Raw genomic sequence first — 42476 nt, 5'->3', positions numbered from 1 at the left:
ACCCCCACGCCAAACAGGCCGAAGACATGACCGCACCCCGATACCGTTACTTCACCACAACTTCACCCTTGATCGCAGGGCGCCGTCCAGACATGCCAGTTTACTTAACCCCCAAATTGTGCGGGGAACTCTGCAACCCACAGATTTCGGTGACAGTGCATTAAATTGAGTGAAGCTGGACCCCGGCTCAAGGCCGGGGCGACGTGAGAGTGGCGGCTTTTCCTTTCCCTTTCCGCGTTTCCCTTTGCGACCAATTTCCCCTGCCTCACGCCGCCGGCATGGTCCCTGGGCGGAGATAGGCGAACATGTGGGCGACATAGTCCGCTTTGCCCAGGTCCACGCCCTGTTGCCGCAGGATGGCGTAGGCGGTCATCACGTGGAAGTAGAATTGGGGCAGCGCCCAGTCGCGGGCATATTGCTGCGCGGTGAGGTCGAAGATCAGGCCGATGGGGAGGTCATGGGCGATGGCGCGGTCCGGGTCGGCGTCGGGCGTGGCGGCGGCGAGGCTTTCGACCGTGGCGATGGTGTCGGCGATGCGGGCCTGCGCCTGCGCCATGGTGCCGGGGTGATCGCCCGCATGGCGCCCTTCATCCAGCAATTCGGTGATAGCGGGCGGGAAGGCTTCGCCACGCAGCCGGTGCATCCCCTCGCGCGCTTGGACGCAGGCGAAGCGGACTTGTGTCGAGAGGGGGAACATGTCGGGCGCGAGCCGGGCGGCGAGCAGCGCGTCCGCGGCTTCGCCGGGCATCTGCGCCTGCGCCTTGTCCAGCCAGAAGGACAGGGCGCGCAGCATCTGGACATAGGTGGGGGCGAGCAGGTCCGGGAGGGTCATGGGGCGTCCTTGATGCGGGCGGTGGGCTTGCAGGGCAGGATAGCGAGGGATGGGGGGATGCGCGAGGGGGCTAAGGGGGGGGAGGGTAGCTGGACCCCGGCTCAGGGCCGGGGTGACGCGTGTTTTTGGGGGACGATGGGAACAAAAAAGCGGCGCCTCCTTTTGGAAGCGCCGCCTTTTTTGTCAGTCGTCGGGCGATTTTATCAGCGGGCGACGTCGCCTTCGGTGACCGGGGCGATCTTGATTTCGACGCGGCGGTTGGCGGCCTTGCCCTCTTCGGTCAGGTTCGACGCGATCGGCTGGGTTTCGCCATAGCCGCGCGTGCCGATGCGGGCGGACTGCACGCCGCGGCTGACGAGGTAGCTGGCGACCGATTGGGCGCGGCGTTCCGACAGGCCCTGATTATAGGCGTCGGACCCGTCGCTGTCGGTGTGGCCGAGCACGTCGATATAGGTTTTGGGATATTGCGCCAGCACCGAAGCGACGTCGTTGAGCGTCGGCTGGAACTGGGGCTGCACGGTCGCGCTGTCATAGCCGAAGGTGATGCCCGATGGCATGCGCAGCAGCAGATTGTCGCCGTCGCGGATGACGTCGACGCCGGTGCCGGCGGTCTGTTCGCGCAGCTTGCGCTCCTGCGCGTCCATATAGGCGCCGATGCCCGCGCCCGCGATGGCGCCGATGCCTGCGCCCACGATCTTTTCCGTGCGGTCGCGTTTGCCGCCGACCAGATCGCCCAGCAAATAGCCGCCCAGCGCGCCGCCGATGCCGCCGATGGCCGCCTTCGATATGCTGCGCTGGCCCGTGTTCGGGTCGGTCGTGCAGGCGGTGGTCGCCAGCATGGCGGCAAGGCCAGCGGCGCCCATGATGCGGTGTGTCATCTTCATGCGATCCATCCTTTTGTCATGTCTACGTCCGTGCGTGACGGGTGTAGCCCCAATCTCCGACGCGGCCATTTGTTCCACAGCCGAACTGAACGGGACGTGATAGGATGGTTGTGAAATTGTCAGAATGCGGGCATGGATGGGGCGACCGCCATGGCCACGACCCTTCCCGCACCGCTGACGCCCTTTCCATGGGGCGATGTCGTCATCATCCTGGTGTTGATTGCGATCAATGGGCTGTTCGCCATGTCCGAACTGGCCATCGTGTCGGCGCGCAAGCCGCGTTTGCAGACGATGGAGAAGGCCGGGCGGCGTGGCGCGCGATCGGCGCTGACTCTGGCCGCCGACCCCGGCAAGTTCCTGTCGGCGGTGCAGATCGGCATCACCCTGATCGGCATCGTCGCGGGCGCCTATTCCGGGGCGAGCCTGGGTGGGCCGGTCGCCGAGCGGCTGGCGGCGTGGGGCGTGCCCGCCCAGCTGGCCGACAATGCCGGGTTCACGCTGGTCATCGGCCTCACCACCTATGCCTCGCTGATCGTTGGCGAACTGGTGCCCAAGCAGTTCGCGTTGCGCGCGCCCGAAGCGATCGCCGTGCTGGTGGCGACGCCGATGCTGTGGCTGGCGCGGGCGACGGCGCCGCTGGTCTGGCTGCTCGACGGGTCGAGCGCGCTCATCTTTCGCCTGTTGCGGATGAACCGCGAATCGCAAAGCCATGTGACGGCCGAGGAACTGCATCTGATCGTCGCCGAGGCAAGTCGGTCCGGCGTGATCGAGGAAAGCGAGCGGGCGATCATTTCGGGCGTCGTGCGGCTGGCCGACCGGCCGGTGCGCGAGGTGATGACGCCGCGCATGGATGTCGACTGGATCGACATCACCGCCAGCGAGGAGGCGATTCGCGCGCGGTTGCTGGAAACGCCGCACACGCGCCTGCCGGTCGGGCGGGGCAGCGTGGAGGACATTATCGGCATTCTTCAGGCGCGCGACATCATGACCGCGCTGTTCCGGGGCGAAGCGCTGAATGTCGAGGGGTTGCTGCGCAAGGCGGAGGTGGTGCCCGACCAGGTCGACGCGATGGACGCGCTGGAGGTGCTGCGCCGCGCCGACGTGCCGATGGTGATGGTGCATGACGAATATGGCCATTTCGAAGGGATCGTGACCCCGGCCGACCTGTTGTCCGCCATCGCCGGCCATTTCGCCAGCGACCTCGCGCTGGACGACGAACCGGATGTGGTGGAGCGGGAGGACGGCAGCCTGCTGGTGTCGGGGCAGATGCCCGTCGACCAGTTGGCCGACCGCATCGGCATCGACCTGCCCGAAGACCGCGATTATGCGACGGTGGCGGGCCACGCCCTGTGGCTGTTGAAGCGGTTGCCCGATGTGGGCGACCATGTCGACGATCAGGGATGGCGGTTCGAGATCGTCGACATGGACGGACGCAAGATCGACAAGCTGCTGGTGGCGATGCGGTAGATGGGTATTCAGTTCTGGCGTCTTGCAAAGGGCGCCTTTTCGCCACGTCACACCTGAGTGTCGATTGGCCCTGCGCCGCGAGGACAAATACTGACCTGAACGAGCGTCAGCTGGCGAAACGCCTGCAACGTGGCCTGAATGCTGGAATATTGAGGGGGCGGTCATTCTCGAAGGCGCGCAAAAAGTGCTCGCTGGGCTGGGTTGATAGACGCGCTTGGCCAATCTGTTTCACGTCGTGATGACGGCAGAAATTCTCGGCGATGCTCGCTGTCGTAAAACAGTGTCCCGTGGATGCCGAGAGCTTCTCGCTTCAAGATAGGTCGATCCCACATTGGGCCGACGACACGGTTTGCCCCTTCGTCGCCAAGGCGTTCAAACACGTCTTCGATAATCTGCATGTCGCTACCATTCGGAAAGATAGCAGCGAACTCTTCGTCGGTTGCTTGGAATAGGCTGAAGGTTGCATTCGTCGCGCCGTCAATGATCTGAACGTTCTTCATGCTGACCTTATCGCGGTTCCATCCAACGTTCGCAACGTCGGCGCGTCCGGAAAGGCCGCTTTCATTCGAAATGCTTCAACGCTCGACGTCAAACAGCCCGCTCGAATTTGTCCACGCCGCCCAGGGGCGGTCTGCCCGACGGTTGTTTTCGCCATGACCTTCTGTCCGCTTCCCAAGTCCTTCGCGGCGGCCTAAACAGACCTTCATGGAACGATTTGATGTCATCATATTGGGCGGCGGGCTGGTTGGGCTGACGCTGGGGATTGCGCTCAGCGGCCATGGCGTGCGTTGCGCCGTGATTGACCCCGCTGATCCGGTGGAAACGGTCGCGGGCGGATTTGACGGGCGGGTGTCGGCGATTTCGTCGACCAGCGTCGCGATGTTCGACGCCATCGGCGTCAGCGCCCATCTGGAAGGCAAGGGGTGCCCGATCGACCGGATCTGGGTGAGCGACGGGTTGCAGCCGGGCGCTCTGGATTTCGCGCCGGACGCGGAAGATGGCAAGATGGGGATCATGTTCCCGAACCGCGAACTGCGCGTCGCGCTGGCGGCGCGGGCGGGGGAGATGCCCGACCTGAAACGATACCAGCCCGACCGCGCGGTGGACGTGGTGCGCGACGCCGATGGCGTGCGGGTGACGCTGGCCAGCGGGGCGACGATCACCGCAGGCCTGCTGGTCGCGGCGGAGGGGCGCAACAGCCCGACGCGCGAGGCGGCGGGCATCCGCACGACGGGATGGCGCTATGATCATGTCGCGATGGTGACGGCCATCGACCATGAGGTGCCGCACGCCAACACCGCCTATGAGATTTTCTACCCCGGCGGGCCGCTGGCGCTGTTGCCGATGCTGCCGGGCACGCGCTCGGCGGTGGTGTGGACCGTGCCGTCGGCCGATGCGGGCGCGATGATGAAGCTGTCCGAGCGCGGCTGGCTCGCTGAGGCGCAGAAGCGCATGGGCGGCTTTCTGGGCGACATCCGCCTGGCGGGGCCGCGATCATCCTATCCGCTGGGCTTCCACCATGCGGCGCGGATCACCGATACGCGGCTCGCGCTGGTCGGCGATTCGGCCCATGGCATCCACCCGATCGCCGGGCAGGGGCTGAACCTGGGGCTGCGCGACGCTGCGGCGCTGACGCAGGTGGTGGTGGAAGGAATGCGGCTGGGCCTTGATCCGGGCGATGCGCAGTTGATGACGCGGTATCAGCGGTGGCGTGGGCTGGACGCGCTGTCTATCAGCATCGCCATGGACGGCCTTGTCCGTCTCTTCGACGTGCCCGGCCGCGCGCCCTCGGCCATTCGTCGCGCCGGGCTGGCGGCGGTGCAGCGGCTCTCGCCGCTCAAGAATCGCTTCATGGCCGAAGCGCGCGGTCAGTCCGGCGATTTGCCGCTGCTGCTGTCGGGCGAGATGGTCTGAACCGTCCGTGCGTCGGTCATGATGTTCCAGGTGGCGATGAACAGGGCGGCGATCACCGGCCCGATGACGAAGCCGTTGATGCCGAACGCCTCTATCCCGCCCAGGGTCGAGATGAGCACGACATAATCGGGCATCCGCGTGTCGCGGCCGACCAATATCGGGCGCAGCACATTGTCGACCATGCCGATGACGAGCACGCCGCAGCCGACGAGGATCGCGCCCTTGAGATAGGCCCCAGTGGCGAAGAGATAAATGGCCACGGGCACCCAGATGAGGCCTGTGCCGATGGCCGGCAACAGTGAGAAAAAGCCCATCAGCACGCCCCAGAGCAGCGCGCCGCCAATGCCCAGGCCCCAGAAGACGATGCCGCCGATCAGTCCTTGAACGATGGCGACAACGACGCTGCCCTTCATGGTCGCGCGGATGACCTTCACGAACTGGTCGGCGAGCGCCAGGCGCTGGCCCCGGTGCAGCGGCACCGCCCGTTCCAGCCGAATGAGCAGCCGGTCGCCGTCGCGCAGCAGGAAGAAGGTGAGGTAGAGCATGACGCCCAGCGCGATGAAAAATCCGAAGGCGCTCTGGCCGATCAGGAACGCCTGCGACGCCACCGCGCGCGCGCCGTTGGCCACCCCCGAACCCAGCATCTCGCGCGCGGCGGCGAAGTTGTTCTGGCCGAAACGCCGCACCCAGCGTTGCGCCCAGTCGGGCAGGGCGGACTGGAACTGCTGGAAATAATGGGCGAAGTCGATCTGGCCGCCCTTGATCTGATTATAAAGCGTGCTGGCTTCCTGCACCAGCGCCGCGCCCAGCACGATGGCGGGAATGATGACCAGCGAAACGATGATGAGCAGGGTGATGGCCGCCGCGCTGTTGCGCCGCCCCGGCATCAGCGAACGGATGCGGTTGTTGAGCGGGGTGAAGAGAATGGCGGCGACCAGCCCCCACAATATCGCCCCGAAAAAGGGCTCCACCACCCAGCCAAAGGCCAGGGTGATGAGGATGACGAGGACCAGAAAACCGGCGTCTTCCAGTGACATGGACGTTTTGGCGGGGGGCGTGGGAGAGGGCGGCATGGTTTTTCCTTCGCTTCGCCAGCGTAGTAGCAGCATAAACCAGCGTCGGCATAGAGGGGGGCGGGTGGATGAAGGCGGGCGGCGCGAAAATTTTGGGTGCGGTGTTGGCGGGCGGCCAATCGCGCCGTTTTGGCAGCGACAAGGCGCTGGCGATGATCGACGGCACGCCGATGATCGAGCGGGTGATCGCCGCGCTGGCGCCGCAGGTCGATGACCTTGTGCTGTGCGGGCGCGACTGGCCGGGCTGCGTGACGCTGGCCGACCGGCCGGAGGGCGGGGCGGGGCCGCTCGCGGGGCTGAACACGGCGCTGCGCCATGCGGCCGACCATGGCTTTGACGGGGTGCTGGCCGTGCCGGTCGACGTGCTGCCGCTGCCCGAAGACCTGGCCGCGCGGCTGGTGGGGGAAGGGCCGGCGGTGCTGGAGCGGCAATATGCGGTCGGATGGTGGCCGACGGCGCTTGGCCCCCGGCTCGACGCCTGGCTGGCGCAGGGACATCGGCGGATCGGGCAGTGGATGGCGGAAGCGGGCGCGGAGCGGCGGCCGGAACCGGAGGGGATGCGCAACATCAACCGGCCGGAGGATTGGCCCGCCAACCCGGATCAGGGGCGCCAGCGCTGATCGCGGGCCGCTCGCTCGGCCGTCGCGTCGGCCGCTCCTCCGGCGATCAGCCGGTCGACGGTATCGGCGACGCGCGGATCTCCCGATGCGGCCTGTCGGTAGGCGAGGTCGGATCGGTCGCCCGGGACAAGCTGTTGCAGCCGCCATTGGCCGCCTTCGCGGCACGCCACGCCCGCCACGGTCGCGCCGCCAAAGCTGCGGCACCAGCCGCCGTCCTGGCGCTGGAAGCTGACGCCGATGCGAATGAGGGCGTCGGCGTCGGGCGCGGAGGCCAGTTGGGTGTCGAGCGCGCGGGCGAGGTCGCCCTGCGCCACCATCGCGCCATCGCGCAGGTCGACGGGGCCGTCGGCCGGGGGCAGGCGATGGCCGATGGCAAGGCCGATGAGCAGGCTGGCCGCGATAGCGCCGCCGGTCGCCCAGTGCGTCCAGCGGCGCGCGGCGGGGCGATGGAGCGGGCGCACCGTCGCCGCGTCATCCAGCAGGCGCGTAAAGCGGTCGGGCGCCGCCTCATCCGCGACCGGCGCATAATGGACCGCAAGCCGGTCGCGCAATCGCCTGTGCATCGCCAGCCGCCGGGTCAGGGCCGGATCCTCGGCTATGGCGTGCTCGACCCGGCGGCGCGTGACGTCATCCAGTTCGCCATCGACCAGCGCGATCAGCATTTTCTCGCTCAGATCGGTCATGCCGCTTCCCCCAATATTTCAATGAGTGCGCCGCGCCCGCGCACCAGCCGCGATGTCAGCGTGCCCATGGGTATGCCCAATATGGCGGCCGCTTCCTTGTAGGACAGGCCCTCCACCAGCACGAGCGCAATCGCTTCGCGCTGTTCATCGGGCAGGGCCTGCATCGCCCGGTCGACATCCGATAGCATCATATGCGCCTCCACATCGCGGTCGCCCGCATGGCCGACATGGGCGCCCGCCTCCTCCGCCACGAATGTCTGCGCGGCGCGCTGCCGGGCGCGGCCCTCATCGATCCACAGGTTGCGGACGATGCGATACATCCAGCTGTCGAGCCGGGTGCCCGGCCGCCACTGGTCGCGCGAACGCAGCGCCCGTTCCAGCGCCGCCTGACACAAATCGTCGGCATCGGCGCGGTCGCGCGACAGGCTGGCAGCGAAGCGCCGCAGCCGGGGCACAAGCGCCAGCAGGTCGCTTTCAAAGGCCATGATCGCGGTCTTTTTCCTGTTCCACGGGGATGAAACGCACGCGCCCGGCCGTTTCATCCCGGCAGATGGAAATAATTTCGCGGCCGGACATTTTATGCGGGCGCGGGAAAGGACGGCCGGGATGAAGCGATGGGCATGGATGTGGGGCGGGCTGGCGCTGGCGCCGGTGATGGCCGCCGCGCAGATATTGCCGGGGGCGGGCGGACTGGAGGGGGTGACGGCCCCGTTGTCGCCGCTGGTCGACGCGCTGGCGGACAGGGCCGATGCCGGTGCGCTGGTCCCCGGCGCGCTGATCGAACGATTGCGCGCAGCGCGACAGGCGCGGATCGCCGAGCTGCTGCGCCGCCATGGCGACGTTGTCGAACTGGACGATCGCGGCGCGCCCGCGCGGCGTGGGCTGATCCTGCTGACCGGCGCGGACGAGGCGGCCATCGCGGCGGTGCGCGGCGCGGGTTATGGCGTGGCGATGGAGCGGATCGACGGGCTGGACCTGTCCGTCGCGCGTGTGACCGTGCCGCAAGGACGGCCGCTGAAGACCACCCTGCGCGAAGTGCGGCGACTGGCCGGGGGCGCGCAGGTCAGCGCCGACAATCTTTATGTCCCCGGCGGGCAGGCGGGCGGTAGCGGATCGGCGGTGGCAGCCCAGGGGCGCATCGCCGGAGCGGCGGCGGGGCTGATCGATGGCGGCGTGGCGCGGCATCCGTCGCTGACCGGGCCGGTCGAGCAACAGGGATTCGCGCGCGGCGCGCCGCGGCCTTCGGCCCACGGCACGGCGGTCGCATCGCTGATCGCGGGCAATGGCGCGATCAGGGGCGGGGCGCCGGGCGCGCCGTTGCTGGCCGCCGATGTCTATGGCGACGATCCGGCGGGCGGCGGCGCCTTCGCCATTGCCCGCGCGCTGGGCTGGATGGCGGCGCGGCGCGTGCGCGTGGTGACGGTCAGCCTGAGCGGGCCGGACAATCCGCTGCTGGCCGGCGCCATCCGGCTGGCGGCGGACAGGGGCGTTCAGGTCGTCGCGGCGGTGGGCAATGACGGCCCGGCCGCGCCGCCCGCCTATCCCGCCTCCTATCCCGGCGTGATCGCGGTGACGGGCATTGACGGGCGCGGGCGGGTGCTTCCCGAAGCGGGGCGGGCGCGGCATGTCGATTTCGCCGCGCCGGGCGCGGACATGCGCGCGGCCGACGGGGATGGCGGGATGACGGCGGTGCGCGGCACCAGTTTTGCCGCGCCGCTGGTGGCGGGACGTTTATTGGCGGCAGGCAGCCTCAAGGTGCTGGCGGCGGAGGCGAAACCGGGCCGCGACAGGCGGACGGGGCGCGGCGTGATTTGCGGGAATTGCAGAAATATGGATTGAATATTAGATATATAGGATATTTTCGGGCGACGCGGGATTAAAACCGGCCCGGCCCCCGTTCTCCCTTCATCAACGATCAACGGCATGAAGAGGAGACGTGCGATGCAGATGAAATTGCTGATCATGGCCGGGATGATGGCCGGACTGACCCCGATGGCGGCGCAGGCCCAGTTGCTGGGCGGCGGCAGCCTGGGCGGATCATTGGGCGGATCGCTTGGCGGATCATTGGGCGGCGCACTGGGCCCGGTGGGCGGCGTACTGGACGGCCGTTCGGGCGGGCATGGCGATCTGGGCGTCGAGCGCAGCGTCAATGCCCGTGAGGGCAAGGCCAGCGCGCGGGGCCATGGGTCGGGCGGCGTCGACGGCGCGTTGGACGGCCGCACGACCAGGGGCGAGCGCGCTGCGGCGTCGGGTTCGGCCAGCGGCGGCGGCAATGCGGGCCTGGCGGTCGATACGCTGGGCGTGCAGGATGCGACGGCCATTGCCGGAGCAGCGCGCGACCGGGTCGGCTATGCTGCGGGACGTGCGCGGGATCGCGCCGTCAACGCCGCAGGCCGGGCGCGCGACCGCGCGTCGGATGCCGTGGGCGCGGCGCGCGAAGCGGCCGGGTCAGCGGCGGGATCGGCCAGCGGTTCGGTGACGGCGCAAGGATCGGCCAGCGGATCGGGCTCGGCCAGCGCCGGTCGCGAACCTTCGCAATGATGCGCTGACCGGGGTGGACGAATGACAAAAAAGGCCGATGATCCCGTCAGGATCGTCGGCCTTTTCGCGTGCTGAGACAGGAACGGGGTCAGGCGACGGCCGACTGAAATCCCTCCACCTCATCCGGATCGCGCAGCACATAGCCGCGGCCCCAGACGGTTTCGATATAATTGTCGCCGCCGCAGGCCAGCGCCAGTTTCTTGCGCAGCTTGCAGATGAACACGTCGATGATCTTGAGTTCCGGTTCGTCCATGCCGCCATAAAGATGGTTGAGGAACATTTCCTTGGTCAGCGTCGTGCCCTTGCGCAGCGAGAGCAGTTCGAGCATCGCATATTCCTTGCCGGTCAGGTGGACGCGGTTGCCGTCGACCCCCACCGTCTTGGCGTCGAGATTGACCGACAGCTTGCCGGTGCGGATGACGCTTTGCGAATGGCCCTTGGAGCGGCGAACGACGGCGTGGATGCGGGCCACCAGTTCTTCGCGGTGGAACGGCTTGGTCACATAATCGTCGGCGCCAAAGCCGAAGCTGCGCACCTTGCTGTCCATTTCCGAGATGCCCGACAGGATCAGCACCGGGGTCTGCACCTTGGCAGCCCGCAGTTTCTTCAGCACGTCATAGCCGTGCATGTCGGGCAGGTTGAGGTCGAGGCAGATGATGTCGTAATCATAGAGCTTGCCCAGATCGAGACCCTCTTCGCCAAGGTCGGTCGTATAGACGTTGAAACCTTCGGTCGTGAGCATGAGTTCGATCGCCTTGGCGGTCGTCGGTTCGTCTTCGATCAGCAGCACGCGCATGTGAAGCCCCTTTGTGTAGCGGTCCATTCCCCCACCAGAACGGCAGCCGCACCAATTCATTAACCAAAAAACTTCTGAAGGCAAAAGGTTAATTTTTGGCTAACCCGCAGAATTCCGCGAGTCGGTCCTATTTGAATCTGTTTACAAAGGGTTGAGGCCGAAACGATTTCTGCAGAGTCAAGCAAGATACAGCCGCGTAACGACCCCCATCAGCAGCCATGGCGCCGGACGAGGAAGTCGATGAGCGCGTCGACGCGGGCCGGGCGCAGGCGGGAGGGCGGGGTGACGAGGTGGAGGCCGAGCGGCGGCGCGCGCCAGTCGGTCAATATTTCCTCCACCTGCCCATTTTTTTGCGCCTCGCCGATGATGAAGTCGGGCAGACGGGCTATGCCCAGCCCGCCGATCAGCACCGGCAGCATGGCGTCGCCGCTGTTGGCGGTCATCCGCGCGCGAACCTGAACCGAGACGCTTTGCAGCCCCGGCCCGGAAAAGCGCCAGACATCGGGCGCCTGCGTATTGGCGTAGCACAGGCAGTCGTGGTCGCCGAGGTCGGCGGGATGGGTGGGGCGGCCATGGGCGGCGAGATAGGCGGGCGCGGCCACGGTGAACAGGCGCACATCGGCCAGCCGCCGCGCGCGCAGCGAGCTGTCGGGCATGTCCGCGATCCGCAAGGTCAGGTCCAGCCCGCGCTCCACCAGGTCGATATGTTCGTCGGACAGGTGCAGGTCGACATTGACCTGTGGGTTTTCGGCCATGAACTCCGCCAGCAGCGGCGCGACCCGCAGCAGGCCGAAGGTCATCGGCGCGGCGAGGCGGACGAGGCCGGACAGATCCGCCGTTTCATCGCGCGCGGCCTCCTCCGCCGCCTGTCCTTCGGCGAGGATGCGGCGGGCGTGGTCGACGAGGCGGCGGCCGCTTTCGGTGAGCGCCAGGCGACGACTGGTGCGGTTGAACAGGCTGGTGTCGAGATGCTGTTCCAGGCGGGTCACCCCCTTGGACACGGTCGCCTTCGACAGGCCCAGCGCGCGGGCGGCGTCGGTGAAGCTGCGATGCTCCACCACCGCCGCGAACATCGCCCATGCCTCGAAGTCCGGTAATCGCATATGGAAACAATCCGTTTCATTACCGCCTGTTTAAGAAACGATCCTGATCGCTAGATTGTCGAAAAGCAAGCGGGAAGCTCTCCCGCCATTCCGAAAGGCACAAGGCAATGAACACGACCACCGCGAGCCGCATCGAGCGCCGCCCGTTCGCGTCGCTGGGAGCCGCCAACCATGGCTGGCTGAATGCGCGCCATCATTTTTCGTTCGCCGATTACCATGATCCCGCACGGGTCCACTGGGGCAATCTGCGCGTGTGGAACGACGATGAAATCGCGCCGCGCAGCGGCTTTCCGCCGCACCCCCATGCCGACATGGAAATCATCACCTATGTGCGCACCGGCGCGATCACGCATCAGGACAGCCTGGGCAACAAGGGGCGCACGCAGGCGGGCGACGTGCAGGTGATGAGCGCTGGCACGGGCATCCGCCATGCGGAATATAATCTGGAGGATGTGACGACGACATTGTTCCAGATCTGGATCATCCCCGACCAGCGCGGCGGCGCGCCAAGCTGGGGCGCCAAGCCTTTTCCGCGCGACAGCCGCGACGGCAATCTGGTGGTTCTGGCCAGCGGCCATGCCGAGGACGCCGAAGCGCTGCGCATCCGGGCCGACGCCCGGCTGCTGGGCGGGACGATCCGCGCCGGGCAGAGCGTGACTTATGACAGCGCGGCGGGACGCCACCTGTATCTGGTGCCCGCGACCGGCCGGATCAGCATCGACGGCGAAGTGATCGAGGCGCGCGACGGGGTCGCTATCCGGGGCGGCGAGCCGATCACCATCACCGCGATCGAGGATAGCGAGATCGTCCTGGTCGACAGCAAATAGAGCGGAACATCTCGGCGGCCCCGGCGCGGGGCCGTTCGCTGCCCGCGTCATTCCCTCCCCGAAAAGTCGCGGCGCGGGCGGCCTTTCAACGATTTTCAAGGAGTAGCATCATGGCGAAGGTTCTGGTTCTCTATTATTCCTCCTATGGCCATATCGAAACCATGGCCAAGGCCGTAGCCGAGGGCGCGGCGGCGGCGGGCGCGCAGGTCGACATCAGGCGGGTGCCCGAAACCGTGCCGCCGGAGATCGCGAAAAACGCCCATTTCAAGCTGGATCAGGACGCGCCGGTCGCGACCGTCGCCGACCTGGCTGCGTATGATGCGATCATCGTCGGCACCGGCACGCGCTTTGGCCGCATGTCGAGCCAGATGGCGGCCTTTTTCGACGCGGCGGGCGGCTTGTGGGCGCGCGGCGCACTTAATGGCAAGGTCGGCGGCGCCTTCACCTCCACTGCCAGCCAGCATGGCGGGCAGGAAACGACGCTGTTTTCGATCATCACCAATTTGCTGCATTTCGGCATGGTGATTGTCGGGCTGGACTATGGCTTTGCCGGACAGACAGGCGTGGACAAGGTGCGCGGCGGCGCCCCCTATGGCGCGACGACATTGGCCGATGGCGACGGCAGCCGCCAGCCGAGCGAAGAGGAACTGGACGGCGCCCGCTATCAGGGCCGCCGCATCGCGGAAACCGCGATCAAATTGCACGGCTGATTTTATCGCACGGCTGGGCGGCGTTCATGCCGTCTGAATGGTGCAACCGGCGGCGCTGACGGGTCGCACCTTTGGCTCGACGGTGGCGGGGTTGGCGCTTTGGACTGTGGTTCAACCCCGCCCGCACCCCGCCGATCCAGCAGGCATGGCCCCCTAAAGCAGCCAGCGCGACGCCAGTGGCGAGCGGCGGATCAGCCGGTCGATGGCGAACGGCAGAGCCAGCGCGACGGCGAACAGCGCGCCCTTGCCCATATAAGGCGTGAGGTGGTGGATGATGGCGACATGCAGATACATGATGACCATCGCCGCCTGCCCCAGCGGGACGAGCCATGCCGCGCGATGGCCCAGCCGTTCGCAAGCCCGCATCAGCAGCACGCAGGTCGCGACCGCGCCGATGATCGACAGGATCGGCCAGCCATAATCGCCCGCCTTCATGTTGATCGTGGGAAAGAGGAACAGGCCGCAGAGTGACAGCGGGATCAGCAGGGCGGCTATCACCGGATGCCAGCCCATCCGCCGAAACAGCGCGCCCGCCCACAACAATGCAAAGGCCATGGGGCTGGAGAGCAGCCCCAGCGGCGACCAGTCGATGATCGCGCCCAGCCCATAGGCGAGCGCCAGCGCGACCGGCGCCGCCACGGCCCAGGCGCGGCCCCGCACATCGGGCCAGCGCGCCAGCGCCGCGTTGAAGGCGATCCGCGCGAAAAGCAGGCAGGGCACGAACCAGAAAATGGTGAACGGCCCGCGCAGTTCCGATCCGCCGATCAGCACCGGCGCGATGTCGGCGGGCCAATCATGGAAGATCGCCCGGCCGCCCTTTGCCGCTTCGGCGCAGTAATCGCCCGCCAGCACCGCCAGCAGGAACAGCGCATAGGGGCGCATCATCGCGGGAATGTGCCGCCGCGCGAAGACGACAGGCGGGCGCGGCGCGGACAGATAGCCCGACAGGATGAAGAAGAGCGGCATGTGAAAGCTGTAGATCGCGTCGCGCATGGCCCCGCGCGTCCACACATGGGCGGCGACCACCGCAACGATGCCGACGCCGCGCACGGCATCCACCCAGATCAGCCGTTCGTCCCGCCCTCTTTCGCTCATGGGCGGCAATCCCTATAGGAAGCGGATCGGGCGTCAACCGCGCGCCCCTTTTTCCGAAAGTTTGCCCAAACCGTGACCCTGCTGTCCGACCAAGTGCTGTTCATCGATGGCGAGGCGCTGATCCTCGACAAGCCCGCCGGCCTGCCGGTCGACGCGCCGCGCGACGGGTCGATGAGCGTTGAAAATCATCTCGCTTCGCTGACCTTTGGCTTTCAGCGTTGGCCGCTGCCCGTCCACCGGCTGGACCGCGACACCAGCGGCTGCCTGTTGCTGGCCCGCAATCCCAAGGCGCACAAGCGCTTCGCCGCCGCTTTCGAGGTGGGGACGGTGGAAAAACGCTATGTCGCGGTGGTCGACGGCGTGCCGGCCGAGGATGAAGGGCGGATCGAACTGGCGCTCAAGAAGATCAGCAGCGCGGCGCGCGGATGGCGGATGATCCCCGCGCGCGACGGCAAGGCGGCGGTGACGCTATGGCGCAAGATCGCGGAGAAGGACGGACGGGCGCTGATCGCCTTCACGCCCGCGACCGGACGCACCCATCAGATCCGCGTTCATGCCGCCCATGGGCTGGGTTTCGGCATTGTCGGCGACGCGGTTTATGGAACCGGGGCGGGCGAGGGGCCGGGGATGTTGCTGCACAGCCGTTTCCTGTCCATCCCGCGCGGCGAAAAGCCCCCGGCGCAGGCGACGGCTATGCTGCCCGACAGCTTCGCGCGGGCGGGCTTTGACGAAGCGATGCTGACCGATGCAGGATTTTGAGATAGCGCAGGACGCGCTGGAGGAGCGGTTCATCACCGCGGGCGGGCCGGGCGGGCAGAATGTCAACAAGGTGGCGACCGCCGTGCAGTTGCGCGTCGCGCTCTATCGGCTGGGCCTGGCCCCTTATGCCTATCGCAAGCTCAAGGAACTGGCGGGATCGCGGCTCAGCTCCAGCGGGATATTGGTGATCCAGGCGTCGCGTTTCCGCACGCAGGAGGCGAACCGGCAGGATGCGCGCGAGCGGTTGATGGCGATGCTGGCCAAGGCGCATGAACGCGACGCCCGGCGGATAAAGACGAAACCAAGCAAGGCCGCCAAGGCGAAGCGGGTGGACGGCAAGAAGGCGCGCGGCACGGTGAAGGCCGGGCGGGGCAAGGTGTCTCTTGACTGAAGCCGCCAAAGGAACGGCTGTCTCGGGCTGTGCTGGCGATTTCTGGACTGAATCGCAGACAAAGCGCCCGATTTCCACGCGCCGACGCGAAGCCGCCGCTAAACGCAGATGCAATCCGATTGTCGCATAAACGCCATGCAGGAGTCATCCCGGCGTGGCAGGCGATCAGGATGACCGGAACCGCACGCGCAACCCGACCGATCGATGCCCCGATGCCCGAAGAAGGCGGCTGGACCAGCTATTTTTCTCATCTGGAATGCTCGGTGACCGGCGAGCGGGTGGAGGCCGACGGGTTGCGTGGCCTTTCCCCCGCAGGCAAGCCCCTGCTCGCCCGTTATGACCTGGCCGACGCGCGGCGCCATGTCGACCGGGACATGTTGGCGCGGCGGTCGGCCGATATGTGGCGCTACCGCGAATTGCTGCCCGTGCCCCATGCCGATGCCTGCGTGACGCTGGGCGAGATGATGACGCCGCTCATCGCGCTGCGCGAAGGGGGCGGGCGCCTGTTGGTGAAGGATGAGGGGCGGTTGCCCACCGGATCGTTCAAGGCGCGGGGGCAGGCGACGGCCATGTCGATGGCGCGGCATTTCGGCGCGCGCCGCGTCGCCATTCCCACCAACGGCAATGCCGGCGGCGCGGTCGCCGCTTATGCCGCGCGGGCCGGGTTGGGCGCATGGTGCTTCTGCCCCATGGAGACGCCCGCCGCCCATGTGGGCGAAATGCTCAGCTTTGGCGCGCATGTGTTTCGCGTGGCGGGGATGATCGACGATTGCGGCGCGATCGTTCGGCAGGGTGTCGAGCGCATGGGCTGGTTCCCGCTGTCGACCATGCAGGAGCCCTATCGCGTCGAGGGCAAGAAGACGATGGGATTTGAACTGGCCGAACAGCTCGGCTGGGAACTGCCCGACGTCATCATCTACGCCACCGGCGGCGGCACTGCTTTGGTGGCGATGTGGAAGGCGTTTGACGAACTGGAGGCGATGGGCTGGATCGGTTCGGCCCGGCCGCGCATGGTCGCTGCCCAGTCGACCGGCTGCGCGCCGATTGTGCAGGCGTGGGAGGCAGGCGAGCGTCAGGCGACAAGGTGGGACAATGCCTGCACTGTGGCGGCGGGCATCCGCGTGCCTGCCGTGCTGGCGGATTTCATGGTGCTCGATGTGCTGCGCCAAAGCCGGGGCTGGGCCGAGGCTGTAAGCGACGAAGCGATCCTGGCGTCGCAGGCGATGGTGGCGGCCAGCGATGGCGTGCAGATGTGTCCGGAGGGCGCGGCTACCCATGCCGTTTATCGCGCCGCGCTGGCGCGGGGCGACATCAGTCGTGACGAACGGGTGGTGCTGTTCAACTGCGCCACCGGCCTCAAATATCCGATGCCTGAACAGGCCGGCATTATCGCCGATCCCGGCGCGATCGACTGGGCGGCGATCGGCGATCCACTGTGACGCTGCAAGGCCAGACGGAAGAGGCGGCGTTGACAGGGCGCGGGCTGGCGCTGCGTCGGCTGGCGCTGATCCTGCGCCCCATGCCGCCGATATTTCGCACGGCGGCGGCGCGCGATGATGGGTTGCGCGCCTCCTATTATGGCCGGTTGTGGGACGGGTGGGGCATGGGCGCGCGCGCGATCGCGGACCTGCTTCACCGGCGGGACCATGCAACCGGCCGCGACGCGCTGGCGCGGCAAGCCCGCACGCTGGGCTTTCGCTCCGGCAATCTGCGCGAAATCCATCAAAGGCGGCGGGACGACGCGCCGCTGGCCGATTTTCTGGATCAGGACGAGCGCAAGGGCATCCACGCCATCGTCAATCACGCCGCTTTGCCGCTGCACAGCAATCCTTTGAAGAACAAGGCGCTGTTCGAGGCGCGGTGTCGGGCAGGCGGGCTGGCGCTGCCCGCCGTTATCGCAGATGCGCGCGATGCCGCCGCGCATGACGCCCTGATCGTCAAGCCCGGCATGGGATCGAAGGGCAAGGGCGTGGTGCGGCTGGTGCGGCAGGCTGGCGGGGACTGGCGGGCGTCCGATGGCAGCCTGAACGTCGCCGCTGGTGATCTCGACCCGTGGATCGCGCGCCGCCGCCATGATGGCTGGGTCGTGCAGCAATGCATCGTCGTTCATTCCGATCTGGCGGATCTGTCGCCCGGCGCCCTGCCGACCCTGCGGATCGTGACGGTTCGCAACGAACATGGCGCGTTTGAGGTGGTCGATACGGCGCTGCGCCTGTCGCTGGCGTCCGATCGGGCGGCGGACAATTTCAACATGGATAATCTGGTCGCGCCCGTTGGGTCGGACGCTGTGCTCGGTCCGGCTTTGCGGCGGATCGGAGGCGGCTTTGCCGAACTGGAGCGGCACCCGCAGACCGGCGCGCCGATTGCGGGCGCGCGGCTTGATCTGTTCGATGCCGCGCGGAACCTGGCGGTGCGGGCGCATGGGCATTTTGCCGACCATGCCCTGATCGGCTGGGACATCGGCCTGTCGGCCGATGGGCCGGTGCTGATCGAGGGGAACTGGAACCCGGGCTATAATGTGCTGCAACTGGTCAGTGGCCGGGGCATTGGCGGGATGCGCCTGGGCGCGCTGTATCGTCATCATCTGGACGTCGCGCCGGAGGCGGCATGGCGGCGCGCGACGCCGGTTCAGGTCGCGCAATTACCCTTTTGAGCTGATGTCTTCGGGCAGAAAGCGTTGCGACAGGCCATGATAGAGGCGTTCGCGGCAGATGAACTGCGCTGCCCAGTCGGCCACCAGCGCCGCGCCGAGCAGCGGCAGCATGAAGCCGCGGCTTCCGGTGGTTTCGGTGATGATGATGACCGCCGTCAGCGGCGCGCGCACGACACCGGTGAAATAGGCGGTCATGCCCAGCAGGATGACGGCGCTGACCTGCGAATGGGGGAAGAACCAGCCGAGCAGCTGGCCAAAGCCCGCGCCGGTGGCGAGCGAAGGGGCGAAAATGCCGCCCGGCAGGCCCGACACATTGGTCGCCAGTGTGCTGATGAATTTGGCCGGCCCGAACCACATCGGCATATCCTCCCCGGAAATCAGCGCACGGGCAGGGGCATAGCTGGTGCCCCAGGTGATGCGGCTCGCAATGCCGATTCCCGCGACGACAAGGCCACACAGGGCCGCGAACAGAACGGGGCGCGCGCGGGCGAATTGGGTGAAGGCGTTTTTGTTGCGCGCGGCGGACAGCGCCAGCCGGGCGAACAGCCCGCCCGAAAGGCCGCCCAGCAGGCCCGCGATCAACGCCACGGGCGCCGATTCCACCAACGGCAAATGGGCGTTCACCACGCCGAAATAGACATAGTCGCCGGCAATCCCCAGGCTGACCATGCCCGATATGATGACGGCGGTGATGACCAGCAGGGTCATGCGCTGCTCATAGGCGGACGCCAGTTCCTCGATCGCGAAACTGATCCCGGCCAGCGGCGTATTGAACGCCGCCGCCACGCCCGCCGCGCCGCCAGCGATCATCACCGAAGCGCGCATCGGCACGGCCAGGGCCTGATGCACGCGCGCCATGATGGCGGCGGCGATCTGAACGGTTGGCCCTTCGCGCCCCACCGACGCGCCGACCAGCAGGGCTGAGACCGTCAGCAGCGCCTTCAGCGCGGCGGTGCGCATGTCGATCAGCGAACGGCGCGCCTGTTCTCCAAGGCGAGAGGCGGCAATGACCTGCGGTATGCCCGAACCGGCGGCCAGCGGGGCGTGGGTGCGGGTGACCCAAACAATGAGCGCAAAGCCGAGAGGCGTGATCGCCAGCGGCAACCAGCGTTGCCGGGCCGCGATCCGTTCAAAGGCGGCGCTGGCTTCGTCGGCCGCCCAGGCAAAGGCCAGCGCCGCCAGCCCGACCAGCACCGCGCCGCCGATCAGGGCCAGTCGCCGCCGGAACATGAGCGAAGTGGGGCCGCTATGGCGGAGCAGCGCACGGAACCGCTTGCCGGACCAGCGCCGCGCCATGCTTATGACTCGTCCGTTTCACAAGCGCGCCGACGATAGCGGAAGTACCAGACCTCATGCCCCTTGCGCCGGGCCTTGGCCTCGTAGCGGGTTTCGGGCCAGCCGCCGGGCCTGACCAGAAAATCCTTCGGATCGCTGGCCAGCCAGTCGAAAGCGGGATGGCCGTTCATCACCATCAGCGCCCAGCGCAGATAGACGGGATGGTCGGTGCCGAAACGGAATTCACCGCCCGGTTTGAGCTTGGCCGCGATCATTTCCACCGGCCCCTTGTTCATCATCCGCCGCTTGGCGTGGCGGGCCTTGGGCCATGGATCGGGATGGAGCAGATAGACGAAGCTGAGCGCGCCGTCGGGAATGCGCGACAGCACCTCCAGCGCGTTGCCCATGTGAATGCGGACATTGCCCAGCGCCTTGTCGCGAACATGGCCCAGCGCGCCGACGACTCCGTTCAGAAAAGGTTCGCAGCCGATGAAGCCATGGTCGGGCAACATGTCGGCGCGAAAGGCCATATGTTCGCCCGATCCGAAACCGATTTCGAAATGCAGCGGGCGATCATAGCCGAACAGGTCTGCCGCCGTCACCGGCCCTTCTTCGGGCACGGACAGGGCGGGGAGCAGCGTGTCGACCAGTTCCTGCTGGCCCGCGCGCAGCTTGTGCCCCGATTGCCGCCCGTAAAGGCGGTTGAGTGTCGTCGGGTCGCCGGATTTGAACGCAGTCATGCGCCGGGTCGATAGCCGCCGCCCGCCTTCGGGGCAAGCCGCCGCACATGCCGATCAGGCCAATTCCACATGCAGCATCGCCGCATCCGCGCCCGTAATGCGCACATGGGCGCCGACCGGCGCGTCGGGGCCTTTGCAGGACCATATGCCATCCTCCACCTTCACCCGGCCGCGCCCGCTTTCGATCGCCTCCACCACTGTCACGATTTCACCGACCATTCGCGCCGTTCGCTGGTTGAGCAACGGGTCTTCGGAGGTGGTGTCGGTGGCCGCATACCAGCGTCGTCCGGCCCATGTGGCGATCAGGCAAAGCGTGGCGAAGAGCAGGAACTGCGCCCACAATGGCGCTGGCAACAGCAGCGTGATCGCGCCCGTGATCCCCGCCGCGACGGCGACCCAGATCAAAAACACGCCGGGCACGATGATTTCGCCGATCGCCAGCACGACCGCGAAGATCAGCCACCACCAATGATTGTCGAGCATGGCAAGGTCGATCATGGGCCTTCATCCTCCAATGGACTGTTCCTGTTTCAGGCGGGGTTGAAGGGGCCGCGACGGGGCGGGGCCGGCGGCGGCGGGGCGTCCGTCGCCAGGGCGTCCTTCGCCAGTTGGCCGATACCGCCCAGCGTGCCGATCAACTGGGTCGCCTCCACCGGGAACAGGATCGTCTTGGCGTTGGGCGACGTCGCGAACTGTTCGACCGCAGCGACATATTTCTGGGCAATGAAATAGTTGAGCGCCTGCGGATTGCCGCTGGCGATGGCGTCGGACACCATCTGCGTCGCCTTGGCTTCGGCCTCGGCTTCGCGCTCGCGCGCCTCGGCATCGCGGAAAGCGGCCTCGCGGCGGCCTTCCGCCTGCAAAATCTGCGACTGCTTCTCGCCCTCGGCGCGCAGGATTTCGGATGCGCGCAGCCCTTCGGATTCAAGGATGTTGGCGCGCTTTTCGCGTTCCGCCTTCATCTGGCGGCCCATGGCGTTGACGATGTCGGCGGGCGGGCGGATGTCCTTCAACTCGACGCGGGTGATCTTGATGCCCCAGGCATTGGTGGCATGATCGACCACCGACAGCAGGCGCGCGTTGATCTCGTCACGCTTGGACAGGGTTTCATCGAGATCCATCGACCCCATCACAGTGCGCAGGTTGGTGGTCGCCAGTTGCATGATGGCGACATACAGCTCCGACACTTCATAGGCGGCCTTGGCGGCGTCCAGCACCTGGAAGAAGACGACGCCATCGACCGACACCATGGCGTTGTCCTTGGTGATGATTTCCTGCCCCGGAATATCAACAACCTGTTCCATCATATTGATCTTGCGACCAACGGCATAAAAGAAGGCCGGATAGAAATTGAGGCCCGGCCGCGCCACTTCGGTAAAACGCCCGAAGCGTTCGATGGTGTATTGATAGCCTTGCCGGACCACCTTGATGCTGGCGGCCAGATAGATGATGACGAGCAGGCTCAAGCCCAATGCGAACTCTGTGACCATGGAACGGCCCCCCTCCTGAAGTGCAGACTTGAACTATGCCCCGAAACCGGGGAGGGGGGAAGCGAAACCGGAGCGTTGGCGATCCGGCGGCGTCAGGAGACAGACATGACCATGCAACTTCATCATGCCCGTTCGCTGCTGTTCCTGCCCGCATCCAACGCGCGCGCGATTGAAAAGGCGCGGGGATTGCCGTGCGACATGGTCATATTGGACCTGGAAGACGCCGTGCCGGACGACAAAAAGGTCGAGGCGCGCGAAGCCGCCGTGGCCGCCGTGGCGGAGGGTTTCGGATCGCGACTGGCGGCTGTTCGCATCAATGTTGCGGGCACGCCCTGGTATGGCGACGAAATGGTGGCGCTGAAGAAATCCGCTGTCGACTATATCGTGCTTCCCAAGGTCGAAACGGCCGAACAGGTCAAAGCCGTGTTCAGCGTGTGTCAGAAGCCGGTCATCGCCATGATCGAAAGCCCGGCAGGGCTGCTTGCCGCGCCCGCCATCGCCAAGGCGGAGGGCGCCGGCGGCCTGTTCATGGGGACCAATGACCTGCGGCGCGAATTGCGCATTCCGGCGGGCGCCGACCGGACCGGGCTGTCGTTGGCGCTGCAATCGGTGGTGGTCGCCGCGCGCGCGGGTGGCGTGGCGGTGTTCGATGGCGTTTATAACCGGCTGGACGATGCCGAAGGACTGGAACGGGAATGCCGCGAGGGCCACATGCTGGGCTTCGATGGCAAGACGCTGATCCACCCCAACCAGATCTTAGTCGCGAACCGCGCATTCGGCCCGGATGCCGATGCGGTGGCGGAGGCCCGCCGTCTGGTCGAAGCGGCGACCGGCGGCGCGGAACGGTTCGAAGGACGGATGATCGAGGCGATGCACGTCGCCCAGGCGCAGGACCTGATCGCCCGCGCCGAAGCGGTCGGCGTTCAATAACGGTCGAGCAATCTTTCCACGGTGCGATGGGGCGGCTTGCCGTTCGCGCCGGGGGCTTCTTCCTCCTCCAGCCGGGCGCGGATCGCTTCGATCTCTATGTCGGTCAGATGTTCGATGCCGATGAATTCGTTGCGCGCCGCCTCGACCGAACGGATCAGTTCGTCGAGCTTGGCCTGCATGGCGGCGGCGTCGCGGTTCTGGCTGTTCTGGACCAGGAACACCATCAGGAAGGTGACGATGGTGGTGCCGGTGTTGATGACCAGTTGCCAGGTCTGCGAATAATCGAACATCGGCCCGGTGACGCCCCAGACCAGAACGATCGCCATGGCGAGGATGAACGTGGCGGGCTTGCCGGCATAAGCGGCGGTGACGCCAGCGAAACGGGTGAATATCCTGTCCATTGTTCCTGTCTTTCCTGACCGTTCAGCGTCAGCACACGCCTAGCTTGCCCATGTGACAGAGGGGGTTGCTGCCGCGCAATAAAATTGCACCGGGCGACTAGCCGTTCCGGGGGGAAATGGTTACATGGGCCGCCACGAATCCCCCTAGACAAAAGTGGCAGCACCCCATGGATATTCGCCTCGGCCTCACCTTTGACGACGTTCTGCTTCAGCCCGCTGAATCGGACGTCATGCCCAGCCAGGCGGACACCAGCACCCATGTGACGCGCGCCATCAAGCTCAACATCCCGATATTGTCGTCGGCCATGGACACGGTGACGGAAGCCGACATGGCGATCGTCATGGCGCAACTGGGCGGCATTGGCGTCCTGCATCGCAATCTGTCGATTGAGGAGCAGGCGGACGCGGTGCGTGCGGTCAAGCGGTTCGAAAGCGGCATGGTCGTCAACCCCATCACCATCCTGCCCACCGCGACGCTGGCCGATGCGCAGATGCTGATGCAGCGCCACCGGATCAGCGGCATTCCCGTGGTCGAACATTCGGGCAAGCTGGTCGGCATATTGACCCACCGCGACGTGCGCTTTGCCGAAAATCCGGCTCAGCCGGTCAGCGAATTGATGACGAAGGACAATCTGGCCACGGTGAATGTCGGCGTCGGCCAGGACGAGGCGATGCGGCTGCTGCACCAGCGCCGCATCGAAAAGCTGCTGGTGGTGGACGAGGATTATCACTGTGTCGGCCTGATTACGGTTAAGGACATCGAAAAGGCCGTCACCTATCCGAAGGCGACGAAGGATGCCTCCGGTCGCTTGCGCGTCGCGGCAGCGACCACGGTCGGCGACAAGGGACTGGAACGCACCGAGGCGCTGATCGATGCGGAATGCGACCTGATCGTGATCGACACCGCCCATGGCCACAGCAAGCAGGTTTCCGCCGCTGTGGAGGCGGTGAGGAAGCTTTCTAGCCATGTGCAGATCGTCGCTGGCAATGTCGCGACCGCCGAAGCGACCAGGGCGCTGATCGGCGCGGGCGCGGATTGCGTGAAGGTCGGCATCGGCCCGGGTTCCATCTGCACCACGCGGGTGGTCGCGGGCGTGGGCGTGCCGCAGTTGACGGCGATCATGGATTCGGCCGAGGAGGCCGCAAAGCAGGGCGTGCCCGTGATCGCGGACGGCGGCCTTCGCACATCGGGCGATGTGGCCAAGGCTCTGGCTGCCGGCGCCGGCTGTGTCATGGTCGGTTCGCTACTGGCTGGCACCGCAGAGGCGCCGGGCGAAACCTTCCTCTATCAGGGCCGCGCCTATAAGAGCTATCGCGGCATGGGCAGCGTGGGCGCCATGGCGCGGGGCAGCGCCGACCGTTATTTCCAGGCGGACATCAAGGACCAGATGAAATTGGTGCCGGAAGGCATCGAAGGACAGGTGCCGTTCAAGGGCCCCGCCAAGGACGTGATCCACCAACTGGTTGGCGGCGTGAAGGCGGCGATGGGCTATACCGGCAGCCGGACGATCCCCGACCTCAAGGAGCGCGCGCGGTTCGTCCAGATCACCAATGCGGGCCTGTCCGAAAGCCACGTCCACGATGTTACGATCACGCGCGAGGCGCCGAACTATCCAACGCGCTGAAGCGGGGCGGCTGGATTTTCAGTCCCGTCAACGGTCTTCCGATTGATCCCGTGCCGCTTTGCCCGAACTCTCGGGCTATCTTGACCATGTTGTATCGCTCGGCGGATCGCCTCTGTCGCTATGGCGCTCCGGTGCGGAACTTGACCCTAGCCGCGCCAGCGCCCGGTTTCCATCCACAGCATCAGGCGGCGGAGCGGCAGCACCCAGATCCAGATCAGGCCCAGAAAGACGTAGAGCGGCGCCTGCGCCCAGACCGGCAGCGCGCCGATGACGCCCGAAAGGCTGGCGACCATGACCGCCCATGCCGTGATGAGCGCCAGAATCGCGAACATGCCCGCGGGTTTGCGCCAGCTTGGCCGATAAGGTTCGCTCACAGATCGGCTCCTTCGATATATTCGACTTCGGTCAGCACCGCATGCAGCGGCAAATCCCATGGATCGGCCGGCACTACATCCATTTCCTGCACCGACCAGGCGAGGCCGATGCGCAGCGCGTCGGGATGGCGGGCAAAGGCGCGGTCATAATAGCCGCCGCCTTGCCCCAGTCTGTTCATCGCCCGGTCGAAACCGACCAGCGGCGCGATGATGACGTCGGGGGCGACCGGCGGCCCGGCGGGTTCAGGGTGGCTGGTGCCGTGAAGGCCGGGAAACAATTGGTCCTCCGGCCGCCAGATCACGAAATCCATGCCGCCAAGACGGTCGAGCACGCGGGGCAGGGCCAGCGCCTTGCCCATGGCGGCGAGCGGGGCGGCCAGCCGGGTAGCGGGCGCTTCATCGTCCATCGGCATATAGAGGGCGACCGTCCCGGCGTCCGCGATGCGCCGGGCAAGGGGAGAGGGCAGCGCCTTGAACGCCAGCCTGTGCGCCAGCGCATCGAGCGAGGCGATGAAATTGCGCCGTCGTTGGCGGGCGATGCGTCGCAGCGCCGCCTTGTCCAGATCATCGTCGCCATCATCCGTCATGGGGCGTTCGCCTTCCTGCCGTGTCGTGATGGGCCGGGGATCGGGTGGCGGGACCACCTCGGCCGTTTGCTGGAATATCCTCTGACGCCTCAACGTCAGGTGGGAACCATGTAGATCGGGCCGGAGCCCGCCCAGGGACAGCCCCCGTGGATGTGATTATCGCCTCAGGGATGTTCGCTAAAGCTCGTACCAGGCAGTGCCCGCCTCCACCTATCTAGGCGTGCGGGATGCGTCCCGCAAGCCTGTCGGAAAGGGTTTCGAGACGCCGCGTCAGGGCTTCGATGGCGGCCGCCGCGCGCTCATCCTCTCCCTCCAGCGCGAAACTGGGCTGACGATCGGTTGACTGTCTCTGCTTTTCGTTCAGTTCGTCGGCGAGGAAAAGGGCGGCGAACAGCAACGTGCGCACTTCCGTCAGGCCCGGCGCGTTGCGCCGCGCGTCGCTCGCTTTCGCCTCGATCATCTGGGCCAGATGGGCCAGATGGGCCTCTTCTCCGTCGCGGCAACGGATCACATAGTCCCGACCCGCGATGTGCAGGGTGGTTTCAGCCATCGGTGCGGCCCTTGAGTTCGGCGATAAGGTCGTCGAGCGATTGCAGGGCGGCGCGCGCCTGATCCGTGCCCTGCGGCGACAGGACGGGTGCGGCGGTCGACGGGGCGTCGCCCAGCGCATCCACCTGCTGCTCCAGCCGGCCGATGGCCCGTTCAAGGGCGCCGATCGCCAGCATCATCCGCGTGCTTGCCATGGCCCTGCATAGCCAAAAGCCGGTCGCTGCAAAAGACCTGTTGACCCATGATCGGACGGAAGGATGACGCGGCGCGGTTGACGCCCCAATCTTCTGGCGACAAAGGGGGCCGATCGCGATTCGCTGGGGCTGGCCGAACCGTCTTTATCGGGTGCAGTCTCGAACAGGGAGGGTTACCCGCGCAATGACAGTTTCCGACACGCTGCTCGCCAATGCCATTCGGGCCTTGTCCATGGACGCCGTTCAGGCAGCCAATAGCGGGCACCCCGGGATGCCCATGGGCATGGCCGATGTCGCCACGGTGTTGTTTCGCGATTATCTGAAATTCGATCCGTCCGCGCCGAAATGGGCCGACCGCGACCGCTTCGTGCTGTCGGCGGGCCATGGATCGATGCTGATTTACGCGCTGCTGAACCTGACCGGCTATGCCCGTCCGACGATGGACGACATCCGCAATTTCCGCCAGTTGCACAGCCCCTGCGCCGGGCACCCGGAAAATTTCGAGCTGGCGGGCGTGGAAGCGACGACCGGCCCGCTGGGTTCGGGCTTGGCCACCGCGGTCGGCATGGCGATCGCCGAACGGCATCTGAACGCCAGTTTTGGCGACGATCTGGTCGATCACCGCACCTGGGTGATCGCGGGCGACGGCTGCCTGATGGAGGGCATTAATCACGAAGCCATCGGTCTGGCCGGGCATTTGAACCTGTCGCGCCTGATCGTGCTGTGGGACGATAACAAGATCACCATCGACGGCGCTGTCGACATGTCGAGCAGCGAGGATGTTCGCGCCCGTTACGCCGCGACCGGCTGGCATGTGGTTTCGTGCGACGGCCATGACGTCGCCGACGTGCGCCGCGCCATTGACGAGGCGCTGGCCGATCCGCGTCCCTCGCTGGTCGCCTGCGCCACCAAGATCGGCTATGGCGCGCCGAACAAGGCGGGCACGTCGGGCGTCCACGGGTCCGCGCTGGGCGAGGCGGAAGTCGCCGCCGCCCGCGAATTTCTGGGCTGGTCGGCCGAACCCTTCGCCATTCCCGCAGACATCGACGCCGCCTGGAAGGCCATCGGCGCCAGGGGCGCGCCGGTTCGCGCCGATTGGGAAGCGCGTCTGGCCGCCAGCGCCAAGGGCGCGGAATTTGCGCGCCGCATGGCCGGTGAACTGCCCGCCGGTTTCTCGCTCGACGCCTATATCGACACGCTGATCGCCAATCCGCAGAAGGTCGCCACCCGCAAAGCCAGCGAACTGGCGCTGGGCGCGATCAACGACCTGCTCCCTGAAACCATCGGCGGTTCGGCGGACCTGACCGGGTCCAACAATACCAAGACCAAGTCGACCGGGCCGTTGACCCGCGACGATTATGCCGGCCGCTACGTCTACTACGGCATCCGCGAATTCGGCATGGCCTGCGCGATGAACGGCATGGCGCTGCATGGCGGCGTGATCCCCTATGGCGGCACCTTCCTCGTCTTTTCCGACTATATGCGCGGCGGCATCCGCCTGGCCGCGCTCCAGCAGCAGCGCGTCATCCATGTCCTTACCCATGACTCCATTGGTCTGGGCGAGGATGGCCCGACCCACCAACCGATCGAGCATGTCATGTCGATGCGCATGATCCCGAACCTGGACGTCTATCGCCCGGCCGACATCGTCGAAACGGCGGAATGCTGGGAACTGGCGTTGAAGGACGCGACCGGCCCGTCGGTGCTGGCGCTGACGCGCCAGAACCTGCCGCAGCTTCGCACTGTGAAGGCTGGCGAAAATCTGTGCGCCAAGGGCGCCTATCGCCTGAGCGCCGCCAAGGCCGAGCGCAAGGTGGTGATCGTCGCCACCGGTTCGGAAGTCGAGATCGCCGTCGCCACCGCCGCGCTGCTGGAAGGACAGGGCATCGGCGCGGATGTCGTGTCGATGCCGAGTTGGGCCCATTTCGAGGCGCAGCCGCAATCCTATCGCGACGAGGTGCTGCCGCACCATGTGCTGCGTGTGTCGATCGAGGCGGGCACGACCTTTGGCTGGGAACGGCATACCGGCATTGGCGGCCTGCGTTTCGGCATTGACGGCTTTGGCGCGTCGGCCCCGGCCGAAGACCTGTACGACCATTTCGGCCTGACCGCCGCGAAGATCGCCCCGCAGATCGCGGCGGCGCTGAACTAAATCCCGACAGACAAGACGAAGCAGGAGGCACGCACAGTGGCGACTAAGGTAGCAATTAACGGTTTCGGACGTATCGGTCGCCTGGTGGCGCGCGCCATCCTGACGCGCACCGACCATGACCTGGAACTGGTCGCGATCAACGACCTGGGCGACACCAAGTCGAACGCCCTGCTGTTCAAGCGGGATTCGGTTCATGGCAACTGGGCCGGTGACGTCGGCGTCGACGGCGATTTCCTGGTGATCGACGGCAAGAAGATCAAGGTGACGGCCGAGCGCGACCCCGCCAACCTGCCGCACGCCGAACTGGGCGTTGAAATCGCGCTGGAATGCACCGGCATCTTCACCGACAAGGCGAAGGCTTCGGCCCACCTGACCGCCGGCGCGAAGCGCGTCGTCATTTCCGCGCCGGGCACCAATGTCGACAAGACCATCGTGTTCGGCGTGAACCATGACAAGCTGACCGCCGACGACGTCGTCATCTCGAACGCCAGTTGCACCACCAACTGCCTGGCCCCGCTCGCCAAGGTGCTGCACGATGCCCTGGGCATCGAAAGCGGCTTCATGACCACCATCCACAGCTATACCAACGATCAGAATACGCTGGACCAGTTGCACAAGGACATGCGCCGCGCCCGCGCCGCCGCCGTGTCGATGATCCCGACTTCCACCGGCGCCGCCCGCGCCGTGGGTGAGGTGCTGCCCGAGCTCAAGGGCAAGCTGGACGGTTCGTCGGTGCGCGTGCCGACCCCGAATGTCTCTGTCGTGGACCTCAAGTTCATCGCCAAGAAGGACACCACCGTCGCCGAGGTGAACGCGCTGCTGAAGGCCGCGTCGGAAGCCGGGCCGCTCGCGGGCGTGCTGGGCTATTCGGATGAGCCGCTGGTGTCGATCGACTATAATGGCGATCCGCGCAGCTCGACCGTCGACAGCCTGGAAACGGCGGTCGTGGACGGCAAGCTGGTTCGCGTGCTGAGCTGGTACGACAATGAATGGGGCTTTTCCAACCGCATGATCGACACCACCGGGGTGATGGCGAAGTTCCTGTAATCAAACGGGAACGAAATAATCCGTTCGTCCTGAGTAGCCACTGAGCTTGTCGAAGTGGCGTATCGAAGGACCGAGGTTGCGCATGACCCTTCGATACGGGTCTTCTGCAAGCTCAGCCCCTGCTCAGGGCGAACGGCGTGGGCGTTGACAGGGGAATAATCATGACAAAGCCGTTCAAGACACTCGACGACATGGGCGACATCACCGGCAAGGTGGTGCTGGTGCGCGAGGATCTGAACGTGCCGATGCAGGATGGTTCGGTGTCGGACGACACCCGCCTGCGTGCGGCCATGCCGACCGTGCTGGAGCTGGCCGATCGCGGCGCGAAGGTGCTGGTGCTGGCCCATTTTGGTCGCCCCAAGGGCCAGAAGAACCCCGAATATTCGCTGAGCAAGATCACCCGGCCGTTTTCGGCGGCGCTGGGCCGCGAGGTGCAGTTCATCCCTGATTGCCAGGGTGAGGCGGCGCTGGACGGCATCAAGGTGATGCGCAATGGCGACATAGCGATCCTCGAAAACACCCGTTTCCATGGCGGCGAGGAGAAGAATGATCCCGCGCTGGCCGACGCCATGGCGGCGATCGGCGACCTTTATGTCAACGACGCCTTTTCCGCCGCGCACCGCGCCCACGTGTCGACCGAAGGGCTGGCGCACAAGCTGCCCGCCTTTGCCGGCCGTTCGATGGAAAAGGAACTGGACGCACTGCAGGCGGCGCTGGGTGAGCCGATGAAGCCGGTCGCGGCGGTCGTGGGCGGGGCCAAGGTGTCGACCAAGCTCGACGTGCTCAACAATCTGGTGACGAAGGTCGACCATCTCATCATCGGCGGCGGCATGGCCAACACCTTCCTGCACGCGCGCGGGGTCGATGTCGGCAAGTCGCTGTGCGAGAAGGATCTGGCGGAGACGGCCGAGGCGATTTTCGACGCGGCCGACGCCGCCGGCTGCACCATCCACCTGCCCTATGACGTGGTGGTGGCCAAGGAATTCGCCGCCAACCCCGCCAGCCTGCGGACGTGCAACGTGCATGAGGTCGCCGCTGACGAAATGATCCTGGACGTCGGCCCCGCCGCCGTCGAGGCGCTGGCCGATGCGCTCAAGAATTGCCGCACTCTGGTGTGGAATGGCCCGCTCGGCGCGTTCGAGCTATCGCCGTTCGACACGGCCACGGTGGCGCTGGCCAAAACGGCCGCGGCGCTGACCAAGGAAGGGCAGTTGACTTCCGTCGCTGGCGGCGGCGATACCGTCGCGGCGCTCAACCATGCCGGCGTAGCCGCCGATTTCAGCTTCGTTTCGACCGCTGGCGGCGCTTTCCTGGAATGGATGGAAGGCAAGGAACTGCCCGGCGTCAAGGCGCTGATGGGGTGAACCGATTTCGAGGGGAGGTCTGGCTTAAGCCCGATCGCCCTTTTAGCCTTCTTCGTTGAGCAGCGGCACTAGGAGCGCGTTGAGCGCGTCGAGGTCCAGCGCGCCCGCCTTGGCGTAACGCAGCCTGCCTGCGCGATCTATGATGAAATTGGTCGGCACGCCGGCCAGCGGGCCATATTTCCCCTTGATCTTGCGCGCGGACTGGATGGTCAGTGCGGCGAACAGCTTTTTCAGGCGGCCGAGCGGCACTGAATCTTCCGTGGTGATCGCAAACACGCGCAGGCCATGTTTTTTCTGAATGGCGTAATAGGCGTCGAGCGTCGGCAATTCAGTGCGGCAGGGCACGCACCATGTCGCCCAGAAATTGAGGACGACCACCTGCCCCTTGAGATCGGCGAGCGCGACCTTCCCGCCGTCGACCAGCGTCAGTTCGAAATCGGGGGCGGGCGCGTCGATGGCCGGGGCGGGCGAGGCGGCCCGGGACGCCGCAGGGGCAATGCCGAGCAAAGACGCCGCAATGAACAGACGCGCAAACCGGCCAGCCATCATTTGAGCCCCTTCCATCTCTCAACCGCTTGATTAGCCGCAGCGCCAGCGGAATGACCAGCAATATTGCGCGTTACGCAATGGGATAGGGGACGAGTCGTCTTGCGATGCGTTCAGGGACTGGCTAACAGCGGCCCTGCCGGCGTCATAGTTTCAAGGGGCGCGCCCGGTCGGCGGCGGACTGGATTGTCCGTTTTCCCAATTTTGCGCCGTCGCAGGGGGCGGCGCACCGCAAGAGAAGGTATGTGCAGATGCTGGACCAGGACATGAGCAACAAGATCGCCGCCGGTGACGGCTTTATCGCCGCACTGGACCAGAGCGGCGGTTCGACGCCCAAGGCGCTGAAGGGCTATGGCATCGAGGAAGGCGCCTGGACCACCGAAGAGGAAATGTTCGGCCTGATCCACCAGATGCGCAGCCGCATCATCACCTCGCCCGCCTTTTCGGGGGACAAGGTGATCGGCGCGATCCTGTTCGAACGCACCATGGACGGCGCCGTCGACGGCAAGCCGACCCCGGCCGCCCTGATCGAGCGTGGCGTCGTGCCGTTCATCAAGATCGACAAGGGTCTGGAAGATGAAGCCAACGGGGTTCAGTTGATGAAGCCCAATCCGGGCCTCGACGCGCTGCTGGCCCGCGCCAAGGCGCTAGGCGTGTTCGGCACCAAGGAGCGTTCGGTCATCAACCTCGCCAATGCGGAAGGCATCGCCGCCGTCGTCGCCCAGCAGTTCGAGGTCGGCCGCCAGGTGCTGGCCGCCGGCCTGATGCCGATCATCGAGCCGGAAGTGAACATCAAGTCGCCCGAGCGCGCCGAGGCTGACGCCATCATGCTGGCCGAAATCCTCAAGAATCTCGACGCCCTGCCCGAAGGCGAGCAGGTCATGCTGAAATTGTCGCTGCCCGCCAAGGCCGGTCTGTTCGATCCGCTGGTCGATCATCCCAAGGTGCTGCGCGTCGTCGCCCTTTCGGGCGGGTTCAGCCGCACCGAAGCCTGCGCCGAACTGGCGAAGAACCGTGGTATCATCGCCAGCTTCAGCCGCGCGCTGCTCAATGATCTGCGTCACCAGATGACGGATGAGGAGTTCGACGCGTCGCTGGGCGAGGCGATCGACGAGATTCACGCCGCTTCGACCGCGAAGACGCCGGTCGCGGCCTGATGCAGGGCAGCCGGGCGCTGGCGGGTATCTGGATGATACTCGCCGTGCCCGGCGCATTGCTGCCATTGGCGGCATTTTTGCCGTGGCTGGGCATCCATGGACTGGATGCGCCGCTGTTCCTGACCGATCTGTTCGTCAATCCGGTCAGCAGTTTCTTTGCGCTGGACGTCATCCTCTCCGCGCTGACGCTGACCCTGTTCGTCATCATGCAGGGGCGGCGCGATGGCGTGCGTCCCTTATGGCTGCCGGTCGCGGGCACTTTTCTGGTCGGGGTGTCCTTTGGCCTGCCCCTGTTTCTGGCGCTGCGCGAGATTGCGTTGCTGCGCCGCTGGTCCTGACCGCCGCGACAGGCTAACAGGGCGCACATGACCGAATTCACCGATGAAGAACTGGCGCTGGACCCGCATTTCGCGGATCGCTTTGAAAAGCATAACCGGCGTCCGCCCTGCCAGCTTTACCTGATTTCGCCGCCCGCCATCGATGCGGCCTTTGTCGACCGGCTGGCGGCGGCGTTCGACGGGGGCGATGTCGCCGCATTCCAGTTGCGGCTGAAGGGCGTGGACGACGAGGCCATCGCGCGCGCCGCCGAACCCTTGCAGAATCTGTGCGCCGACCGCGATGTGGCGTTCATCATCAATGACAGCATTGCGCTGGCCCAAAGGCTGGGCGCGGATGGCGTGCATCTGGGGCAGGGCGATGGCGACCCGCGCGAGGCCCGCAAGCTGTTGGGCCCGTCGGTGCAGATCGGCGTCACCTGTCACGACAGCCGTCATCTGGCGATGGAGGCCGGGGAGGCGGGGGCCGATTATGTCGCTTTCGGCGCATTTTATCCCACGACCACCAAGGAAACGCTGTATCGGCCCGACCCGTCGATCCTGAGCTGGTGGGTGACGGTGTTCGAACTGCCCTGCGTCGCGATTGGCGGCATCACGGCGGAGAACGCCGCGCCGCTGGTCGCTGCGGGTGCGGACTTTCTGGCGGTGAGCGGCGCGGTGTGGAGCCATGCGGGCGGGCCGGGCGCGGGTGTCGCGGCCTTTGCGCCTGTGCTGGCGCGGTAATGGGAAGCGGCGCGAAGGCCCGCTTTTCCATGACAGAATGCTGCTAATGGATCCTGACTTTCGTCAGGATGACGGAAATGGGATACGACGCACATTCGCTTCGATGGCGCTATATTTTTTCTCGAGTTGTGGTTTTAATTCTCGCTGCATTTGTCTCCTGTCCGAAAACGCTCCCAAATGTGAATATGCCTTGTCACATAGCCAAATTGGGTCTTGGAGCCATCTTTACACCTTAGCTCAATGGCACCCTCGAGCCGAGGAACTGCCAGAAATATTCCCGGCGATAAGACATGCAAAGGCTGTGTGCGACCTCCACCGGCGATAATGGAAGCAGAGGCTATCTTACTGGAATCGTCGATGACTATCACCGAGCCCCATATCGAAAGAGCGAGGATTGGCGGCGCCAGGATCAGCAGCAGGCAACAAACGATCCAATGAATTCGGCGGCTCCAATGCTTGTTTGAATGCACGCCGCCTCCCTTATTTTAGTTGCTCCCGTCCATGGTTGTGCCCCGCATCAAGCCGGGAGCGGCACGCCGGGCAGGTTTTTCGCGGTGCGGATGGTGAGGGAGGTTTTGACGCTCACCACATTCGGGGCTGGCGTCAGTTTCGACGTCAGGAATTGCTGGAAACTTTGCAGGTCGCGGGCGACGACTTTCAGGATGAAGTCGATTTCGCCGTTCAGCATATGGCATTCGCGCACTTCGGGCAGCGTGGCGATATGGTCCTCGAACGCCTTGAGGTCGGCCTCCGCCTGGCTTTTCAGGCTGACCATGGCGAAGACGGTGATGGTGTAGCCCAGCATCCCCGGATCGACCACGGCGTGATAGCCGGTGATCGCGCCTTCATCCTCCAGCGCGCGGACGCGGCGCAGGCAGGGCGGGGCGGTCAAGCCCACCTTGCGGGCCAGTTCGACATTGGTCATGCGGCCGTCTTCCTGCAGTTCCGCCAGGATCTGCATGTCGATATCGTCGATATTCGGGCCAGCCATCAGTCGATTATTTCCTTATCCGTTCGATGGCGGCATCATAATAATATTTCAGCGCAATGCAATTGTCCCACTATGCGACGTTCCGTTTCGGGCGCGCGTCGCGCCCTTCCCCTTTGGCGCGCAACCGCTTATCCCATAGCTGCGCGTCGGCCGGTCGGGCCCATGCGACGGGGAAGCAATGCTGCGTTTCGACGATCTTGCACAAACGGTGCTGGCGGCCGGTGACAGGCGCGGCGCGGGGGCGGTGACGCTCTGGCGCCAGTGCGTGGACCTGATCGCGCAGCGCGACCGGGCCGATCGCGGCGGCATGGATGCGGACGAACGCGCCGCGCTGCTGGAGCGGCTGGCGGGGCTGCGCGACGGCGTTTCGGAAACGCAGCGGCTGGCGACGGTGGTCGAACTGGGCGGGCGGCTGCGTTCGGCCAGTCTGGTGGAATTTTTCGCAGGAGATCGCCCGGCGGTGATCGCTGCGGCGCTGTCGCGCGCGCGCTTGCCCGAAACATCATGGGTGGCGATGCTGCCGCGATTGTCGCCGACCGCGCGGGGCGTGCTGCGTGCGCGCCGCGACCTGGGCGATGATGTGCGGCGGGCGCTGGAAAGTTTCGGCGCGACCGATCTGGTGTTGACCAGCGACGTTGCGGTCGCGCCCGAAATGATGCTGAGCGCCGACATGGCGGAAACGGTTGTCGACGCGCCCATGGCGGAGGTTTCGTCCGATCCGGCCTTCGCCCTGGTCGAGCCGTCTTTCACTGCCCCCACGCCGCCCGCGCCGCCTGCGGACCAGATCCGCCATCTGGTGGACCGGATCGAGCAATTCACCAGCCAGCGGCGTGATCCCGCCGCCTTGGCCGCCGCGCCATCCGGGCCTGTGCCAGTGCGCGCCTTCACCTTCGAAAGCGATGCTTCGGGCACCATCATCTGGGTCGGGGATGGGCCGCGCGCGGCGTTGATCGGGCTGAATCTGGCCGAACCGGCGCTGGCGGGCGGCAGCGGACCGGACGGGCATGTCGCCGGGGCCTTTGCCCGGCGCAGCGGTTTCCAGAACGGGCGCTTCACCATTGTCGGCGGAACAATGGCGGGCGAATGGCGGCTGTCGGCCACGCCCTTTTTCGATCCCCGCACCGGGCGGTTTCAGGGCTATCGCGGACAGGCGCGCCGACCGCATCTGCACGAAGTGGCCGCCGCGCCCGACCAGAGCGCGATTTTTCCCGGCCTGTCGGGCGATTCGCTGCGGCAACTGGTGCATGAATTGCGCACGCCGCTGAACGCGATACTGGGCTTTGCCGAGATCATCGAACAGGAATTGTTCGGCCCGGCGGGCGTCGAATATCGCGAGATGGCCGGCAATATCGCCGTGGATGCGCGCCACCTGCTGGCGGCGTTCGACGATCTGGACCTGGCCGCCCGCGTGGCGCGGGGCGATGGCGGCGGCGCTGCGGCGTCGGTCGACGCGGCGCTGCTGGTGTCGCAGGTGGCGGCGCGTTTCGCCCATGGCGATGCCGGGCGGCATGGCGTCGACATCGCCATCGCCGCCGAGCTGCCGCCCGTGCGGATCGACCCGGTGCAGGGCGAGCGTATGGTCCAGCATCTGTTGCGGACATTGGTGTCGGTCGCGCCGGTGGGGGAACCGGTGACGGGCACATGCTGGTTCCAGCCGAGGGAGGGCGCAGGGCGCGTCGTGATGGCGGTCGACCGGCCGAGTTCGCTGGACGGGATGGAGGAAGCGCAACTGCTCGATCCGGGCTATACGCCCGATGGCGACTGGCCGGACGGGCCGTTGCTGGGCATGGGTTTTTCCCTGCGCCTCATCCGCAGTCTGGCCGAAGGATGCGGTGGTGCGCTGACCATCGACGGCAACCGTTTCCTGCTGTCCATGCCCGCCGAGGGCGCGGGCGATGGCCATGTGGGCGACACGGCATATTGAAAGGGCCGCGCGCAAACCCAATCGCAACCATTGCGCGGTAGACCCGCGCGGATGAGCGACCCTTTGCATGATGGCCAACTGGCGCGCGCGCCCTTGCCGCAGGACAGGATCCGACTGGACCCGGGCTTTGGCACGCGGTTCATGCTGTTCGTCGATACCGAGGAGGAATTCGACTGGGACGCGCCTTTCAGCCGCACCGGCCATGGCGTCACCGCGCTCGAGGGGATGGCGCGCGGGCAGGCCTATTTCGCTGCGGCGGGTGTAAAGCCGGTCTACGTCACCGATTATCCGGTGGTCGATGATGATCGCGCGGCGGCGATGATGGGCCAGTGGCTGGCCGATGGCGCGGCCGACATCGGCGCGCATCTTCACCCCTGGGTCAATCCGCCGCATGTGGAGGAGGTGAACGCGCGCAACAGCTATGTCGGCTTCCTGCCCGAAGCGGTGGAGCGCGACAAGCTGGCGGTGCTGTGCGAACGGATTGCGGATCGTTTCGGCGCGCGGCCGATCGCCTATCGCGCGGGCCGCTATGGCATCGGCCCCAATAGCGGGCGTTTGCTGGAGGAGGCGGGGTTCCGGCTGGATAGCTCGGTGCGCAGCCGGTTCGATTATTCGGGCCAGCACGGGCCGGATTTCAAAGGATTGCCGCTGCACCCCTATTGGGCGGGGCCGACCCGGTCGCTGGTCGAATTGCCGCTGTCCACCGCCTTCATCGGGCTCATGCGCGGGGCGGGCGAGCGCGCCTATCGCGCGGCGCAGGCGATGGGGCCATTGGGCGGGGCGTTGGCGAAGGCGCGGTTGCTCAGCCGCGTGCCGCTGACCCCCGAAGGGGTGAGCGCGGGCGAGGCGATGGCCGCCATCGACGCCCTGATCGGTGAGGGCGTCCCTGTGCTCAATTTCAGTTTCCATTCGCCCACGCTGGCGCCGGGGCATACGCCCTATGTCCGCAACGAAGCCGACCGGACGGCATTTTATCGCTGGTGGGATATTGTGCTGGCGCATCTGGACAGGCGCGGCGTGCGGTCGGCGTCGCTCGATCAATTGCTGGCGGCGGTTCCGGCGCGCGGACAGGCTTGCCAAGCGGCCTGATGCTGCCTATCCGCACATTCCAGAGTGCTTGAAATCACTTCAGGGTGGGGCCTGTAGCTCAATGGTTAGAGCTGGCCGCTCATAACGGCTAGGTTGCGGGTTCGAGTCCTGCCGGGCCCACCATTATTTTTTGCCGGTAGCCGCCAAGCCAACCGACCAGCGTGGTTCGTGGCTATGCCGCAACCACCACCAACGCGTCCGATCAGAACCGGTCTGGCGCAACGCTGTCGGCGTGGGGTGGAGGACCACTGCCACTGGAGGGCCGGCCGGGGCCGAATTTATTACCCGCATGTAAATAAATGTTGCAGAGCAGCATTGACGGCTTGTCGACGGCAAGCGCCTTTTCGTAAACGCGGTCCGCAACAAAAATCGAGGTCGGAAATTGGCGCATGAGCGATTCGGTCTGCGGCATGCCGCCGCATGGGTTGGCGAAATCGTCGGCCCGGACAGGGGCTACGTCAATGTCGGCATCGTCTACACGCTTGCCATCACGCTCCTGTCGCTGGCGACGCCGATTTCCGTTCAGCTCCTCATCAATTCGGTAGCGCGGACGGCGCTTGTCGCGCCGCTGTGGATATTGTCGGGCGTGTTGTTGGCGCTTCTGCTCCTCGTCGCGTGTCTGAGCGCCTTGCGTCTCTACCTGCTCACCATGTTCGAACGGCGTCTGTTCGCGCGCGTGGTGGCTGAAGTCACTATCAGGGCGGTTCACGCGCAGAACCCGTTTTTTGCAGATGCGAGCCGGGGCAGCCTGTTCAACCGCTATTTCGACATGGTCGTCGTCCAGAAATCGGTGCCGAGCCTAGTGATCGGCGCATTCACCATCATCCTTCAGGGCGCGGTCGGACTGGTCGTCACCAGTTTTTACCACCCCTTTTTTCTCGCCTTCAACATCGTGCTGGTGGCCACATGCTTTCTGATCTGGTTGCTGTGGCGTCATGGCGCGATCACCGGCGCGGTTGCCGTGTCCCATGCCAAACACGAGGCCGCGCACTGGCTGGAGAGCGTCGGCGCCTCCAACGGCTTTTATCAATCGGCGCGGCATCTGAACTTCGCCATGGATCGTTCGGAAGCCGTGACGGCCAACTATATCCGGGCGCATCGCCAGTATTTCCGGTACAGTTTCGCCCAGGCCCTCGGCTATTTCCTGGTCTACGCCTTTGCGGCGGCGGCCTTGCTGGCGCTTGGCGGGAACCTCATACTGGCGGGAGAATTGTCGATCGGCCAACTCGTCGCGGCCGAACTCATATTATCGGGCGTGTTCTATGGCATCGCCCAACTGGGCTGGTATCTCGACACCTTTTATGATCTCGTCGCCAGTTCCGAAGAATTATCGCAGATTTTCGCGATCCCTCAGGAGTCGTCGGGTTTGAGCGGTCAAGCGCCCCCGAATGGCTCGATCCACTTTCGCCAGGTGGAACTGGCAGAATCGCGCTTCGACTTCGCCATCGACAGCGGAGAGCAGGCGGTCATCCTGGCCGAGCCGGGCGTCGAGAACCAGATCGCGCTGCTGCTCAAGCGTCACGTCCATCCTGACAGAGGGCTCTTGACGATCGGCGGCAGCGACCTTGGCAGCTTCGATATGTATCTGCTGCGATCAGCGGTCGTGGTGCTCAACCGTCCCACCATTGTCGACGTCACCATCCGGCAATATCTGAACATGGCTGCGGGCGGCAATGCAAACAGCGTCATCGCCTTGGATGTGCTGAACATTGTCGGCCTCGCGGGGCGCATTTCCAGTCTGGCGAGGGGGCTCGATACGCAACTGGCAAGCTCGGGATCGCCGCTTTCCATTGTCGAGGTGATGCAACTCAAGGTCGCAGCCGCGCTGATCAGCCGGCCAAAATTGCTGCTCCTGTCCCAGCTTTACGACATGATGCCCGCCGGGGCCCTCAACGCGACGCTCAAGTTGCTTCGCGAACAGGGGACGACCGTTCTGTTGTTCACCGGACGGCCCGAAGCAATCAATCTGGACTGCTGCTTCTGGCTCGGCGCGCGGGAACAGCATCGCTTCACGGATGAAGCGGCTTTGACGCGGTTCCTTGCGGCGAGGGAGGCTCAGTCGTGACGATCAATGAAACGCAGCTGACGCATTTCCGGTCTCTTGCCGCGCTGAACCCGCCGCGTGTTGTAGTCGTGATCGCCTGGTTGATCGTCGCGGGGCTGTGCCTTGCCATCGCGATTCTCTTCGTGCCCTGGCGGCAGACCGCGCAGGGCGGCGGCCATGTGATCTCGCTCGACCCGGACGACCGGCCGCAGCAGGTTTCATCGCTGGTAGAGGGCCGGGTGGACCGGTTTTTCGTGCAGGACGGCCAGCGGGTGAAAGCGGGTGACCCAATCGTCAAGGTGGTGGATGTCGATCCGAACTTTCTGGATCGGCTGGCCGCCGAAAAGGCGGAAGTGCAGGCGCAGATCGCCGCTATCGAGCAGGCGCGCGCGGTCGCCTCCATTGACGTAGGGCGCACCGCGCAGCTTTTCACGGAGGGGCTGGCTGCGCGTCGCGACTATGAATTGACCCAGATAAAGGTTGCGGACGCGGATGCAAAACTGGCCGAAGCCCGGGCCAAGCTCCAGCAGATCGAGGTGCGACAGAGGCGGCAGTCGGCGCAGGTCGTGACCGCGCCGCGCGACGGGCGTATCCAGAATCTTAACGCGGCGGCGGGTGGCGCCCTGATTTCGGCGGGCACCGTGCTCGCGACGGTTGCGCCCGAAGAGATCGAACGCGCGGTCGAATTGTTCATCGACGGACGTGACATTCCCCTCGTCGACCGGGGGCGCCCTGTGCGGCTGGAGTTCGAGGGTTTTCCCGCATTTCAGTTCAGCGGGTGGCCCGCTTTTGCGGTCGGCATCTACGATGGGCAGGTCCGTTCGGTGGATCCGACTCCGCGCACCGACGGACTGTTCCGGGTGCTGGTGGAGCCTGCGCCGGGCAGGCCTAGCTGGCCCGACCGTCGATTTGTTCGTCAGGGCGGCAAAGTGCTGGGCTGGATACAAGGCGACAATGTTACGGTCGGTTATGAACTATGGCGACAGCTCAACGATTTTCCCCTGAATTTCGAGCAGGATGACGCCGTCCAGAAAACGCAGGATAAAGCCGGCAAAAGTTCGATCGAAAAGAAGAAGAAGTGAAAATGCGGACCGTGATCGGCCTGACCTGGCTGCTGGCTGCCGGTCTGTTTCCGCAGGCGCAGGCCCAGCCTGTCCTGCCGCCATCCCTGACCGCGAACCCCGCGCCATTGACGCTGCAGGAGGTGCTGCAATCATCGGCGCGGTCCGCCCCGGACATCATTGCGGCGCTGGCGCGTAACCGGCAGGCCGAGGCGCGCGCGCTGACGGCCCAGGGTGCGTTCGACACTGTTTTCGCCATAGAGGGTCGCAGCCGTATCCTCGGCTATTACGACGGCGCGGAAATAGCCGGCAAGGCCGAACAGCCGCTCGGCGGCAATGGCGGCTATCTCTATGGACAATACCGGGCATCGCGCGGCGATTTCCCGATTTACGAGGACAAGTCCTATACCAATCGCCTGGGTGAGTTGAAGGTCGGTGCGCTCTATTCGCTGATGCGCGACCGGCTGATCGACGCGCGGCGTTCCGAGTTCCGGCTGGCCACCAACGACATCGACATTGCCCGGTTCGAGACCAAAGCCACGAGCATAGGCGTTCAGGCGCGCGCCGTGGAGGCTTATCAGAAATGGGTCGCTGCCGGATTGAAGCTGAAAGCCTATGAGGCGCTGCTGGGGCTGGCCAGGGGGCGCGCGGACGGGATCGAGCGTCAGGTGCGATTGGGCGCCAAGCCCGATATCCTCCTGACCGAAAACGAAGCGAACCTCGTAAGGCGGCAGGCGTTCGTGGTAGAGGCGCGGCAGGATTTTCGGTCGGCAGCCGTCAAGCTGTCGCTTTATTATCGCGATGCGGATGGCAGGCCGGTCGTCGTCGACGAAGCGCGACTGCCTGACGATGCTGAGGCGCTCGACGGGATCAGGACGGATCCTGCTTTCAATCTCGAAGGGCGTCCCGATTTCGCGATCATGCTCGAGGAAATCGAGAAGGCCACCGTCAAGCTGGCGCTCGCCCGCAATGATCTGTTGCCGCGGATCGACCTTGGAGGCGAGGTAGCCAAGGACATAGGGCCGGCGGGCGCCGGCGGGCGAAGCAGGACGCCCCTCGAGATGATCGTCGGCGTCACTTTCAAGATCCCGCTGCAGAACCGCAAAGCCAAAGGCAAGCTGGCCGAAACACAAGCCAAGATCGACGAACTGACGGCCAAGCAGCAGTTCCTGGCCGAAAAGATACGGGCCGAAGTCGCTGCGATCGGCCTGGAAGTCGAAGCTGCGGGCCAACTGGTCGCAACGACAGAAAGGGAACGCGAGCTGGCGCAGCGCCTGGCCCTGGCCGAACGGCGCCGTTTCGAACTCGGCTCAAGCGACTTCTTCTTGGTCAACCAGCGCGAGGAAAGCGCGACCAATGCCGAGGTGAAGCTGATCGAAGCGCAGGCCCGCATCGCTGCGGCAAGAACCGAACTGGCCGCGGCGACAGCCGATGAGGATGCGCTGGGCCTGACGCAAGTTGCGACGCCATAGTCAGGCCTTGCTCTTTATGAATCCTTCGAGACTGACTCGGTTGAGGCCATTGCGTTCG

The 42476-nt window shown here is 65.7% G+C and carries 44 protein-coding genes, 1 tRNA gene and 1 other RNA gene; 25 read left to right on the top strand and 21 right to left on the bottom strand.

From position 1 onward, the window contains the following. Window positions 1–265: 265 nt before the first annotated feature. Both GGR44_RS07015 and GGR44_RS07010 read right to left on the bottom strand, forming a co-directional pair. Window positions 266–832 carry a DUF1993 domain-containing protein gene (locus GGR44_RS07015; RefSeq protein WP_183954818.1) on the bottom strand — a complete coding sequence of 189 codons (567 nt, stop codon included), beginning with the start codon at window positions 830–832 and terminating at the stop codon, window positions 266–268. 203 nt (window positions 833–1035) lie between these two features. Beyond that, entirely contained in the window at window positions 1036–1716 is a 681-nt protein-coding gene (locus GGR44_RS07010) for a YiaD family glycine zipper/OmpA-like lipoprotein (RefSeq protein WP_183954817.1), read from the bottom strand. Between the two features lie 150 nt (window positions 1717–1866). On the opposite strand from GGR44_RS07010, the gene GGR44_RS07005 reads away from it, so the two are divergent. Beyond that, a complete protein-coding gene (locus GGR44_RS07005) occupies window positions 1867–3183 on the top strand; it encodes a hemolysin family protein (RefSeq protein WP_183954816.1) in 1317 nt (438 codons plus the stop codon). Window positions 3184–3344: 161 nt separating this feature from the next. Here GGR44_RS07005 and GGR44_RS07000 read toward each other — a convergent pair whose 3' ends face one another. Beyond that, window positions 3345–3683 (bottom strand): hypothetical protein, encoded by a 339-nt coding sequence (locus GGR44_RS07000; protein WP_183954815.1) that lies wholly within the window; start codon window positions 3681–3683, stop codon window positions 3345–3347. Between the two features lie 205 nt (window positions 3684–3888). Between GGR44_RS07000 and GGR44_RS06995 the strand changes: the two genes are divergently transcribed. Continuing rightward, window positions 3889–5097, top strand: coding sequence for a UbiH/UbiF/VisC/COQ6 family ubiquinone biosynthesis hydroxylase (locus GGR44_RS06995; protein ID WP_183954814.1), 1209 nt, complete (start codon window positions 3889–3891; stop codon window positions 5095–5097). On the opposite strand, the gene GGR44_RS06990 is transcribed toward GGR44_RS06995, so the two are convergent. After that, window positions 5052–6134 (bottom strand): AI-2E family transporter, encoded by a 1083-nt coding sequence (locus tag GGR44_RS06990; protein WP_246344338.1) that lies wholly within the window; start codon window positions 6132–6134, stop codon window positions 5052–5054. The two genes, GGR44_RS06995 and GGR44_RS06990, sit on opposite strands and share 46 nt — an antisense overlap. Window positions 6135–6238: 104 nt before the next feature. Here GGR44_RS06990 and mobA point away from each other — a divergent pair, with 104 nt between their 5' ends. After that, window positions 6239–6790 carry a molybdenum cofactor guanylyltransferase gene (mobA, locus tag GGR44_RS06985; RefSeq protein WP_183954812.1) on the top strand — a complete coding sequence of 184 codons (552 nt, stop codon included), beginning with the start codon at window positions 6239–6241 and terminating at the stop codon, window positions 6788–6790. On the opposite strand, the gene GGR44_RS06980 is transcribed toward mobA, so the two are convergent. Both GGR44_RS06980 and GGR44_RS06975 read right to left on the bottom strand, forming a co-directional pair. Continuing rightward, entirely contained in the window at window positions 6772–7473 is a 702-nt protein-coding gene (locus GGR44_RS06980) for an anti-sigma factor family protein (RefSeq protein ID WP_183954811.1), read from the bottom strand. The two genes, mobA and GGR44_RS06980, sit on opposite strands and share 19 nt — an antisense overlap. After that, window positions 7470–7958 (bottom strand): RNA polymerase sigma factor, encoded by a 489-nt coding sequence (locus GGR44_RS06975; protein ID WP_183954810.1) that lies wholly within the window; start codon window positions 7956–7958, stop codon window positions 7470–7472. The genes GGR44_RS06980 and GGR44_RS06975 overlap by 4 nt, the downstream gene beginning before the upstream one ends. A gap of 121 nt (window positions 7959–8079) precedes the next feature. On the opposite strand from GGR44_RS06975, the gene GGR44_RS06970 reads away from it, so the two are divergent. Beyond that, on the top strand, window positions 8080–9312 hold the full coding sequence (locus GGR44_RS06970) for a S8 family serine peptidase (RefSeq protein ID WP_246344337.1): 1233 nt from the start codon (window positions 8080–8082) through the stop codon (window positions 9310–9312). A gap of 102 nt (window positions 9313–9414) precedes the next feature. Further along, entirely contained in the window at window positions 9415–10014 is a 600-nt protein-coding gene (locus GGR44_RS06965; RefSeq protein ID WP_183954809.1) for a hypothetical protein, read from the top strand. Between the two features lie 88 nt (window positions 10015–10102). Here GGR44_RS06965 and ctrA read toward each other — a convergent pair whose 3' ends face one another. Together ctrA and GGR44_RS06955 are read right to left on the bottom strand one after the other, a co-directional pair. Continuing rightward, window positions 10103–10810, bottom strand: coding sequence for a response regulator transcription factor CtrA (ctrA, locus tag GGR44_RS06960; protein WP_183954808.1), 708 nt, complete (start codon window positions 10808–10810; stop codon window positions 10103–10105). Window positions 10811–11019: 209 nt separating this feature from the next. After that, on the bottom strand, window positions 11020–11913 hold the full coding sequence (locus GGR44_RS06955) for a LysR family transcriptional regulator (RefSeq protein ID WP_183954807.1): 894 nt from the start codon (window positions 11911–11913) through the stop codon (window positions 11020–11022). 107 nt (window positions 11914–12020) lie between these two features. Between GGR44_RS06955 and GGR44_RS06950 the strand changes: the two genes are divergently transcribed. Both GGR44_RS06950 and wrbA read left to right on the top strand, forming a co-directional pair. After that, window positions 12021–12740: a pirin family protein gene (locus tag GGR44_RS06950; protein WP_183954806.1), complete on the top strand. Its 720-nt coding sequence runs from the start codon at window positions 12021–12023 to the stop codon at window positions 12738–12740. Window positions 12741–12850: 110 nt separating this feature from the next. After that, the gene (wrbA, locus tag GGR44_RS06945; RefSeq protein ID WP_183954805.1) at window positions 12851–13450 is read left to right on the top strand and encodes an NAD(P)H:quinone oxidoreductase; all 600 of its coding nucleotides are present in this window, start codon (window positions 12851–12853) and stop codon (window positions 13448–13450) included. 153 nt (window positions 13451–13603) lie between these two features. Here the strand turns inward: wrbA and GGR44_RS06940 are convergent, their stop codons facing one another. Then, the gene (locus tag GGR44_RS06940) at window positions 13604–14545 is read right to left on the bottom strand and encodes an acyltransferase family protein (RefSeq protein ID WP_183954804.1); all 942 of its coding nucleotides are present in this window, start codon (window positions 14543–14545) and stop codon (window positions 13604–13606) included. Window positions 14546–14617: 72 nt separating this feature from the next. On the opposite strand from GGR44_RS06940, the gene GGR44_RS06935 reads away from it, so the two are divergent. From GGR44_RS06935 to GGR44_RS06920, 4 genes are all read left to right on the top strand, one after another. Next, the gene (locus tag GGR44_RS06935; RefSeq protein ID WP_183954802.1) at window positions 14618–15304 is read left to right on the top strand and encodes a pseudouridine synthase; all 687 of its coding nucleotides are present in this window, start codon (window positions 14618–14620) and stop codon (window positions 15302–15304) included. Continuing rightward, window positions 15291–15695, top strand: a complete 405-nt coding sequence (gene arfB, locus GGR44_RS06930) for an alternative ribosome rescue aminoacyl-tRNA hydrolase ArfB (RefSeq protein ID WP_183954800.1) — start codon at window positions 15291–15293, stop codon at window positions 15693–15695. The genes GGR44_RS06935 and arfB overlap by 14 nt, the downstream gene beginning before the upstream one ends. A gap of 212 nt (window positions 15696–15907) precedes the next feature. Continuing rightward, window positions 15908–17134, top strand: a complete 1227-nt coding sequence (locus GGR44_RS06925) for a threonine synthase (protein WP_183954883.1) — start codon at window positions 15908–15910, stop codon at window positions 17132–17134. Next, window positions 17131–18348, top strand: coding sequence for a sugar-transfer associated ATP-grasp domain-containing protein (locus GGR44_RS06920; RefSeq protein WP_183954798.1), 1218 nt, complete (start codon window positions 17131–17133; stop codon window positions 18346–18348). The genes GGR44_RS06925 and GGR44_RS06920 overlap by 4 nt, the downstream gene beginning before the upstream one ends. On the opposite strand, the gene GGR44_RS06915 is transcribed toward GGR44_RS06920, so the two are convergent. From GGR44_RS06915 to GGR44_RS06900, 4 genes are read right to left on the bottom strand one after another with little or no spacing between them, the layout of a single operon-like run. Then, a complete protein-coding gene (locus GGR44_RS06915) occupies window positions 18337–19644 on the bottom strand; it encodes a chloride channel protein (protein ID WP_183954797.1) in 1308 nt (435 codons plus the stop codon). The two genes, GGR44_RS06920 and GGR44_RS06915, sit on opposite strands and share 12 nt — an antisense overlap. A 2-nt stretch (window positions 19645–19646) precedes the next feature. Next, complete coding sequence (trmB, locus tag GGR44_RS06910; protein WP_183954795.1) at window positions 19647–20363, bottom strand: tRNA (guanine(46)-N(7))-methyltransferase TrmB; 717 nt, start codon at window positions 20361–20363, stop codon at window positions 19647–19649. Between the two features lie 54 nt (window positions 20364–20417). After that, entirely contained in the window at window positions 20418–20861 is a 444-nt protein-coding gene (locus tag GGR44_RS06905; RefSeq protein WP_183954793.1) for an NfeD family protein, read from the bottom strand. 32 nt (window positions 20862–20893) lie between these two features. Continuing rightward, entirely contained in the window at window positions 20894–21853 is a 960-nt protein-coding gene (locus GGR44_RS06900; protein WP_183954791.1) for an SPFH domain-containing protein, read from the bottom strand. Window positions 21854–21964: 111 nt separating this feature from the next. Between GGR44_RS06900 and GGR44_RS06895 the strand changes: the two genes are divergently transcribed. Further along, window positions 21965–22783, top strand: coding sequence for an HpcH/HpaI aldolase/citrate lyase family protein (locus GGR44_RS06895; RefSeq protein WP_183954882.1), 819 nt, complete (start codon window positions 21965–21967; stop codon window positions 22781–22783). On the opposite strand, the gene GGR44_RS06890 is transcribed toward GGR44_RS06895, so the two are convergent. Then, window positions 22777–23184, bottom strand: coding sequence for a low affinity iron permease family protein (locus GGR44_RS06890; RefSeq protein WP_183954789.1), 408 nt, complete (start codon window positions 23182–23184; stop codon window positions 22777–22779). The genes GGR44_RS06895 and GGR44_RS06890 overlap by 7 nt on opposite strands. A 167-nt stretch (window positions 23185–23351) precedes the next feature. Between GGR44_RS06890 and guaB the strand changes: the two genes are divergently transcribed. Further along, on the top strand, window positions 23352–24809 hold the full coding sequence (gene guaB, locus GGR44_RS06885; RefSeq protein ID WP_183954788.1) for an IMP dehydrogenase: 1458 nt from the start codon (window positions 23352–23354) through the stop codon (window positions 24807–24809). 146 nt (window positions 24810–24955) lie between these two features. Here guaB and GGR44_RS16830 read toward each other — a convergent pair whose 3' ends face one another. From GGR44_RS16830 to GGR44_RS06865, 5 genes are all read right to left on the bottom strand, one after another. Next, window positions 24956–25183, bottom strand: coding sequence for a DUF2842 domain-containing protein (locus tag GGR44_RS16830; protein WP_343052302.1), 228 nt, complete (start codon window positions 25181–25183; stop codon window positions 24956–24958). After that, the gene (locus GGR44_RS06875; RefSeq protein ID WP_183954784.1) at window positions 25180–25770 is read right to left on the bottom strand and encodes a 5-formyltetrahydrofolate cyclo-ligase; all 591 of its coding nucleotides are present in this window, start codon (window positions 25768–25770) and stop codon (window positions 25180–25182) included. Before GGR44_RS06875 ends, GGR44_RS16830 begins: the two co-directional genes overlap by 4 nt. A 46-nt stretch (window positions 25771–25816) precedes the next feature. Then, window positions 25817–25973: non-coding RNA, 6S RNA (gene ssrS / locus GGR44_RS17200), on the bottom strand. 11 nt (window positions 25974–25984) lie between these two features. After that, window positions 25985–26320, bottom strand: coding sequence for a cell division protein ZapA (locus GGR44_RS06870; protein ID WP_183954782.1), 336 nt, complete (start codon window positions 26318–26320; stop codon window positions 25985–25987). After that, window positions 26313–26513, bottom strand: coding sequence for a hypothetical protein (locus GGR44_RS06865; protein WP_246344336.1), 201 nt, complete (start codon window positions 26511–26513; stop codon window positions 26313–26315). Before GGR44_RS06865 ends, GGR44_RS06870 begins: the two co-directional genes overlap by 8 nt. 184 nt (window positions 26514–26697) lie before the next feature. Between GGR44_RS06865 and tkt the strand changes: the two genes are divergently transcribed. From tkt to GGR44_RS06850, 3 genes are all read left to right on the top strand, one after another. After that, complete coding sequence (gene tkt / locus GGR44_RS06860) at window positions 26698–28665, top strand: transketolase (RefSeq protein WP_183954780.1); 1968 nt, start codon at window positions 26698–26700, stop codon at window positions 28663–28665. 36 nt (window positions 28666–28701) lie between these two features. Beyond that, complete coding sequence (gene gap / locus GGR44_RS06855) at window positions 28702–29712, top strand: type I glyceraldehyde-3-phosphate dehydrogenase (protein WP_183954778.1); 1011 nt, start codon at window positions 28702–28704, stop codon at window positions 29710–29712. Between the two features lie 161 nt (window positions 29713–29873). Continuing rightward, on the top strand, window positions 29874–31076 hold the full coding sequence (locus GGR44_RS06850; RefSeq protein ID WP_183954777.1) for a phosphoglycerate kinase: 1203 nt from the start codon (window positions 29874–29876) through the stop codon (window positions 31074–31076). Window positions 31077–31118: 42 nt separating this feature from the next. On the opposite strand, the gene GGR44_RS06845 is transcribed toward GGR44_RS06850, so the two are convergent. After that, window positions 31119–31622 (bottom strand): TlpA disulfide reductase family protein, encoded by a 504-nt coding sequence (locus GGR44_RS06845; protein ID WP_183954880.1) that lies wholly within the window; start codon window positions 31620–31622, stop codon window positions 31119–31121. Window positions 31623–31873: 251 nt separating this feature from the next. Here GGR44_RS06845 and GGR44_RS06840 point away from each other — a divergent pair, with 251 nt between their 5' ends. From GGR44_RS06840 to thiE, 3 genes are read left to right on the top strand one after another with little or no spacing between them, the layout of a single operon-like run. Continuing rightward, on the top strand, window positions 31874–32779 hold the full coding sequence (locus tag GGR44_RS06840) for a fructose bisphosphate aldolase (RefSeq protein WP_183954879.1): 906 nt from the start codon (window positions 31874–31876) through the stop codon (window positions 32777–32779). Next, complete coding sequence (locus GGR44_RS06835) at window positions 32779–33117, top strand: DUF2834 domain-containing protein (RefSeq protein ID WP_183954775.1); 339 nt, start codon at window positions 32779–32781, stop codon at window positions 33115–33117. The genes GGR44_RS06840 and GGR44_RS06835 overlap by 1 nt, the downstream gene beginning before the upstream one ends. A gap of 27 nt (window positions 33118–33144) precedes the next feature. Continuing rightward, window positions 33145–33837: a thiamine phosphate synthase gene (thiE, locus tag GGR44_RS06830; RefSeq protein ID WP_183954773.1), complete on the top strand. Its 693-nt coding sequence runs from the start codon at window positions 33145–33147 to the stop codon at window positions 33835–33837. A 517-nt stretch (window positions 33838–34354) separates the two neighbouring features. Here thiE and GGR44_RS06825 read toward each other — a convergent pair. Then, a complete protein-coding gene (locus GGR44_RS06825; RefSeq protein WP_183954771.1) occupies window positions 34355–34828 on the bottom strand; it encodes an Lrp/AsnC family transcriptional regulator in 474 nt (157 codons plus the stop codon). 178 nt (window positions 34829–35006) lie between these two features. On the opposite strand from GGR44_RS06825, the gene GGR44_RS06820 reads away from it, so the two are divergent. The 6 genes from GGR44_RS06820 to GGR44_RS06795 all read left to right on the top strand — a co-directional run bounded on the left by GGR44_RS06820 (window position 35007) and on the right by GGR44_RS06795 (window position 42418). Continuing rightward, entirely contained in the window at window positions 35007–36752 is a 1746-nt protein-coding gene (locus tag GGR44_RS06820) for a sensor histidine kinase (protein WP_183954769.1), read from the top strand. Between the two features lie 51 nt (window positions 36753–36803). Further along, window positions 36804–37841 carry a polysaccharide deacetylase family protein gene (locus GGR44_RS06815; RefSeq protein WP_183954768.1) on the top strand — a complete coding sequence of 346 codons (1038 nt, stop codon included), beginning with the start codon at window positions 36804–36806 and terminating at the stop codon, window positions 37839–37841. A gap of 47 nt (window positions 37842–37888) precedes the next feature. Beyond that, window positions 37889–37964 (top strand) — tRNA-Ile (locus GGR44_RS06810). A 259-nt stretch (window positions 37965–38223) separates the two neighbouring features. Further along, entirely contained in the window at window positions 38224–39906 is a 1683-nt protein-coding gene (locus GGR44_RS06805) for an ATP-binding cassette domain-containing protein (protein ID WP_183954766.1), read from the top strand. After that, entirely contained in the window at window positions 39903–40967 is a 1065-nt protein-coding gene (locus GGR44_RS06800; RefSeq protein WP_183954764.1) for an efflux RND transporter periplasmic adaptor subunit, read from the top strand. Before GGR44_RS06805 ends, GGR44_RS06800 begins: the two co-directional genes overlap by 4 nt. 2 nt (window positions 40968–40969) lie before the next feature. Further along, window positions 40970–42418, top strand: a complete 1449-nt coding sequence (locus GGR44_RS06795) for a TolC family protein (RefSeq protein ID WP_183954878.1) — start codon at window positions 40970–40972, stop codon at window positions 42416–42418. Window positions 42419–42476 lie beyond the last annotated feature (58 nt).

This window comes from Sphingobium fontiphilum, from assembly GCF_014196635.1.
GTDB lineage: Bacteria > Pseudomonadota > Alphaproteobacteria > Sphingomonadales > Sphingomonadaceae > Sphingobium > Sphingobium fontiphilum.
Note: the sequence above shows the minus strand (reverse complement) of the source record. Positions and strands in the feature narration are given on the sequence as shown.

What these genes read in the sequence shown, in the direction of transcription:
- GGR44_RS07015 (WP_183954818.1), bottom strand. Translation starts at nt 832, where the DNA reads ATGACCCTCCCGGACCTGCTCGCCCCCACCTATGTCCAGATGCTGCGC.
- GGR44_RS07010 (WP_183954817.1), bottom strand. Translation starts at nt 1,716, where the DNA reads ATGAAGATGACACACCGCATCATGGGCGCCGCTGGCCTTGCCGCCATG.
- GGR44_RS07005 (WP_183954816.1), top strand. Translation starts at nt 1,867, where the DNA reads ATGGCCACGACCCTTCCCGCACCGCTGACGCCCTTTCCATGGGGCGAT.
- GGR44_RS07000 (WP_183954815.1), bottom strand. Translation starts at nt 3,683, where the DNA reads ATGAAGAACGTTCAGATCATTGACGGCGCGACGAATGCAACCTTCAGC.
- GGR44_RS06995 (WP_183954814.1), top strand. Translation starts at nt 3,889, where the DNA reads ATGGAACGATTTGATGTCATCATATTGGGCGGCGGGCTGGTTGGGCTG.
- GGR44_RS06990 (WP_246344338.1), bottom strand. Translation starts at nt 6,134, where the DNA reads ATGTCACTGGAAGACGCCGGTTTTCTGGTCCTCGTCATCCTCATCACC.
- mobA (WP_183954812.1), top strand. Translation starts at nt 6,239, where the DNA reads ATGAAGGCGGGCGGCGCGAAAATTTTGGGTGCGGTGTTGGCGGGCGGC.
- GGR44_RS06980 (WP_183954811.1), bottom strand. Translation starts at nt 7,473, where the DNA reads ATGACCGATCTGAGCGAGAAAATGCTGATCGCGCTGGTCGATGGCGAA.
- GGR44_RS06975 (WP_183954810.1), bottom strand. Translation starts at nt 7,958, where the DNA reads ATGGCCTTTGAAAGCGACCTGCTGGCGCTTGTGCCCCGGCTGCGGCGC.
- GGR44_RS06970 (WP_246344337.1), top strand. Translation starts at nt 8,080, where the DNA reads ATGAAGCGATGGGCATGGATGTGGGGCGGGCTGGCGCTGGCGCCGGTG.
- GGR44_RS06965 (WP_183954809.1), top strand. Translation starts at nt 9,415, where the DNA reads ATGCAGATGAAATTGCTGATCATGGCCGGGATGATGGCCGGACTGACC.
- ctrA (WP_183954808.1), bottom strand. Translation starts at nt 10,810, where the DNA reads ATGCGCGTGCTGCTGATCGAAGACGAACCGACGACCGCCAAGGCGATC.
- GGR44_RS06955 (WP_183954807.1), bottom strand. Translation starts at nt 11,913, where the DNA reads ATGCGATTACCGGACTTCGAGGCATGGGCGATGTTCGCGGCGGTGGTG.
- GGR44_RS06950 (WP_183954806.1), top strand. Translation starts at nt 12,021, where the DNA reads ATGAACACGACCACCGCGAGCCGCATCGAGCGCCGCCCGTTCGCGTCG.
- wrbA (WP_183954805.1), top strand. Translation starts at nt 12,851, where the DNA reads ATGGCGAAGGTTCTGGTTCTCTATTATTCCTCCTATGGCCATATCGAA.
- GGR44_RS06940 (WP_183954804.1), bottom strand. Translation starts at nt 14,545, where the DNA reads ATGAGCGAAAGAGGGCGGGACGAACGGCTGATCTGGGTGGATGCCGTG.
- arfB (WP_183954800.1), top strand. Translation starts at nt 15,291, where the DNA reads ATGCAGGATTTTGAGATAGCGCAGGACGCGCTGGAGGAGCGGTTCATC.
- GGR44_RS06925 (WP_183954883.1), top strand. Translation starts at nt 15,908, where the DNA reads ATGCCCGAAGAAGGCGGCTGGACCAGCTATTTTTCTCATCTGGAATGC.
- GGR44_RS06915 (WP_183954797.1), bottom strand. Translation starts at nt 19,644, where the DNA reads ATGGCGCGGCGCTGGTCCGGCAAGCGGTTCCGTGCGCTGCTCCGCCAT.
- trmB (WP_183954795.1), bottom strand. Translation starts at nt 20,363, where the DNA reads ATGACTGCGTTCAAATCCGGCGACCCGACGACACTCAACCGCCTTTAC.
- GGR44_RS06905 (WP_183954793.1), bottom strand. Translation starts at nt 20,861, where the DNA reads ATGATCGACCTTGCCATGCTCGACAATCATTGGTGGTGGCTGATCTTC.
- GGR44_RS06900 (WP_183954791.1), bottom strand. Translation starts at nt 21,853, where the DNA reads ATGGTCACAGAGTTCGCATTGGGCTTGAGCCTGCTCGTCATCATCTAT.
- GGR44_RS06895 (WP_183954882.1), top strand. Translation starts at nt 21,965, where the DNA reads ATGCAACTTCATCATGCCCGTTCGCTGCTGTTCCTGCCCGCATCCAAC.
- GGR44_RS06890 (WP_183954789.1), bottom strand. Translation starts at nt 23,184, where the DNA reads ATGGACAGGATATTCACCCGTTTCGCTGGCGTCACCGCCGCTTATGCC.
- guaB (WP_183954788.1), top strand. Translation starts at nt 23,352, where the DNA reads ATGGATATTCGCCTCGGCCTCACCTTTGACGACGTTCTGCTTCAGCCC.
- GGR44_RS06875 (WP_183954784.1), bottom strand. Translation starts at nt 25,770, where the DNA reads ATGACGGATGATGGCGACGATGATCTGGACAAGGCGGCGCTGCGACGC.
- GGR44_RS06870 (WP_183954782.1), bottom strand. Translation starts at nt 26,320, where the DNA reads ATGGCTGAAACCACCCTGCACATCGCGGGTCGGGACTATGTGATCCGT.
- GGR44_RS06865 (WP_246344336.1), bottom strand. Translation starts at nt 26,513, where the DNA reads ATGGCAAGCACGCGGATGATGCTGGCGATCGGCGCCCTTGAACGGGCC.
- tkt (WP_183954780.1), top strand. Translation starts at nt 26,698, where the DNA reads ATGACAGTTTCCGACACGCTGCTCGCCAATGCCATTCGGGCCTTGTCC.
- GGR44_RS06850 (WP_183954777.1), top strand. Translation starts at nt 29,874, where the DNA reads ATGACAAAGCCGTTCAAGACACTCGACGACATGGGCGACATCACCGGC.
- GGR44_RS06845 (WP_183954880.1), bottom strand. Translation starts at nt 31,622, where the DNA reads ATGGCTGGCCGGTTTGCGCGTCTGTTCATTGCGGCGTCTTTGCTCGGC.
- GGR44_RS06840 (WP_183954879.1), top strand. Translation starts at nt 31,874, where the DNA reads ATGCTGGACCAGGACATGAGCAACAAGATCGCCGCCGGTGACGGCTTT.
- GGR44_RS06835 (WP_183954775.1), top strand. Translation starts at nt 32,779, where the DNA reads ATGCAGGGCAGCCGGGCGCTGGCGGGTATCTGGATGATACTCGCCGTG.
- thiE (WP_183954773.1), top strand. Translation starts at nt 33,145, where the DNA reads ATGACCGAATTCACCGATGAAGAACTGGCGCTGGACCCGCATTTCGCG.
- GGR44_RS06825 (WP_183954771.1), bottom strand. Translation starts at nt 34,828, where the DNA reads ATGGCTGGCCCGAATATCGACGATATCGACATGCAGATCCTGGCGGAA.
- GGR44_RS06820 (WP_183954769.1), top strand. Translation starts at nt 35,007, where the DNA reads ATGCTGCGTTTCGACGATCTTGCACAAACGGTGCTGGCGGCCGGTGAC.
- GGR44_RS06815 (WP_183954768.1), top strand. Translation starts at nt 36,804, where the DNA reads ATGAGCGACCCTTTGCATGATGGCCAACTGGCGCGCGCGCCCTTGCCG.
- GGR44_RS06795 (WP_183954878.1), top strand. Translation starts at nt 40,970, where the DNA reads ATGCGGACCGTGATCGGCCTGACCTGGCTGCTGGCTGCCGGTCTGTTT.